The organism is Streptomyces sp. NPDC002926 (assembly GCF_053591755.1).
The window spans coordinates 1-53567 of record NZ_JBSFUK010000024.1; the positions used below are offsets into that span (position 1 = coordinate 1).

General features: G+C 67.9%; 60 protein-coding genes and 5 pseudogenes (1 of these 65 running past the window's edge). 21 read left to right on the forward strand and 44 right to left on the reverse strand.

Annotated features, from left to right (window positions below):
* The 3 genes and pseudogenes from ACWDZ6_RS26480 to ACWDZ6_RS26490 all read left to right on the forward strand — a co-directional run.
* A pseudogene (locus tag ACWDZ6_RS26480) lies at nt 1-345 on the forward strand (DEAD/DEAH box helicase); the annotation flags it as partial.
* Nucleotides 346-404: 59 nt separating this feature from the next.
* On the forward strand, nt 405-803 hold the full coding sequence (locus tag ACWDZ6_RS26485) for a CBS domain-containing protein (RefSeq protein WP_351451155.1): 399 nt from the start codon (nt 405-407) through the stop codon (nt 801-803).
* Between the two features lie 55 nt (nt 804-858).
* Nucleotides 859-1167, forward strand: coding sequence for an SCO5918 family protein (locus ACWDZ6_RS26490; protein WP_351451157.1), 309 nt, complete (start codon nt 859-861; stop codon nt 1165-1167).
* A gap of 96 nt (nt 1168-1263) precedes the next feature.
* Here ACWDZ6_RS26490 and ACWDZ6_RS26495 read toward each other — a convergent pair whose 3' ends face one another.
* A complete protein-coding gene (locus ACWDZ6_RS26495) occupies nt 1264-1812 on the reverse strand; it encodes a hypothetical protein (protein ID WP_389176770.1) in 549 nt (182 codons plus the stop codon).
* Nucleotides 1813-2021: 209 nt separating this feature from the next.
* Complete coding sequence (locus tag ACWDZ6_RS26500) at nt 2022-3500, reverse strand: glutamate-cysteine ligase family protein (protein ID WP_451504826.1); 1479 nt, start codon at nt 3498-3500, stop codon at nt 2022-2024.
* A 239-nt stretch (nt 3501-3739) separates the two neighbouring features.
* Here ACWDZ6_RS26500 and ACWDZ6_RS26505 point away from each other — a divergent pair, with 239 nt between their 5' ends.
* Nucleotides 3740-4576, forward strand: a complete 837-nt coding sequence (locus ACWDZ6_RS26505) for a hypothetical protein (protein WP_451504827.1) — start codon at nt 3740-3742, stop codon at nt 4574-4576.
* Nucleotides 4577-4710: 134 nt separating this feature from the next.
* Entirely contained in the window at nt 4711-5655 is a 945-nt protein-coding gene (locus ACWDZ6_RS26510; protein WP_451504828.1) for a DUF5996 family protein, read from the forward strand.
* A gap of 74 nt (nt 5656-5729) precedes the next feature.
* Here the strand turns inward: ACWDZ6_RS26510 and ACWDZ6_RS26515 are convergent, their stop codons facing one another.
* The 4 genes and pseudogenes from ACWDZ6_RS26515 to ACWDZ6_RS26530 all read right to left on the reverse strand — a co-directional run.
* Nucleotides 5730-7127 (reverse strand): DUF1996 domain-containing protein, encoded by a 1398-nt coding sequence (locus ACWDZ6_RS26515; protein WP_451504829.1) that lies wholly within the window; start codon nt 7125-7127, stop codon nt 5730-5732.
* Nucleotides 7128-7509: 382 nt separating this feature from the next.
* Nucleotides 7510-7713: pseudogene (locus ACWDZ6_RS26520) on the reverse strand (transcriptional regulator); the annotation flags it as partial.
* Between the two features lie 648 nt (nt 7714-8361).
* Nucleotides 8362-9285, reverse strand: coding sequence for a glutamate ABC transporter substrate-binding protein (locus ACWDZ6_RS26525; protein ID WP_366729959.1), 924 nt, complete (start codon nt 9283-9285; stop codon nt 8362-8364).
* A gap of 108 nt (nt 9286-9393) precedes the next feature.
* A pseudogene (locus ACWDZ6_RS26530) lies at nt 9394-9501 on the reverse strand (amino acid ABC transporter ATP-binding protein); the annotation flags it as partial.
* Nucleotides 9502-9895: 394 nt separating this feature from the next.
* Here ACWDZ6_RS26530 and ACWDZ6_RS26535 point away from each other — a divergent pair.
* A pseudogene (locus tag ACWDZ6_RS26535) lies at nt 9896-11118 on the forward strand (4-hydroxybenzoate 3-monooxygenase).
* 60 nt (nt 11119-11178) lie between these two features.
* Here ACWDZ6_RS26535 and ACWDZ6_RS26540 read toward each other — a convergent pair.
* A complete protein-coding gene (locus ACWDZ6_RS26540) occupies nt 11179-13023 on the reverse strand; it encodes a transketolase (protein ID WP_451504830.1) in 1845 nt (614 codons plus the stop codon).
* A gap of 357 nt (nt 13024-13380) precedes the next feature.
* On the opposite strand from ACWDZ6_RS26540, the gene ACWDZ6_RS26545 reads away from it, so the two are divergent.
* Entirely contained in the window at nt 13381-14193 is an 813-nt protein-coding gene (locus ACWDZ6_RS26545; protein ID WP_366729956.1) for a VOC family protein, read from the forward strand.
* Nucleotides 14194-14332: 139 nt separating this feature from the next.
* Here the strand turns inward: ACWDZ6_RS26545 and ACWDZ6_RS26550 are convergent, their stop codons facing one another.
* The 14 genes and pseudogenes from ACWDZ6_RS26550 to ACWDZ6_RS26615 all read right to left on the reverse strand — a co-directional run bounded on the left by ACWDZ6_RS26550 (nt 14333) and on the right by ACWDZ6_RS26615 (nt 21732).
* The gene (locus ACWDZ6_RS26550) at nt 14333-14707 is read right to left on the reverse strand and encodes a DUF2795 domain-containing protein (RefSeq protein WP_366729955.1); all 375 of its coding nucleotides are present in this window, start codon (nt 14705-14707) and stop codon (nt 14333-14335) included.
* Nucleotides 14708-14803: 96 nt separating this feature from the next.
* Entirely contained in the window at nt 14804-16039 is a 1236-nt protein-coding gene (locus ACWDZ6_RS26555) for an FUSC family protein (protein WP_451504831.1), read from the reverse strand.
* Nucleotides 16040-16094: 55 nt separating this feature from the next.
* On the reverse strand, nt 16095-16352 hold the full coding sequence (locus tag ACWDZ6_RS26560) for a DUF5133 domain-containing protein (RefSeq protein WP_451504832.1): 258 nt from the start codon (nt 16350-16352) through the stop codon (nt 16095-16097).
* Nucleotides 16353-16536: 184 nt separating this feature from the next.
* Nucleotides 16537-16706: pseudogene (locus ACWDZ6_RS26565) on the reverse strand (HAD family hydrolase); the annotation flags it as partial.
* A gap of 83 nt (nt 16707-16789) precedes the next feature.
* Complete coding sequence (locus tag ACWDZ6_RS26570) at nt 16790-17068, reverse strand: gas vesicle protein K (protein WP_366729952.1); 279 nt, start codon at nt 17066-17068, stop codon at nt 16790-16792.
* A complete protein-coding gene (locus ACWDZ6_RS26575) occupies nt 17065-17262 on the reverse strand; it encodes a gas vesicle protein (RefSeq protein ID WP_451504833.1) in 198 nt (65 codons plus the stop codon). Before ACWDZ6_RS26575 ends, ACWDZ6_RS26570 begins: the two co-directional genes overlap by 4 nt.
* Nucleotides 17259-18035, reverse strand: coding sequence for a GvpL/GvpF family gas vesicle protein (locus ACWDZ6_RS26580; RefSeq protein WP_451504834.1), 777 nt, complete (start codon nt 18033-18035; stop codon nt 17259-17261). The genes ACWDZ6_RS26575 and ACWDZ6_RS26580 overlap by 4 nt, the downstream gene beginning before the upstream one ends.
* Complete coding sequence (locus tag ACWDZ6_RS26585; RefSeq protein ID WP_366729949.1) at nt 18032-18370, reverse strand: gas vesicle protein; 339 nt, start codon at nt 18368-18370, stop codon at nt 18032-18034. The genes ACWDZ6_RS26580 and ACWDZ6_RS26585 overlap by 4 nt, the downstream gene beginning before the upstream one ends.
* Nucleotides 18367-19368, reverse strand: coding sequence for an SRPBCC family protein (locus tag ACWDZ6_RS26590; protein WP_451504835.1), 1002 nt, complete (start codon nt 19366-19368; stop codon nt 18367-18369). Before ACWDZ6_RS26590 ends, ACWDZ6_RS26585 begins: the two co-directional genes overlap by 4 nt.
* Nucleotides 19361-19933, reverse strand: coding sequence for a DNA primase (locus ACWDZ6_RS26595; RefSeq protein WP_451504836.1), 573 nt, complete (start codon nt 19931-19933; stop codon nt 19361-19363). Before ACWDZ6_RS26595 ends, ACWDZ6_RS26590 begins: the two co-directional genes overlap by 8 nt.
* Nucleotides 19930-20175: a gas vesicle protein GvpG gene (locus tag ACWDZ6_RS26600; RefSeq protein ID WP_366729946.1), complete on the reverse strand. Its 246-nt coding sequence runs from the start codon at nt 20173-20175 to the stop codon at nt 19930-19932. Before ACWDZ6_RS26600 ends, ACWDZ6_RS26595 begins: the two co-directional genes overlap by 4 nt.
* A 3-nt stretch (nt 20176-20178) precedes the next feature.
* Nucleotides 20179-20895, reverse strand: a complete 717-nt coding sequence (locus ACWDZ6_RS26605; protein ID WP_451504837.1) for a GvpL/GvpF family gas vesicle protein — start codon at nt 20893-20895, stop codon at nt 20179-20181.
* Nucleotides 20892-21314: a gas vesicle structural protein GvpA gene (locus tag ACWDZ6_RS26610; RefSeq protein WP_389176740.1), complete on the reverse strand. Its 423-nt coding sequence runs from the start codon at nt 21312-21314 to the stop codon at nt 20892-20894. The genes ACWDZ6_RS26605 and ACWDZ6_RS26610 overlap by 4 nt, the downstream gene beginning before the upstream one ends.
* 91 nt (nt 21315-21405) lie before the next feature.
* Entirely contained in the window at nt 21406-21732 is a 327-nt protein-coding gene (locus ACWDZ6_RS26615; protein ID WP_451504838.1) for a gas vesicle protein GvpO, read from the reverse strand.
* Nucleotides 21733-21910: 178 nt separating this feature from the next.
* On the opposite strand from ACWDZ6_RS26615, the gene ACWDZ6_RS26620 reads away from it, so the two are divergent.
* The 3 genes from ACWDZ6_RS26620 to ACWDZ6_RS26630 all read left to right on the forward strand — a co-directional run bounded on the left by ACWDZ6_RS26620 (nt 21911) and on the right by ACWDZ6_RS26630 (nt 24256).
* Nucleotides 21911-22090, forward strand: a complete 180-nt coding sequence (locus ACWDZ6_RS26620) for a hypothetical protein (RefSeq protein WP_451504839.1) — start codon at nt 21911-21913, stop codon at nt 22088-22090.
* A 51-nt stretch (nt 22091-22141) separates the two neighbouring features.
* Nucleotides 22142-23167 (forward strand): PHP domain-containing protein, encoded by a 1026-nt coding sequence (locus ACWDZ6_RS26625; RefSeq protein ID WP_451504840.1) that lies wholly within the window; start codon nt 22142-22144, stop codon nt 23165-23167.
* Nucleotides 23168-23443: 276 nt separating this feature from the next.
* Complete coding sequence (locus ACWDZ6_RS26630) at nt 23444-24256, forward strand: VOC family protein (RefSeq protein ID WP_451504841.1); 813 nt, start codon at nt 23444-23446, stop codon at nt 24254-24256.
* Nucleotides 24257-24326: 70 nt separating this feature from the next.
* Here ACWDZ6_RS26630 and ACWDZ6_RS26635 read toward each other — a convergent pair whose 3' ends face one another.
* The 18 genes from ACWDZ6_RS26635 to ACWDZ6_RS26720 form a co-directional block, all read right to left on the reverse strand.
* On the reverse strand, nt 24327-25748 hold the full coding sequence (locus tag ACWDZ6_RS26635; protein ID WP_451504842.1) for a cytochrome P450: 1422 nt from the start codon (nt 25746-25748) through the stop codon (nt 24327-24329).
* 3 nt (nt 25749-25751) lie between these two features.
* On the reverse strand, nt 25752-26864 hold the full coding sequence (locus ACWDZ6_RS26640; RefSeq protein WP_451504843.1) for a terpene synthase family protein: 1113 nt from the start codon (nt 26862-26864) through the stop codon (nt 25752-25754).
* Nucleotides 26861-27970 (reverse strand): polyprenyl synthetase family protein, encoded by a 1110-nt coding sequence (locus ACWDZ6_RS26645; RefSeq protein ID WP_451504844.1) that lies wholly within the window; start codon nt 27968-27970, stop codon nt 26861-26863. Before ACWDZ6_RS26645 ends, ACWDZ6_RS26640 begins: the two co-directional genes overlap by 4 nt.
* 205 nt (nt 27971-28175) lie before the next feature.
* Nucleotides 28176-30959 carry an ATP-binding protein gene (locus ACWDZ6_RS26650; RefSeq protein ID WP_451504845.1) on the reverse strand — a complete coding sequence of 928 codons (2784 nt, stop codon included), beginning with the start codon at nt 30957-30959 and terminating at the stop codon, nt 28176-28178.
* A gap of 207 nt (nt 30960-31166) precedes the next feature.
* Complete coding sequence (locus ACWDZ6_RS26655) at nt 31167-31433, reverse strand: DUF4235 domain-containing protein (protein ID WP_366729936.1); 267 nt, start codon at nt 31431-31433, stop codon at nt 31167-31169.
* On the reverse strand, nt 31433-31993 hold the full coding sequence (locus tag ACWDZ6_RS26660; RefSeq protein WP_451504846.1) for a DUF3618 domain-containing protein: 561 nt from the start codon (nt 31991-31993) through the stop codon (nt 31433-31435). The genes ACWDZ6_RS26655 and ACWDZ6_RS26660 overlap by 1 nt, the downstream gene beginning before the upstream one ends.
* Nucleotides 31990-32409, reverse strand: coding sequence for a phage holin family protein (locus tag ACWDZ6_RS26665; RefSeq protein WP_389176720.1), 420 nt, complete (start codon nt 32407-32409; stop codon nt 31990-31992). The genes ACWDZ6_RS26660 and ACWDZ6_RS26665 overlap by 4 nt, the downstream gene beginning before the upstream one ends.
* Before the next feature lie 180 nt (nt 32410-32589).
* Nucleotides 32590-33645: a YihY/virulence factor BrkB family protein gene (locus ACWDZ6_RS26670; RefSeq protein WP_451504882.1), complete on the reverse strand. Its 1056-nt coding sequence runs from the start codon at nt 33643-33645 to the stop codon at nt 32590-32592.
* Between the two features lie 197 nt (nt 33646-33842).
* Complete coding sequence (locus ACWDZ6_RS26675; protein WP_451504847.1) at nt 33843-34121, reverse strand: gas vesicle protein K; 279 nt, start codon at nt 34119-34121, stop codon at nt 33843-33845.
* Entirely contained in the window at nt 34118-34345 is a 228-nt protein-coding gene (locus tag ACWDZ6_RS26680) for a gas vesicle protein (protein WP_326654458.1), read from the reverse strand. Before ACWDZ6_RS26680 ends, ACWDZ6_RS26675 begins: the two co-directional genes overlap by 4 nt.
* A 3-nt stretch (nt 34346-34348) precedes the next feature.
* Nucleotides 34349-35152: a GvpL/GvpF family gas vesicle protein gene (locus ACWDZ6_RS26685; RefSeq protein WP_451504848.1), complete on the reverse strand. Its 804-nt coding sequence runs from the start codon at nt 35150-35152 to the stop codon at nt 34349-34351.
* On the reverse strand, nt 35149-35508 hold the full coding sequence (locus tag ACWDZ6_RS26690) for a gas vesicle protein (protein WP_326654456.1): 360 nt from the start codon (nt 35506-35508) through the stop codon (nt 35149-35151). Before ACWDZ6_RS26690 ends, ACWDZ6_RS26685 begins: the two co-directional genes overlap by 4 nt.
* A 9-nt stretch (nt 35509-35517) precedes the next feature.
* On the reverse strand, nt 35518-36501 hold the full coding sequence (locus ACWDZ6_RS26695; RefSeq protein WP_451504849.1) for an SRPBCC family protein: 984 nt from the start codon (nt 36499-36501) through the stop codon (nt 35518-35520).
* Between the two features lie 6 nt (nt 36502-36507).
* A complete protein-coding gene (locus ACWDZ6_RS26700) occupies nt 36508-37722 on the reverse strand; it encodes a histone protein (RefSeq protein ID WP_451504850.1) in 1215 nt (404 codons plus the stop codon).
* A gap of 7 nt (nt 37723-37729) precedes the next feature.
* Entirely contained in the window at nt 37730-37978 is a 249-nt protein-coding gene (locus ACWDZ6_RS26705; RefSeq protein WP_451504851.1) for a gas vesicle protein GvpG, read from the reverse strand.
* 1 nt (nt 37979) lies between these two features.
* Nucleotides 37980-38726, reverse strand: a complete 747-nt coding sequence (locus tag ACWDZ6_RS26710; protein ID WP_451504852.1) for a GvpL/GvpF family gas vesicle protein — start codon at nt 38724-38726, stop codon at nt 37980-37982.
* Between the two features lie 3 nt (nt 38727-38729).
* A complete protein-coding gene (locus tag ACWDZ6_RS26715) occupies nt 38730-39194 on the reverse strand; it encodes a gas vesicle structural protein GvpA (RefSeq protein WP_451504853.1) in 465 nt (154 codons plus the stop codon).
* Nucleotides 39195-39228: 34 nt separating this feature from the next.
* Entirely contained in the window at nt 39229-39549 is a 321-nt protein-coding gene (locus ACWDZ6_RS26720) for a gas vesicle protein GvpO (RefSeq protein WP_326654450.1), read from the reverse strand.
* A gap of 351 nt (nt 39550-39900) precedes the next feature.
* On the opposite strand from ACWDZ6_RS26720, the gene ACWDZ6_RS26725 reads away from it, so the two are divergent.
* The 5 genes from ACWDZ6_RS26725 to ACWDZ6_RS26745 all read left to right on the forward strand — a co-directional run bounded on the left by ACWDZ6_RS26725 (nt 39901) and on the right by ACWDZ6_RS26745 (nt 43302).
* The gene (locus ACWDZ6_RS26725; protein ID WP_366729927.1) at nt 39901-40056 is read left to right on the forward strand and encodes a DUF6131 family protein; all 156 of its coding nucleotides are present in this window, start codon (nt 39901-39903) and stop codon (nt 40054-40056) included.
* Nucleotides 40057-40368: 312 nt separating this feature from the next.
* On the forward strand, nt 40369-40614 hold the full coding sequence (locus ACWDZ6_RS26730) for a DUF6158 family protein (protein WP_351451236.1): 246 nt from the start codon (nt 40369-40371) through the stop codon (nt 40612-40614).
* 97 nt (nt 40615-40711) lie between these two features.
* On the forward strand, nt 40712-42262 hold the full coding sequence (locus tag ACWDZ6_RS26735) for an FAD-dependent oxidoreductase (protein WP_451504854.1): 1551 nt from the start codon (nt 40712-40714) through the stop codon (nt 42260-42262).
* A gap of 202 nt (nt 42263-42464) precedes the next feature.
* Nucleotides 42465-42998: a type 1 glutamine amidotransferase domain-containing protein gene (locus ACWDZ6_RS26740; RefSeq protein ID WP_451504883.1), complete on the forward strand. Its 534-nt coding sequence runs from the start codon at nt 42465-42467 to the stop codon at nt 42996-42998.
* A 130-nt stretch (nt 42999-43128) separates the two neighbouring features.
* Nucleotides 43129-43302, forward strand: coding sequence for a CsbD family protein (locus ACWDZ6_RS26745; protein ID WP_366729925.1), 174 nt, complete (start codon nt 43129-43131; stop codon nt 43300-43302).
* A 104-nt stretch (nt 43303-43406) separates the two neighbouring features.
* Here the strand turns inward: ACWDZ6_RS26745 and ACWDZ6_RS26750 are convergent, their stop codons facing one another.
* From ACWDZ6_RS26750 to ACWDZ6_RS26765, 4 genes are all read right to left on the reverse strand, one after another.
* The gene (locus ACWDZ6_RS26750; RefSeq protein ID WP_451504855.1) at nt 43407-43751 is read right to left on the reverse strand and encodes a DUF3140 domain-containing protein; all 345 of its coding nucleotides are present in this window, start codon (nt 43749-43751) and stop codon (nt 43407-43409) included.
* Between the two features lie 188 nt (nt 43752-43939).
* Entirely contained in the window at nt 43940-44449 is a 510-nt protein-coding gene (locus ACWDZ6_RS26755) for a mycothiol transferase (protein WP_451504856.1), read from the reverse strand.
* Nucleotides 44450-44732: 283 nt separating this feature from the next.
* Nucleotides 44733-45290, reverse strand: coding sequence for a hypothetical protein (locus tag ACWDZ6_RS26760; protein ID WP_451504857.1), 558 nt, complete (start codon nt 45288-45290; stop codon nt 44733-44735).
* Between the two features lie 112 nt (nt 45291-45402).
* Nucleotides 45403-45699: a DUF1876 domain-containing protein gene (locus tag ACWDZ6_RS26765; protein ID WP_389176697.1), complete on the reverse strand. Its 297-nt coding sequence runs from the start codon at nt 45697-45699 to the stop codon at nt 45403-45405.
* 366 nt (nt 45700-46065) lie between these two features.
* Here ACWDZ6_RS26765 and ACWDZ6_RS26770 point away from each other — a divergent pair, with 366 nt between their 5' ends.
* Genes ACWDZ6_RS26770 through ACWDZ6_RS26785 form a run of 4 tightly spaced genes read left to right on the forward strand, consistent with a single transcriptional unit; the run spans nt 46066 to nt 50289 of the window.
* Nucleotides 46066-47292 carry an ABC transporter substrate-binding protein gene (locus ACWDZ6_RS26770; protein WP_451504858.1) on the forward strand — a complete coding sequence of 409 codons (1227 nt, stop codon included), beginning with the start codon at nt 46066-46068 and terminating at the stop codon, nt 47290-47292.
* Nucleotides 47289-48227, forward strand: a complete 939-nt coding sequence (locus ACWDZ6_RS26775; protein WP_451504859.1) for a carbohydrate ABC transporter permease — start codon at nt 47289-47291, stop codon at nt 48225-48227. Before ACWDZ6_RS26770 ends, ACWDZ6_RS26775 begins: the two co-directional genes overlap by 4 nt.
* Nucleotides 48227-49060 (forward strand): carbohydrate ABC transporter permease, encoded by an 834-nt coding sequence (locus tag ACWDZ6_RS26780; RefSeq protein WP_451504860.1) that lies wholly within the window; start codon nt 48227-48229, stop codon nt 49058-49060. Before ACWDZ6_RS26775 ends, ACWDZ6_RS26780 begins: the two co-directional genes overlap by 1 nt.
* 38 nt (nt 49061-49098) lie before the next feature.
* The gene (locus ACWDZ6_RS26785) at nt 49099-50289 is read left to right on the forward strand and encodes an ABC transporter ATP-binding protein (protein WP_451504861.1); all 1191 of its coding nucleotides are present in this window, start codon (nt 49099-49101) and stop codon (nt 50287-50289) included.
* A 50-nt stretch (nt 50290-50339) separates the two neighbouring features.
* Here the strand turns inward: ACWDZ6_RS26785 and arsM are convergent, their stop codons facing one another.
* Nucleotides 50340-51227 (reverse strand): arsenite methyltransferase, encoded by an 888-nt coding sequence (gene arsM / locus ACWDZ6_RS26790; RefSeq protein ID WP_451504862.1) that lies wholly within the window; start codon nt 51225-51227, stop codon nt 50340-50342.
* A 106-nt stretch (nt 51228-51333) separates the two neighbouring features.
* Between arsM and ACWDZ6_RS26795 the strand changes: the two genes are divergently transcribed.
* Together ACWDZ6_RS26795 and ACWDZ6_RS26800 are read left to right on the forward strand one after the other, a co-directional pair.
* Nucleotides 51334-51738: an ArsR/SmtB family transcription factor gene (locus ACWDZ6_RS26795; RefSeq protein ID WP_451504863.1), complete on the forward strand. Its 405-nt coding sequence runs from the start codon at nt 51334-51336 to the stop codon at nt 51736-51738.
* Between the two features lie 198 nt (nt 51739-51936).
* Nucleotides 51937-53567 carry the 5' portion of a SpoIIE family protein phosphatase gene (locus ACWDZ6_RS26800; protein ID WP_451504884.1) on the forward strand. It continues 496 nt past the right edge of the window, so the window shows 1631 of its 2127 coding nt (coding positions 1-1631); the start codon lies at nt 51937-51939; its stop codon lies beyond the right edge, outside the window.

A 53567-nucleotide genomic window follows, 5' to 3' on the forward strand; every position in this document is an offset into this window, starting at 1 on the left:
CGCGGCGGCCGCACCGCCCGCGCGGGCGAGTCCGGCAGCGTCGTCACCCTGGTCCTGCCCAACCAACGCCGCGAGATGGCACGCCTCATGGCAGCCGCCGGCATCACCCCGCACACCGCCCAGGTCCGCTCCGGCGAAGCCGAACTCAGCCGCATCACCGGCGCCCAGCCCCCCTCCGGCATCCCCGTCACCATCACCGCGCCGGTGACGGAGCGCCCCAAGCGCAGCGCCTCGTCGTCCCGGGGCCGGCGCAGCCGCCCCGCCCAGGCGCGCCGCTCCCCCGCTGCGTCCCAGGGGCGGACGGGCACCTCGCAGCGCCAGTCCTCGTTCAGAAGCGCCGCGTGAAGTCGCAGCCCTGGCAGTCGCGCTCGGCCCGTTGATCCGACGAACACGAAAGGTGTCCCTTGACGCTGATTCTCACGCAGCCACGGCAGACGGCCCGCATCGGGCTGACTGCCGCCGACGCCATGACCAAACCCGGACCTCAGGTCGGCGATGACATGATCGTCGACGTCGCCCTGTCCGTCCTCATCGGCGCCGGCGTGGGGCACCTGATCGTCCGCGGTGAGGACGATCGCTGTGCCGGTCTGGTCTCCCGGGCCCAGCTCACCGCATACCGCAGTGGCTCCTGGTACGCCGAGGACACGCGGTTGCGTGACATCGTCCACGACCGGGGACCGTTCACCTTGTCCGAGATGTCGCTGCCCGAAGCGGAATACGCCATGCGGGCCCGCGAACTCGGTGCCTCACCTGTGGTCGACGAGGACGGGTACATCCTCGGTGTCCTCGCCCTCACCCACTGATCTCCCCTGGCCTGAATTCCGTCTCCGCCCATCCCTCCAACCCTGTTGAGGCACTATGCGCTGCGTCATCGCCCGCTTCCCCTTCGACCTGGTCAAGAATGATGTGCAGCAGTCGATGAAGGGCATCAAGCCCGAACCCGTCACGGGTGAGTCCGTGACCATCGGCCGCCGCATCTTCCCCGTCAAGCAGGTGGGCGAAGTGATCACCGGACAGGATCGCCGCGATTTCACCGCCGGCGAAGTGACCAGGGCCCTCACGCGCCTCGGGTTCACCTGTCACACCGCCCCCGCGATCGTCCCTCCCCCCGTTCTCACCCCGCTGGAAACGGCTTCGGCACAGCTCGGAGCAGCGGCGCAGATGTGACCGGGACCGGATAGCGCAGAGGGCTCCGACGGGCAACTGGTCGGAGCCCTCTGCTGTCCGGGGGGCCGGTGTTCCCGAGGATGGACAACGGCACGTTCAGTGACCGGCTAGGAACTTCACGCCCACGACACCCACGCCGATCGCGGTGTCCAATAGGCCTGACGTGAGCGCGCTCAGCGGCCCGTTGCCCATCCGCAGGCCGGTACGCCAGCCCCAGAAGAACAGGGTCGCCACCTCCACCCCGGCACCGGTCAGCAGCGCCGTGCCCAGACCCATCGCGCCCAGCGCCGACATGCCGATCAGCGCCAGTGGCCCCACGGCGCTCAGCAGCAGCGGACTGGAGACATACAACCCTGTCCGAATTTCTGCCCGGTTCGCGCTGCGCCGGGTCACAGCACGGTGCGCCTGCTCGTCGGCGACCAGCGTGGCCAGCCAGACCCCGAGCGCTGTCACGGCCACGGTGAGCGCCGCTTCCAGGTGGTCGGGCTCGCCCGCCTCGGCAAGAGTCACCACGACAGCGGTCAGGGTGATGGTCGCGTAGATCCGTTCCTTGAGCCGTGCGGCCGCGATGTCGCCGGCACGGGCGGCGGTGGCGTCTCTCCGCCGGCGGGCAGCCGGTGACGGTTGCGGATCCGGTGTCGTCATGCCGACCCGTATGCGGGCACGCCGACCGCAGCACCGGCCAGGATCGGGGTCATGCGTGCGCCTTTCCGCCGTGAAGCCACCGTGCCCGAAATGCAGGATTCAGTGACAAACCGTATCCGACCCGACACAGTCAGCGGTGTGTCCGCGACCGCGCAGGTGTCGGACGGGGGTACAACCGCGGTGCCGCCGGCCCGCGAGACCTCACCGGTTCACTCGACCGGCCAGGTATGGGCAGGTGCGTTGAGATGCATGTAGTCCATGTACTGCTGTGTCATACGCCGCAGCGCTTCATGGCGCCCCACATGGGTGGAGTCATGGATGTGATGGAACATCTCCTTCTGCCACACCGCGCCGTTGCGGCCGGTGACGCACCGCTGTTCGATGATCCCCAGCAGCGGTTCCCGCCACGCCGCGTCCATGCCCGACTGCTCCAGCCCCCGGTGCGCCAGCGGCAGAAGACGCCTCAGCACAAGTTCGGACGCCGGCACCTCGCCCATCCCGGGCCAGTACAGGCGCGCGTCGATCCCCTGCCGCGCCGCTGCGTGCAAGTTGTCCTCCGCTGCCGCGAACGACATCCGCGACCAGACCGGCCGTTCCTCATCGACCAGGGCGCGCGTCAGCCCGTAGTAGAAGGCTCCGTTCGCGAGGGCATCGGCAACCGTCGGACCGGCGGGGAGCACCCGGTTCTCCACCCGCAAATGCGGTTTGTCGTGGGCGACGGCGTAGACCGGGCGGTTCCAGCGGTAGATCGTGCCGTTGTGCAGAGTGAGCTCGGCCAGTTCGGGCGTGTCTCCGCCGTCCAGCGTCTCCATCGGATCCTGCTCGTCACACAGGGGCAGCAGCGCCGGGAAGTAGTGCACGTTCTCTTCGAAGAGATCGAAGACGCCGGTGATCCACCGCTCTCCGAACCACACCCGGGGTTTCACCCCCTGCACCTTGATCTCTTGCGGCCGGGTGTCGGTGGCCTGCTCGAAGAGGGGGATACGTGTCTCGTGCCAGAGCTCCTTGCCGAACAGGAACGGCGAGTTCGCGGCCAGCGCTACCTGCACCCCCGCGATCGCCTGCGCTGCGTTCCAGTAGTCCGCGAACTCGTCCGGCGAGACCTGCAGATGAAACTGGATACTCGTGCACGCCGCCTCGGGCGTGATGGTGTCCGCGTACGTCCGCAGCCGGTCCACCCCGTCCACATCGATCCGCAGATCCTCGCCCCGGGCCGCGAACACCTGCTCGTTCAACAGCCGGTACCGCGGATCCTCCGACAGCGCCGCCTCACTCACATCCACCTGCCGCAGCGTCGGCAGGACTCCCACCATGATCAGGTGCGCGCCGACCGCCGCGGCCCGCTCCTCCGCATGGTTGAGGGCATCCCGGATCTCCTTCTCCCACGCATCGGGACCACCGGCCGTCAGACGCCGCGGCGGGATGTTGATCTCGAGGTTGAACCGGCCCAGCTCCGTCGCCCAGGCGGGATCCGCGATCGCCTGGAGTACGTCGGTGTTGCGCATCGCCGGTTCGGCGCGCTCGTCCACCAGATTCAGCTCGATCTCCAGACCCACCTGCGGCCGCTCGAACTCGAATCGTGACTCGGCCAGCATCTGCGCGAACGCGTCGAGACACTCCTGCATCTTGATCCGGTACCGGCGGCGGTCCTCGCGGGTGAACACCAGCGCCGGGACATCTCGTCCCATCAGCCCTCCCGAGTCCCCTCGGCAGACACCCCGCTCCAAGGGTCTCACTCCCCCACCGCCCGGACCAGCCAAGACCGGGGGCGCACGCCGCACGTACGCCCCCTGACGCGCACCGGCGCGCACCTTGACCGCCCGTGAGCTGCGGACACCAGCAGTCTCCCGCTGCAGTTCTCACCTTCTCCGCAGGAGAGCGCAAGGCGGTCCACGTCCGGGCCCGTGCTCGCTCTTAGGCTCGGCACGTGGCCCACACTGAAGAGCGCGCCGAGGGCGCCGGACCGTTCACCACACGCCTCAGCTGGCGCCTCGCCGGAGGCGGCATCGCGGTATGGGAGTCGCGCGCGGCACGCAAACGCGGCGTGCTCAGGGTCGGGCCCGAGGGCGCCGAGCCCACCGCTCAGTACGCGGACGAAGAGACCCTGCACCGGCTTCGGACCCTCAACGCCGTGGCCGCGACGGCGTTCACGGCCGGTGGGGCACTGTTCGTCCTCGGCGCCGCACTCGCCCAGTTCGGATCCGGCAATCCGACCCAGAGCGCGACCGTCTACTTCGTGGGGGGCCTGTTCTTCAACACCGGCGCCTACGCCTCCCTCCTGCAGACGATCAACGCCCCTCGGCGGGCCGGCGGCGCCGGCGCCCTGGCCACCCGCCGCTGGCGGTGGTGGAGCTACGAGCCGATGCGGATCGACTGGCTGAGCACCTTTGTGCTGTTCGCCGGGACGGTGGTGTTCGGCATCAATCTGCTGGACTCGTTTCTCCAAGGGCTGTCGGCCCAGCAGGTGAACCGGCTGATCTGGGCGCCCGACGTCGTCGGATGCCTGCTCTTCCTCGTTTCCGGGCATCTGGCGCTCCTCGAGGTCAGCCACGGCCGTCCCGGCCTGCGCCTGCGGAGCCTCGGCTGGTGGATCGTCGCCGTCAACCAGCTCGGCTCGGCGCTGTTCCTGGTTTCGGCACTGGCCGACTTCACGGAGCCGCGTACCGGAAACCTGGTCAACGTCGCCGTCGCCAACTGGGGAACCATGACGGGGGCCGCGTGCTTCTCGATCGGCGGCGTACTGCAGCTCTTCGAACGTCCCTAGCTCCCTGCGGCGGCCGCAGGGCACCGCGACAGCCGAGCCGCCGGGTCGGGTCCGGGCGAAGTGCCGTACGCGTCGGGCGTGGTCATCATGGAACTGCCCGGCCGACAGGAGCGCGGGGCAGGAAGGGGAACGCGATGGAGCTGTTCCCGCAGATGCCGCTCGCGGAGTGGCAGGACACCAAGGAAACGCTGCACAGGTTCGCACAGGTCGTCGGCAAGATCCGTCTCGCCGCGAGTGCCCGGCGCAACCACTGGTGGAACGTTCCCTTCCATCTGACCGGACGCGGCATCACCACACGTCCGATGCGAGAGGCCGACGGTCATTCGGTCTTCACGATCGACTTCGACTTCGTCGGCCATCAGCTGGTCGTGGCGACCTTGGACGGCAGAGCGATGTCCGTACCGCTCGTGGGCCAGTCCGTGGCGTCTTTCCACAGCGGCATCGTTGAGGCTCTGGCCGCGCTGGGCGTCCGGGTGAGCATCAATATTCCCCGGCCGTTCGACCTGCCCGATGCCGATCGGCCGTTCGCCGAGGACACAGAGCATGCGGCCTACGATCCCGAACTCGCCAACCGCTACTGGCAGGTGCTGAGCCAAGTGGCGTTGGTGCTGGAGGAGTTCGCAGCCGGCTTTTCGGGAAAGGCCAGCCCGGTACACCACTTCTGGCACACCTTCGACATCGCCCACAGCCGGTTCTCCGGGCGCCATATCGACCAGCCGCCGAAGATCGATCCCGTAACACGGGAGGCGTACTCCCGAGAGCTGATCAGCTTCGGGTTCTGGTTCGGTGACGATACCTTCGCCGAGCCCGCCTTCTACTCCTACACCTTCCCCGAGCCCGCGGAACTGACCGGGGAGCCGCTCACGCCCGCTGCGGCACACTGGGTTGCACGCAATAACAACCACCTGGCCGTGCTCCCCTACGACTCCGCCCTCGCCGAGAGCGATCCTCGTTCCGCCGTGCTCGCCTTCTACGAGAGCGCGTACCAGGCCGGAGCCCGACGTGCCGGCTGGGACACCGCCCGGTTCGCCTCACCCGGCGGAATCACGGACCCTCAACTGCCGGTCCCCCGTGTGTGAACGCCAGGGCGCCGTGCAGGACACCCGCACCATGGTGGCCCCGGCACGGCATCCGCCGTGCCGGGGTCCGGGCGTCAGCCGCACCTACGGCCGCTGTTGATGCAGCCCACTGCCTTCCTCATCAGCGACGAGGACATCACGTTGATGAAGTCACCGTGGTCCGTCACCGGCTTGTGCAACTGCTCGGGGAAGCTGTCGACGGCGAACACCGAGCCGGGCGCGATCTTGTACGTGATCCGCTGGACCAGCTGGGGGATGGCCCGGAATCCCTTGGGGCAGGCGCCGTTGGGGCCCGCGAAGGCCACATGCGTGCGGTGGTTCGCACTGTCGGTGTTACTGCCGTCCCAGCAGCTCTGGAAGTTGAACGTACGCACCACATTGCTGCCCCGCGGGCACAGCGGGTACTTGTCCTTCAGCTGCCGGTTCTCGAAGCCGGTGCAGCTCCAGGAGGCGTTGGCGTTGGCTGTCCCGTTGGTGAACGCCTTGGCATCACCGGTGATGATGCGCAGGAACGTGGGCATCGCGGTGACTTTGCTGACGGGGCTGCCGCGGAAGGTCAGTTGCGCCGAAGCGGGCTGGAGAATGCGTCCGACATTGCCGTCCTTTCCTCCACCGGGGAGGTCCGCGTCGCCCTCGATCTTCCCGTTGCGCAGTCGCAGGACCGGCCAGTAGTGGGTGGAGCGGTCACCGTTGGTGCACGTCGTGCCCGCGGCGGCGAGGTCGTCATTGGTGGCGAAGGCGTCGGTCTCAAGGTTCCCGACATAGTCGTGCATGTGGTGGGCACCGTTGCTCACACCGGGAGCGACGATGACGTTGTCGGGGTTGAAGTGCTTGTTCTCGTTGCGCCCGCAGCGCGACTGGAACGTACCGCGGGAGGCGTTGCGCTGCAGGCGGGGAGTGGCGACATTGGGGCGCACCTTGCGGATGTCCACGAAGTCCGACCTTTGGGGACCGGTCTGCGCCGGACTGCCGCCGGCCGGAGCGGAGGCGCCCGGGGCGGGAGGGTTCACAGCCGCGGCGTCGGGGGCGGCCGCGGATGCCGAAGCCGAGGCGGGGGCCACAGCATCCTGCTTGACCGTGCAGGATGCCAGCGACTCCAGCTGCTCCGGACGGTTCGACACCCGGTCGATCTCGGCGGCGATGCGGTCCAGTGTGAGGCGGCGCTGGGACGACAACGGGTCCAGCACTCGCGTGCGCACCCACTTCTGGTCAGCCTTCCCACCGGCTGATGCGAGCTGCCCATAGGCATCCGCGACCTGGGTGTCCAGCTGCGCCAGCTCGTTGTCCACCGTAGGCCGCGCCTGCTGCGGCACTTGCGACAGACGGACTGCGACGTCCGGACAATTGATGGTCATCGGAGCCGCCGCGGCCCACTGCCGGCGCGCGGGTTCCCGGGCGGCCGAGGCGTTGTTGTCCGTCATCAGGAGAGCTCCGCCTCCCACAGCCATTGCTGCCACCGCGGCGACTGTCATGCCGATCCATCTGGACCGCTTGTGTCTCTGCCCGTACCTCACAGGCTCGCCCCTCTTTGGTTTCGTCACACCGGGGACTTCATGCCCCTCGGCCGGGTCAGCCGTGCCTGCGCCCTCTCGGGCGCGAAACACAGCACAACGCAGTGAGATACGGAAACCAGGGCTGTTCTACTCAGCAGAGAATCAGCAGAAAATTTTGACGCGGCTACCCGGCGGCACCTTCACGGACCTCGCTCGGGTCCCGTGCGAAGCAAAGCCCTGGTCGACCGCCCAAAAGTACCTGGTCAGTGGCGGGCGGAAGTGCGGTTCCCCGACGCCTCAACCCAGCGGGACGGCACTGTCAGGCAGCGAACCCGATGTTGGTGACGTACTCGTACTGGCCTCACTGGGATCCGAGGTCGACGATCTGGTCGATCCAGGCGTCGTCCAAGGCTTGGTCGTCGTTCGCTGCCCAGGCCTCGACGATGCGGTCCCAGCACCGGACGTCGAAAGTGCGGTACTCCACCACTCGCTGGTGCGGGCGGGCAACTTGGGACTGGTTGAGCGGGTGCAGCTCGACCCGGGTACCACCGCGGGCGTTCAAGCGGCCTTCACCGCCGGGATCGCGGCCCGCCTCCCAGCCGCCGACCGTCGACGGGCATACGCCCAGCACACGGGCCACCTGAGTACGTGACAGCCTCAGCCCCTCCCGCCGGGCGCGCCGCTCCTCGACGGGGGGGCAGCTCCACCTCCTGCCGGGCCGAGGCCGGCAGGGCGTCGATGGACTCGAATCGGTCATCGTCCGGCCTCGTCGTGCGAGAACGCCGGCCGCCCCAGCCGCACTCCCTCGACCTGTCGCACCGCGGAAGCCTCCGCACCGCGCCCCGCGCGTGCGGCGCGGCGCCGGTCGGCCGGCACCAGTTCGCAGGCCCGGGTCGGACCGGCCAGCAAGTCCAGTACGGGAAGCCCGAAGTGAGCGGCGAGCCTGTCGCAGTCGTCCAGCGTCCAGGCAGTACGGCCCGCCTGACGACGCGATACCCGGTCTGCGTCAGACCGAGAGAGCCGGCCAACTCACTCTGCGAGTCCCCCGTGGCTTGCATCAACGCCGCCACCGTCAGTTGCAGCGCCTCTGTCAACGACAGCGGCATACGCAAACACCAGCAATCTCAAGCGCAGAAGGTCTTGGTGATGCAGTAATCGCATGCACACGTACGTCGCGCCATCGCCAGGAACGATCCAAGCCCGCAGTGTGAGCTCAGTAGCGCTCGACCGTCGACGCCCCTCCATACTTGGAACCGGACAGACCAAGCGTCGCGTCGTATGCCTTCTCGTGATCGCCGTTGCTGTCGTGCGCCTCGATGGCGTCCGAGACCGCTTCACGCAGCGCCTTGTCATCCTTGTTCATGCCGACGCCGTAGGGCTCCTCCGTGAACGGACTGCCGACGACCCTCAGCTTGTCCGGGCGCTGGGCGGCGTAGCCCATGAGGATGGCGTCGTCCGTGGTGACGGCATCGACCTCTTCGTCGAGCAGTTTCACAACGCACTCGTTGTACTTGGACGTCTCGACGGTCGTGGTGTTGTATTCGGGCTTCTTGATCTCCCGGAGCGCGGTCGAGCCCTTGACCGAGCAGACCGTCTTGCCCTGCAGAGAGAACGGCCCACTGATCGTTCTGTCGTTCTTGCGGACCAGGAGGTCGGCGCCCGCCGTGTAGTACGGGCCGGCGAATCCCACTCGCTTCTTGCGTTCGTCGTTGATCGTGTACGTGCCGATGTACAGGTCGACGGCGCCACTGGAGATGGCGGCCTCGCGATTCTTGGTGTCGACCGTTTTGAACTCGATCATCTCGGGCGAGAACCCCAGGTCGGCGGCGACCATCTTGGCGATCTCGATATCGAAGCCGGACCGCTTGCCGTCCGCGTCCTGGAAGCCGAGGTAAGGCTGATCATTCTTGGCACCGATGACGAGCTTGCCGGCCGCCCGGGCCTTCCGCAGGGTCGGGGAGTCGATCTTGACGTCCTTGGCAACCGTGTACGTGGGCAGCTTCGGCTGGTCCCAGCCGCCGGAGCTGGCGGCGGCCGTGTCAGCGGAACTGCCGGAGTCCCCGGAACAGGCGGTTGCGCCGAGGGCGACCGCAAGCACAGCGATCGCCGCGGCTGCGGCGGACGTGCAGGGCTTCATGGTGGAACATCCTTATATCAACGAATTGAGCAGATTGGGCGGTTGGGGACGTTGGGGGCGTCGCCGCAGGGAGTCGCGCGTCAGGAGTGCAGGATCTTCACAGGAGGTCCTTGCCCAGTCGCCGCGCGGGTTGTTGCGGAACTCATCCGGCGCGGCCGCTTCGACAATCCTGCCGTCGGCCGCGAACACGATCCGGTTCGCGGCAGGCTGTACGAACGCATCGAAACGAGAGCCATGCCGGCATCGACGCGACGCCGAGCCGACTCCTCGCTCTCCTGACTGGCGGTTTCCCGCCGATCGAAGCCAGGTCGGCCCGCAGCAAGGACGGCGCCCCCGGCCACCGAAGTGCCCGTCATCGGCTCTTTACTCCGTCCTTTTCGTTGGGGAGGACAATAGGGACACGACCATCTCGCCGTCACTACATCTGAGCGGAATTTGAGCATCACGGTCCGGCCACGTGTCCATCTCGGTCCGGTTGTGGCCGGCTACCCCACCACTCCGGTGTCAGCGACACCGCCCAGGAGCGCTGGTTCGCGCCCCGTCGGCACCGGTGTCGGTCCGCCCGCGATGAGCGCACATGTGCTTGACGGAACACCGCCATAATGCTCGGATGACTGCCGTCTCCTCCCCCTCCTCTTCTGCTCCGGTAGAACGCGCCCGCGTCGTCATCGTGGGCGCGGGACCCGCCGGTCTCACAGTCGCCAACATCCTGCGAGCCGCCTCCGTCGACTGCGTACTGCTGGAAACCGAGAGCAGAGAGTTCATCGAGCAGCGGCCCCGCGCGGGCTTCATCGAGGAGTGGGCGGTGCGGGCCCTCGAACGGCGCGGGCTGGCCAACCGTTCGCTGGTACATGCACAGGCGCACAGCGAGTGCGAGTTCCGGTTCGCGGGAGAGCGTCACAGGTTTCGGTACGGCGAGCTGTCGGGACACCGCCACTTCGTCTATCCACAGCCGCTGTTGGTGACAGATCTGGTGCGCAAGTACGCGGACGACGCGGACGGCGACGCCCGCTTCGGCGTACGCGATGTGGAACTGCACGCCATCGACACGGATCGGCCATCGGTCTCCTATACGGACCCGGAGACGGGCGAGCGCCGGAGCATCGACTGCGATGTCGTCGCGGGCTGCGACGGTGCACGCGGCGTGAGCCGCGCCTGCATGCCGCCGGAACACACCACCGTCGCCCGGAATGACTACGGTGTCGGCTGGCTGGCTCTCCTCGCAGAGGCGCCGCCGTCCTGTGACTCCGTCGTCTTCGGCGTCCATCCGCGCGGCTTCGCCGCCCACATGGCCCGAAGCCCCCGGGTAACCCGCTACTACCTCGAGTGCCCGCCCGGCGACGACCCGGAGAACTGGCCGCACGAGCGGGTGTGGTCCGAGCTCCGCGACCGGCTGTCGGCGGACGGGGCCCGGCCGCTGGCCGAGGGACGGCTGATCGAGAAGCGGGTGCTGGACATGCACAACTACGTCGTGGAGCCGATGGCATACGGACGGCTGTATCTGGCGGGCGACGCGGCCCACCTCGCGGCGCCGATCGCCGCGAAAGGCATGAACCTCGCGCTGCACGATGCGCTGCTGCTCGGTGACGCGCTCGTCGCGTACTTCGGCAAGGGCGACGACAGCGGGTGAGCGGCTACTCGGAAGCCTGCCTGCGTCGTGTGTGGCAGTACCAGGAGTTCTCGCAGTGGCTGTCCGAGGTGCTGCACGGAGCATCGTCGGGCGACCCCTTCCGTGCGGGCTCCGCCGCTGCCCGGCTGCGGCGGATCTTCGGCTCGCCGGCCGCCGCAGCCACTTTCGCCGAGTTGTACATCGGCAAGGACACCGACTACTGACCTGCACCGGCCGGGCGGGTGGCCTCCCGTGCTCGAAGTCGTCCTCCGGGCACGGCCGACTCAGCGCACCACCGCCTCTTCCACCAGCAGCCTTACGGCGGCCGCGATCGACTCCGCGTCTATTCCGGACGTGTGCAGTTGCTCCTCGGGCGTGGCCGAGGCGGGCATGTTCTGGACAGCGAGCCGTACCAGTCGCGGTGCGGGTCGGCCGTCCGAGAAGACTGCCGCCACCGCGTCGCCGAGGCCGCCCTCGGGGCGGTGGTCCTCCACTGTCAGCAGAAAGCCGGTCTCGTCGGCCGCGTTCCACAGGGTCTCCGTGTCGACGGGCTTGACGGAGTAGAGATCGATGACGCGCACACCGATGTTCTCCCTCTCCAGCAGCTCGGCCGCCGCGAGCGCCTCATGGACCGTCACGCCGGCCGCGACGACGGTGAGCCGGTCCCGCTCCCCCGTGCGCAGCACCTTGGAGCCGCCCACCGGAAACTCCTCGTCCGGACCGTAGACGACCGGCATCTCGCCCCTGCTGGTACGCAGATAGCTCACATTCGGCAGATCGGCCATGCCCTCGACGAGCCGGGCCGTCTGATTGCCGTCGCACGGGTACAGCACCGTGCTGCCGTGCACGGCACGGAACATCGCCAGGTCCTCGAGACCCATCTGGGACGGCCCGTCCTGGCCGATCGCGACCCCCGCGTGCGAGCCGACGAGATTGATCGAGGCGCGGCTGACGGCTGCCATCCGTATGAAGTCATGGGCGCGGGTCAGGAACGCCGCGAAGGTGGAGGCGTACGGGACGTATCCCCGTGCCTGCATCCCCACGGCCGTCGCGACGAGCTGCTGCTCGGCGATGTAGCACTCGAAGTAGCGGCTCGGGTGCGCCTTCCCGAAATATTCGGTGCGCGTCGAGTCGCCGACCTCCCCGTCGAGCGCGACGATGTCGCCGCGCGCCGAGCCGAGTGCGGCGAGCGCCTGTCCGTACGCGGTGCGGGTGGCGACCGAGTCGCCGATGTCGAAGCGCGGCGGCGGAAGAAGCACGCCGCGGGCTCCGGCGAGCACCCGTGCCGCGGGAGGGGACTGGACCTCCACCCGGATGAAGCGCGGCCCGCCCAGTTCCTCGATGGCCTCCTCCGCGTCGGGCAGCGGTTTGCCGTGCATGCCCTCCCGGTCCTCGACGGCGGAGACACCTCGCCCCTTGTGGGTGCGGGCGATGATCGCGGTGGGCCGCCGGAAGGTGGAGCGGGCCTCCGCCAGCGCCGCGTCGACGGCCGCGACATCGTGGCCGTCGATCTCGATGGTGTGCCAGCCGAAGGCCTCGAGCCGCCGCGCGTACGCGTCGAGGTCCCACTCGTGGCGCGTGGGCCCGCGCTGGCCCAGGCGATTCACATCGATGAGCAGCGTCAGATTGTCGAGACCCTCGTACGCCGCGTGCTCGACGGCCTCCCACACGGACCCCTCGGCCATCTCGCTGTCGCCCGACAGCACCCACACCCGGTAGGGGATCTGGTCGAGTTTCTTGCCGGCCAGGGCCATGCCGACGCCGACCGGCAGCCCCTGCCCGAGAGAGCCGGTGGCTACGTCCACCCAGGGCAGCCGGGGCGTCGGATGGCCTTCGAGGCGGCTGTCGAGACGCCGGAAGGTGAGCAGCTCTTCGTCGTCGACGACGCCCGCCGCCCGGTAGAGGGCGTACAGGAGCGGCGACGCGTGCCCCTTGGAGAAGATCAGCCGGTCGTTGCCGGGGTGCTCCGGGCGGTCGAAGTCGTAGTGCAGATGGTTGGCCAGCAGGACACCGGCCAGGTCCGCGGCGGACATGGAGGACGTCGGATGCCCGGAACCTGCCGCGTCGGCGGCGCGGACGGCGTCCACGCGCAACTGCTGGCCCAGTTCCGTCAGTAGTTCGGTACGCATGTCACTCCTCCTTGACGGTGGGACCCGGGACCCGGGCGAATCCGCACCGGGACCTGCCGTGCCCGGGCCCCTCAGGCGTGGGGACGGGGAACAGCGGACTGCGGGCGGGGACCGCCGTCCGCGCCCGGAGCCGCTTTTTTCCATTCGTCCCATGGCCGCTCGGCCGATTCGTCGAGTCCCCTGCCCGGACACCGCCAAACCTGCCCGTCGCGTTTCGAGGTACTCCGGCGCGCAGCGTGAGGAGGGGTTCGTCGCGGCTCGCGAGTCCCCCGCCGCCGGGGCAGGATGAGGTACGCAACCGATTCCCTTTACTCCGCGTGACGCGCCGAGAACCATTCGACCGGGACACCGAGTGTGATGGACAAGGAAACGAAAGCGGCCAAGTCCGCAGCTGCAACCTCGAGCGCCGCCGTGTTCGGCGCGCCCTGCTGGGTCAGTCTCATGGCCCGCGACCTGAAGGCTGCCCAGGATTTCTACGGCGCGGTCCTGGGGTGGCGCTTCCGCAAGGGCAAACTGGGTGACCAGTTCAGCGTCGCCTTCCATGAGGGCGCACTGGTCGCAGGCATCGGAGCCCTGGCACCTCAGCTGCAGGTCCCCGTCGCGTGGACCCCGTACTTCGCCGTCACGGATACGGATGAGGCGGCGGCACGTATCCGGGAGCGCAGCGGCACCGTCGCGGTCGGTCCGCTCACCTTCTCGCTGGGGCGCGGAGCCCTGGCCTCCGACCGGGACGGCGCCGTTTTCGGCATCTGGGAAGGCGAACTCATCCCCGACTGGCACAGCTGGCGCAGGACCACACCCACCTGGCTGAGGCTGCGGACCCGGAACGCATTCGAGGCCGCCATCTTCTACGGCGAGGTCCTCGAGTGGGCGTGCGGGCGCCCTGGCTGCTGCGAGGTCAGCTACGAGGAGGAAGAGGTCGTCCTGCACTGCGACGGACACGTTCTCGCGCGCCTCAGCTCCGGTGCGGCCGAAGCCGTGCCGGATCCCATGATCCAGCCCCGCTGGCACATCCACTTCCCCGTCAAGGACGTGGACGCCACCACCGAGGCGGCCGTCAAGAACGGCGGCTTCGTGGTGGTCCGGCAATCCACACCCCATGGACCTGAGACGACGCTCTGCGACGCCGACGGCGCGCTGTTCACGGTCACCAGCCGTTTCCTCGACTGACGTTCCCCGCATGGCCGCCCCACGGCGCGCCTGGTCACCGCAGCAGAAGGCGCCGGCAGCGGATGTGCCCCCTGCCCGGCGCCTCCGTTCCCCGCTACGCAGGGAATATGCTGACGGGCCCTGTGCCCTGACAGCAGCCTTACGGCCGCGACACGGCGCTCACGACTTCCCGCGCGGTGGCGTACGCCCCCTGCGCCGGCAGTCCGTTCACCAGATCGATCAGTCGGTCCGGGGCGTGCCGCTCACTCAGGATGTGCACCAGGTCCCGGCGCGTCGCCGGGAAAGCGGCGCGGCCGAGGTAACGGGCCAGCTCAACCCTCAACTGGTCATCGGCGCCCACAGACCCCACCGCGGGCACCGGGCCGGACGCGATCTCCGGGTCGTCATCGGCACCCGGCTCCGGGTCGTGCCATTCCTCTACCCGGGTGGGGTGTCCTGAACGGAGCAGTCCCTGCAATTCGTGCTTCATCTCGTCGTCCTTGCGGACGCTGAGGCGGTCGCTGCCTCGCTGCATTTCTCCTCCTCGCTCGTGGGGACTGGGCACGTACCCGATCCGTACTCCCTGACACAGGCAGGGAGAACCGGAAATGCACGAAGTGCTGGACCCCGGTCAACGAGACGTGCTGCGCCGCGACCGCTTGTCATGCGCCCAGCGGCGTATGGCGAAGAGCTGCGGGTGTCGTTCGTGCTGCTCGCGTGAGGCACGGTCCAGCTCCTCCATCAGGCGCCGGGAACGATGGGCGATGTCCAGTTCTGCCAGGATCCGGTCGATCTCCGTGAGCAGCGCGCCGTAGAGCTGCCAGTCGCGCGGTTGCCGTTTGACGCCCTCGAGCAGCAGCTCCGCCGCCCTCTCGCGGGCCGCGGCTGCCGCGGCGAGCTCACCGGCCAGCCGGGACTCCGCCGCGTCAGCGCTCTCGCTCACCTGCGTGGTCACCAGGACGGCGAAACTGACGATGGCGTCGGCGACGTGGGACAGCAGCTCCTCGAGGGCGAGCCCCTCCTCCGGAGGGAACAGGTCTTCCTCGCTGCGCTCCTTGGCGAGGTCGGTCATCGTGCGGGCAAGTACCCGCAGAACCACCGCACAGATCTCCAGGGTATCGAGCCCGGTACGCAGCACCACTCGACGCAGCAGTCCTTCCTTGACCCGCGGATTGAGCCGGAGGCTGTCCTCCGCCTGGCGCAGCGCCGCGTCGACCTCCGCGATGTCGTGGTCGAGGCGTCGTGCCTCATGGAGGCGGGCGGCGGCGCGCTCCACAGGAGTGGGGCTGGTCAGCTCCTCCCCAATGCGCAGAAGCAGCCGGCGCATCCGCCGGGCCAGGTCCTGGATGGACTCACCGGCCGGCCCCACCCAGACGGGAGGCACGAGCAGAACGTTGAAGAGGAGGCCAACCCCCGCACCGATCAGTGTCTCCAGCACACGGTCCCATGCGGTGTACGCGACCCGGCTCACACCGAGCACGAGCATCGCGCTGATCGCGACCTCCGGGACGAACTCACCGACGCGCACCACACGGCCCAGCACCAGGGAAGCCAGGATGATCAGGCCCAGGCTCCACCACGTCAGGCCGACGAGAGCGCTGAAGCCGCTGGCGATCAGAACGCCGACGATCACGGAGTTCACTCGCCGGATGCCGGTGGTGAGAGTGGAGTAGAGGGTGACCTGGACAACGAGGAGCGCGGTAAGGGGAGCGGTGAGGGGAGCGGGTTCGCTGGTCAGCCACAGGGCTGCGACGTAGGCGAGAGTCGCGGCCGCCGTCGAACGCAACGTCTGGACGACGGCGACTTCCCTGCGCTTGCTGACGAGCTCGGCAATCGGCGCTCTTACTGAACTAAGAAGATCAGGCACCCCTTGGTTCTTCCCGCGCTCGAGCAGGCCAGACGAAATCCAGCTGTATGGCCCGCTAGCGCGGTGCGCGCCTCCGCGGCGCTGCCCCTTCCTCCGCGGGCCCGTGCTTCCGCCGGCCTCGCGCGACATAGCGTTCCGCGGCGACGACGGCTTCTCTGGCCGTGCGCTCACCCATCAGCACACACAGGGTGTAGGCGGTGTCCTCGAAGCGCATGCGCGCTTCACCGTCGTGGGGGGCGGCCAGGAAACGGTGCTCATGTGCCCGGTAGCGGGCCATCAGTCCGGCGATGACAGCGAGGTCAGGCAACAACATCAGTGCCCTCCTTGAGTGAAAGCACCAGCGGGTGCGCACCCAGCGGTCCGGGCCAGTGTTACCCGCAGCGGCGACCACCGCCATTCGTGTGACTACTCTCGGCGATCGCCCCAGGTCAGAACTCAGTCCGGTCTCGTTCGGCCCGGCCCGGCGGTGCGAGCCCGCACTGTCGAAGGTGGGCGGAAGCGCTGGTCGCGGCCTCCATGTCCCACCGTGAGTCGCCGACGAACACCCGCGCGCTCGGCAGGCACCCCAGCCAGTTCCAGGGCGTGCTCCACCGGATCGGGAGCGGGCTTGCCCCTCCACGACGTCGTCGGCGACGGCCGTCGCGCTGATGGTGTCGTCGGCGTCGAGCCACCCGGTGCCCGGCCTGCCGGAAGGGCATTGGCAACTGTCGCCGTCCGGAAGGCACGGCACTGCACCGGCCTCTGCTCTCGTCACCTGGGGAGCAGCGGCCCCAGCGGCCCCAGGTCGATGTTGAGATCTCCGGGCTCGAGTCCGAACTTCTCCCTCAGCAGGTCCATCCGGTCCTCGAGCAGCATCAGGGTGAGCCCGATGCGCTCCTCCTGGTCCTCCGTCAGATCCCCCACATCCACGCGACGCAATGCCTGCCGCTCCATGAGCTGGCGCAAGAGCTCCACCACTGTCAGAACCAGTTTCGCCAGATCGCGTTCGACGGTGTCGGGATCCAGCTCGACCCTGCGCTTGCCGCTCATACGGGCTCCTCCCAGGGGGATGGGACCTGGGCGTTCACCGAGCTGACCAGCGCCCTGAGGTCGATGCGTACGAGATCGACGTCGGCGATCCGCAGGGTGACGTCGCCGGCGATCACGACACCGCCCCCGAGCAGTCTGTCGAGCAGGTCGACCAGCGCGATCTCGCGATGGGCCGTCGGCGCCGGCGCGGTCATCGGTCCCCCTCCTCGCCCGTGAAGGAATACGGGGCCCACGGGCCGGTCAACTCCACACGTATGCCCGGCTCTTGCGGTCGCAGCTCGTCCAACCCCTCGACGAATGCGGCGCTCTCCTCCCGCGGAACGAGATAGGCGGCGTTGAGGACATTGTGTCCGGCGGCCCCGGAGAGCTGTGCCTGCTGCGGGCGGTGCAGCCTGTCCGCCTCCGCATGACGGGACAGTTCCTCGTGCAGTCGCCGCGACACCGCGTCGGCACGCTCCCAGATTCCTTCGTCGGCGCGGCGCTCCTGAAGGCGCCTGCGGAGGTAGTCGCGGCCGGTCGATCCGGCGGCAGGTGCGGAAGCAGGTGCGGAGGCCTCTCGTGAGGGTTCCGGCGCTTCCGCGTACACCTTGACACCCCATTCGACGCGTCCGTCGAGCCTGTCCAGGGTGCGTACGAACCGGTCGTGGTCCGCATCGAGCAGTCGTCGCACACCGCCGTCGTCCCGGCAGACGGTGGCGAGCCGTAGCGGCAGCGGACAGCTCAGCGAGGTGAGCGCGGCGACCACGGCCTGGTGGGCGTGGGCGGTCTCGGTCAGCCAGTCGAGCTCTTCGAGATGGGCGCGGAGCGGAATCTCGTCGAAGTCGTCGGCGGGCACCGCGGATACGACAGCGACCAGGTCGTCGTGGTGCAGTACATACGGTCGCGTGGCCGCCACCCCGCGGAGCTCTTCGGCCAGCGGCCCGTCGAAGGGACGGGTCACGGCGTACACATAGCGCAACTCGTTCATGCCGACTCCTTGCGGTCCTCACCTGTTCGATCGGACGATTCGAGTTCCGCGATACGGCGCTGCAATCGCTCGTTCTCCTCCGCCAGTTCGCGGCGGCGGGCACCGGACGAGAGCCCGGGGTCGTCCTCCCACCAGTCGATTCCCATTTCCTTGGCCTTGTCGACGGAGGCGACGATCAGGCGGAGTTTGATCGTCAGAAGCTCGATGTCCAGGAGGTTGATGCGGATGTCGCCCGCGATCACGATTCCCTTGTCGAGCACGCGCTCAAGGATGTCGGCGAGATTCGCGCCGCCGGAACCGCCATAGGGATCGGGGAGCCTGCTTGCCGTGGTCATCGGCGGCCGCCGTTGCCGGTCCGGGCGGACACGGCCTCGTCTTCTTCCTCGGCCACGCCCTGGTCCTCGTCCTCGGCCTCAGCCTCGTATTCGTACTCCTCTTCCGGTTCCTCCTCCGCTGCGTCCTCCGCTTCGTCCTCGTACAGCTCCGGCTCGTCCTGCTCGTCCTGCTCATCGGGTACGGCCTCGTCGTCGGGGCGCACCACCTCGCCGTCCCGGATCTCGCCCCGCCATCCGTCTTCCGCCTCACCGCGCAGCGAAATATGGCGGGCGAAGTTCTTCAGATCGAGCCGGGCGCGCCGGCCCTGCGCACGCCAGATGTTGCCCGTCTTCTCGAACAGCCCCTTGGGGTAGTACTCCAGGACAAGCAGCACCCGGGTCAGGTTCTCGCCCAATGGATGGAAGGTGACGACACCGTTCGCGCTTCCCTTGGCGCCCTGTGACGTCCACTGGATGCGGGTGTCCGGTATCTGCTCGGTGATGTGGGCCTGCCAGCTACGGCTCGACCAGAAGACCTTCAACTGCCAGTCCGATGTGACGTCGTCGGCGATGCTCACGCTCTTGACGCCCTTGGCGAACGTGGAGAAGTCCTGGAAAAGTGACCACTGGTCGTAGGCCTCGCGTACCGGGACTCCGACATCGACGGTCTCCATGATGACGACCGGCTTGCTCCCTCCCCTGGCCTTCTTGCGCTTTCCGCCGAAGCCCTTGAGGGTCTGGGTGAGATTCTCCTTGATCCGCGAGGCCCCCAGTTCGACTGCGCTGCGGAGCGGACCCTTGCCCTGGGCGGCCTTGCGGCCGCCTTCCAGGGCCAGCTTGGCGAGGCCGGGGCTGTGGCCCTCCGCGATGTCATTGAGCTTGACCGTCGTACGGCCGAGGGTGCGGCCGACCGCAGTCAGCTTCCGCTGGGCCTGCACGGCCAGATAACCCTGCAGCTCCTCTTTCAGTCTCTGAGCAGCGGGGTTGTCTGCGCTCAGCAGGCTCTGTTTCTCAGCCACTGCTACGGCCTCCCCTCGAGGTTGCCTTCTTGGCAGCCGCCTGCTTTGTGGTGCGCCGGCCGGTCCCGGCCGCCTTCTTGGCCGCGCTCCTGCGTGCGGGCGCTGTCTTCTTCGCCGTCTTCTTCGCCGTCTTCTTCGTCTGCTCTTGCGCCTTGGCCCGTCCCTGAGGCTCCCGCTCCTCCTCGTCCTCCTCCAGGTCCTGATCGGCCTCGGCCTCACCATGCACATCGGAGTCGGCGCCGTCGATTCGGTCCTGAACGCTCAACGTCCGCTCGTGCAGCCGGTCGGCCATTCCTTCGAGCTGCCGGTTGACCAGCGCTCCGGTGGCCGCCTTGCCCACCCCGCGCAGGTCCTCCCGCAACTGGTCGCCGATCGCCTTGAACTGCGGGTTGTTCTGCAGCTGTTGGGAAAAGAGGTCGCCGAGCGCTCTCGGGCTCAATTGCAGCCGCTTGCCGGCCACCATCGTGCCGATGGCGAACGCCAGCTTCGCCTTTTTGGTGCGCCCGAGCACATACCCGGCGCCCACGGCGAGGCCCATCACCAGCCGGTTGTTCAAGCTGTTCATTGTTTCTGCTCTCTGTTCTGCATGATCTGCAGCCGCTCGAGGAGTTCGTCCTCACGGCGGTCGAATTCGGCCTCGTCGATATCGCCCGCATCAAGCTGCTCTGCGAGACGGGCGAGTTCACCCTGTATGGCCGACGGGTCGTAGTACTGCCGTTCCGCCTCGTCCACGACCTGCTGCAGCACCCAGGCGGCGCCACGCAGGGGTGCGGCAGGCAGCAGCAACAGTTCTCCGAGCAGCCCCATCGCTCACTCCACGAAGCTGTACGGAGGAAGGGGCCCGGTCACGGTCAGTGCCAGGTGTGGCTGTTGCAGACGCAGCTCGTCGACGGCGTTCAGGAATTCGGCACCGCGTTCGCGAATCACGAGGAAGGAGAGGTTCGTCAGCCATCCGGTGCTCTGCGGTCCGGCGCTCACTTCCTCGGTCGGTCCTTCGAGCGTCGCCCGCACCAGATCGGCGTCCAGGGCCTCGCGCAGCTGCACGGCGGCCGCGATGCGCTCGCCGAGCTGTACCTTCTGCTCCTGCGAACCGCCCTCGGCGATTCGGCCGGCCTCAGCCATGGCCCGCAGTCCGGGGTCGTCGGCGAGTACCCGGTGCAGGACAGCGTCTTCGTCGTGTGTGGCCTTGACGTTGTACTCGGCCTTGCCGTCCAGTGCCTGAAGCCGGTCGAGGTAGTGGTCCTCACGTTCGGCGAGCACGGCTGTCAGTGTCTCGTCGTCCGGCGAGATGCCCCCGAAGCGCAGGGGCAGTACGGTGCCTTCCTCGCCCGCCTCGCGCAGCACGTTCTGATGCGCCAGCAGATCGCGCCGCTTGGGCTTCAGGTCTTCGGGCGCATCGCTGACCAGAGCCAGCAGCTTGCCCTGCCTCAGGGCGCGTACGGGCCTCGGCGGGTTGCCCACCCCGGTCGCCGTCTCCGGGAGGCTCGGGTGCGAACTCCGTGCGATGCCATAGACGTACGTACTCACTCCGACTCCTCCTTCTTTGCGCGGGACGTCGTGCGCCTCGTGCGCGGCCTGGATTCGGTCTTCTCCTCATCACGGCCCTGCCGGAACGAGTCCGAGATCTTCTCCGCGGCGCCTTCCAGCACGCCCTTGGACTTGCCCCGCGCTCCGGACTCCGTGATCTCTCCGACCAAGTCGGGCAGACCCGGGTCCTTGCGCGGCCCGGCCTCGAGGTCGAGCCGGTTGCACGCCTCCGCGAAGCGCAGATACGTGTCGACGCTGGCGACCACGATCCGGATATCGATCTTCAGGATCTCGATTCCTACGAGGGAGACCCGTATGAAGGCGTCAATGACGAGCCCACGGTCGAGTACGAGTTCCAGGACGTCGTAGAGGCCACTGCTGCCTCCACCCCTGCTTTGCTGTGCCGGCACAACGGTCATCGGTGCCAGCCTCCTTTCTCGGTTGTCGGTTCTCGGCTGTCGGTTCTCGGTTGTCGGTTCTCGGCTGTCGGTCGGGTGCGCGGCGTACCCGCTATCTGGGGTCGGCCCTGCCGCGCTCGTAGCGGCGAACGCGTCGGTAGCCGGTCAGCTCGCCCTGGGCGTCGAGGGTCACCTCGTACGTCGCCAGGAGGCTTGTCGTCGCGGGGACGCGGGCCAGTTCGAGCACCTCGACCTCCAACGACCAGCCGTCCTCGGCCTGGATGAACGACGAGACCGATTCGACCTCCATGCCGGTGAGTTCCGTCAGCTGGGCACGCGCCTGGCGCAGCAGCTCCATCGGGCCCGGCCTGTCCGCCGCATTCCCGTTCCTCTTCGGTGAGTTCTCTGATTTCGGGGTGTTCTCTGATGTATTCGCCATGGCTCCTCCCTGCTGCGGGTTGCACGTCTGAGCCACTTCAAACATCAACTCGCGAGGAAGGGTGCCGAGTTGTGCGATGCCTGATATGTCAGGAGGTTGGCCGGGATGGGAGGGGGAACCCGGAGCACAGTTCCCAGGAAAGGACGGGCCATCGTGCTCGTCGCCCTGCTCGTTTCCGATGGCGATGCCGGGCATCGTCCTGGCACTCTTCCGCCTTGAAGAACTGCTGCTGCCACCGCAGGAGGCGGCGAGCGCCGAGTACGCCACCGGCCGCCGTGTGCGGCCGCCCGGCGTGCTCGCGCTTGCGGAAAGGGCGACAGTGGAAGGAGCGGCCGGCCACCGCCAGGGACGCGGGTAGTGCCCCGCGCTCCCGGCTCCGAGGTCGCCGTCACGGTACGAAGGAGCCGAGATGAACCCCGTGGAGGCGCTGGAACGGATCGCGTTCCTGCTGGAGCGCTCCCTCGCCGAGACCTACCGGGTCCGCGCCTTTCGCACCGCAGCCGCCGTCCTGGCTCAGATGCCCGATGCCGAAATCCGCCGACGCGCGGAGGCGGGGTCACTTGAAGCCGTCAAGGGCATCGGCCCGAAGACGGCGGGTGTCGTACGGGAGGCGCTGGCCCAAGAGGTACCGCGCTACCTTCAGCGGCTGGAGGACGAGGCGTCCAAGCCGCTTGCCGAGGGCGGGACACAGCTGCGTTCCCTGCTGCGGGGCGACTGCCATCTGCATTCGGACTGGTCGGACGGTGGCAGCCCCATCGAGGCGATGGGGCGGGCGGCGATCACCCTGGGCCATGAGTGGGCCGCTCTCACCGACCACTCTCCGCGGCTGACCGTCGCGAGTGGGTTGTCCGCCGAGCGGCTGCGCGAGCAGTTGGAGATCGTGGCGGAACTCAACAGGCAGTGGTTCCCCTTCCGGCTGCTGACCGGCATCGAGTGCGACATCCTGTCGGACGGCTCCCTCGACCAGGAGCCGGAGCTGCTGGATCAGCTGGATCTCGTGGTCGTCTCGGTCCACTCGGAGCTGCGCATGGAGTCGGCGGCAATGACACGGCGGCTGGTCAAGGCGGTTCAGAACCCCTTGGCCGATGTGTTGGGCCACTGCACGGGCCGACTCGTCTCGGGCAAGAAGCGGCCCGAGTCACAGTTCGACGCGGAGGAGGTCTTCGCGGCCTGCGCCGCCCACGGCACAGCCGTGGAGATCAACAGCCGGCCCGAGCGACGGGATCCCCCCAAACGCCTGCTGCGCCGAGCGGTGGCCGCCGGAACCTTGTTCGCCGTCGACACGGACGCGCACGCCCCGGGACAGCTCGACTGGCAGATCATCGGCTGCGCCCGGGCCGAGGAGTGCGAGGTGCCCGCGGACCGAGTGATCAATACCTGGAGCGCGGCGGACCTGCTCGACTGGACCGGATCTCGCGTGCGCCCGGCCCCCTGACCGGAAGCCGTCGAGCACGTCGAGCACGAAGCCGGCCCGACCCCGCAGCCGCGCGGCTCGGCAGTCTCTGTTCCAGGCCGAGGCCGAGGGCCCGCGGCCGGTGTCGACATCCCGGCGATCCGCCGACCCGGCAGCCGAGCGCGACCCTCCTTACCCCCCAGGTGACGTGTCAGCGGCGCCGGTCCCAACGAGTGACCGTCCCGACGCCGTGCGTGAGCGAAGCGAGACAGGGATATTCTGCCGGTATGCCCCTATTGGACCGGGACGCTGAGTGTGATGGACAAGGAAACGACACCGGCGGCGTCTGACACGACGTCGAGCCACGATGTGTACGGCGCGCCCTGCTGGATCACCCTGCTGGCGCGCGACCTGTCACAAGCGCAGGCCTTCTACGGCGCGGTACTCGGATGGCGATTCCGGCGGGCCAAACTCGGGGACCAGTTCAGTACCGCCATGCTCGATGACATGCCGGTTGCCGGCCTCGGCTCACCCGAGCCCGCTCTGCGGGCGCCGTCCGGCTGGACGCCGTATTTCGCGGTCGCCGACGCGGATGAGACCGCGGCTCGGATACTGGAACGCTGCGCCACGGTCGCGGTGGGCCCGCTGACCTTTCCCGTCGGCCGTGGTGCGCTGGCCGCGGACCGGGACGGCGCCGTCTTCGGGATCTGGGAAGGACAGCTCGTCTCCGACTGGCTGAGCTGGCGCAAGAACGCGCCGGCCTGGCTGCGTCTGCGGACACGGGACGCGTTCGATGCCGCGATCTTCTACGGGCAGGTCTTCGACTGGGCATGCGAACGCCCTGGCTGCTGCGAGGTCGAGTACGAGAAGGAGGAAGTCGTACTGCGCCAGGAGGGGCACATCGTGGCCCGCCTCAGCTCCGGCGCGGTCGAAACCGCACCGGACCCCATGATCCGGCCGCGCTGGCACGTCCACTTCCCCGTCGCTGATGTGGCCGCCACCAGCGAGGCGGTACGCCGCAACGGAGGAATGGTTCTCGGGCAGCGCGACACTCCCGAGGGCCGGGCAGCGACCGTGTGCGACCCCGACGGCGCCCTGTTCACGATCACCAGCCGCACGTTCCCCGACTGAGCCACCGCCGGGCGAGCTCTGCAGGACGCCTTCGCTTCTCCGCAGTTGGTGGCGCTCCCGCGGTCCGGCGTCATGGATTCGTGCGCCCCGGACCTCTCCCGAAGCGTCGCGGTTGGGGCAGCATGCAGAGTCGACCGGTGCCCAGAGCCGCTTCCGGCCTCGGGCGGATCGTCGTCCCGGGCACGGGCCGGAGCTGCCAGCGCGTACTGATGGCGGCCAGCGCCAGGGTCGCCTCTGCCAGGCCGAATGCCTCACCGATGCATTTGCGGCTGCCGGCGCCGAAAGGCACCATCGCGCCTCGCGGCACTGATGCCGCTCGCTCGGGTAGCCAGCGATCGGGGTCGAAGCGATCGGGATCGGGGAAGAGATCAGGATTGCGACCGAGGACGTAGGGGCTGTACAGGACGGTCTCGCCCGGTTTCAGCCTTTCCCCGGCGAGTTCCGTCTCGACGGTGACCATCCGGCTGAGCAGCCAGGCGGGCGGGTAGAGGCGAAGGGTTTCGGTGATGAGGCGTCGGGTGTAGTCCAGGGCGGGCAGGTCGGCGAACACGGGCAGTCGGCCATCGAGGGTGCGGTCGGCTTCGTCGTGCAACTGCCGTTCGACCTCGGGGTGGTGACTCAGCAGGTGGAAGGCCCATGCGACGACGCTCGCGGTGGTCTCGGTACCTGCGATCAGCAGGGTCATGACCTGGTCACGGAGGTCGTCATCGGTGAAGCATTCACCGCTCTCCTCGTCCCGGGCACCGACCAGGGTCGACAGCAGGTCCCCGTTGTCAGCCCCCGAGCGCCGGCAGCCCTGCACCGTCTCGTCGATGACGGCGCGCAGCCTCCTGCGTGCCTGCTCGAATCGCCTGTTCTCCGGGGTGGGCAGTCTCTCCAGGAGACCCACCGGCGCGGTCATCCGCCGGTAGATGCCTCGGAGGATGATCGGCAGGCAGTGCTGTACGTCGGCAACGGCCCGACCACCGACCGTGGTGGAGAACAAGGTTCGCGTGGTGACCCGGACCGTCAGCGCATGCAGCGTGGCGCCGAGGTCGATGGCACGGCCTTCCTGCCACGAACCGAGCACGGCGTCTATCTCTTCGCACATCACGGCGACGTACGACGCCGTCCGACCGGGGTGAAAGGCAGGCTGCACCAGTCGGCGCTGTAATCGGTGTTCCGCCCAGGCCGAGCTGAACAAGCCGTTGCCCACGAGCGGTCGGACCTTGTCGAACAGCGGGCCGCCCTTGTCGTAGGTGCGCGGGTCCAGCAGGACCCGCCGTACGAGTTCGGGGTGGCAGGCCAGGTGGGCGCGCTTGGGGCCGAGACGGATCTCGACAAGATCGCCGTACGCGGGCAGGTCGACCAGGAATTCCAGCGGACGCCGCCGCAGGGGGATCGCATGGCCGAGAACGGGGAGCCGGCCGGGGGCGCTGCCTTTTCTGAACGGCGCGGCCACGCCGGTCATCGAGTTGCCGGCGCACAGCCGTATGCGTGCGGTCTCTGTCACTCTTCAGCTCCTCGTCAGGGATGGTGTCGCCGCCTGCGGCCTGCTGCTCTCCACATCCGTACGGGTACCGGTGCTGGGGTTGGACTGTGCGTTGGTGTTGGGCTGAGCCCGGAATCGGGTGACGGGAGCGGTGAGGCTGATCCACCCCGAGGTGGAACCGTCCCAGACGAAGCCGTCGCCGAAGTAGCGAGGCGTGAGGTACTCGAATTCCGCGCTGCCACCGATGAGGTGGTCCAGGCCCTTCAGATAGGCACGGATGTCCGCGCGCATTCCGTGTGGCCCGTTCAGCACCTGGTCCCGAGCCACGATGTAGGCCCTCTCATGGTGATCGACCAGCTCACGAAGCCGGTCGACACACTGCTGCAGGCCTAGTCCCTCGCGCTCGATCAGGACGCGAACCACCGTCATCTTGTCCCCCTGGGCGTGTTCCTTGCGCCACGAGAGCAGGTCGTTGACGATGATCATCTGCCGCATGCAGTGCGTGTGCACGTCCGTGAGCAGCCGGTCGAGTCCGCTCATGTCGACGGCCGCCGCGTATTCGGTCATCAGCCGTATGAAGTCGCAGCCGAAACTGTCCAGCCGCACGGTCAGGCAGGTCTCGTAGTCCGGCACCTTCTCCGTCAGCTTGAAATGGATCTCGGTGACGCACGCACGCAGAAACGCTTCGAGAGCACCGGCGAACCGTCGTACCTGACCCGGAGAGAGCCCAGGGCTGATACGACGCCACAGCTCCTTGCCCGCCACACCGTAGGGAAAATCCTCCCTCCCGCCGCCGTCACCGTGGAATTCGTCCATGATGTCGGCGAACACATCGCGAGCACTCGCCTCATCGGCTCCCAGCGCCGAACGGTCCGAGACGAAGCTGTCGATGACGGTGACGTACTGGTACCAGTCGGCGACGTCGAGCGCCCGCTGCTCATCGGCGTACGGCACGGTGAGTGGCCCGTACAGTCCGTTCCGCTGGCGCAGGTAGCGCAGCAGGTCCTCCTCACTCGCGAAGCAGGCGCCGAGGCGGCTGCGCACCCAGCCGTTCGACCGGAACTCGATCTGCGCTGCCTTGGGGTGGTAGGCAACCGGAAGCAGCCGAGGCAGCTCGGGCAGGAAAAATTCGGTCATGACGTCCTCACGGAGGCGGCGTGGGCGAGTTGGCGCAGGGTCTCGATGGCCGCCTCCGGGAAAGGGGCGCGATCCAGAGCTTTCATGGCTCGCCGATGGCGACGGGCGATCATCCGCTCCACCGCGAGACGGGCGCCGGTGGCTTCCAGAACGGCCCGTACCGCATCGGCTTGCTCCTCGGTCAGGTCGGGACGGCCCACCAGAGCATGCAGAAGGCGGCGTTGCGCAGGAGTGGCCCGTACGACGGCGAGGGCCATCAGAACGGTGCACTTGCCGTGGCGGAAGTCGTCGGTGCTGGGTTTGCCGGTCGCCGCGGGATCGCCGAATCCCCCCAGCAGGTCGTCCCGGAGCTGGAATGCCTCTCCGATGGGAAGGGCGTAGGCGGTGCAGGCATCCCGCACGGCGGCGCTGCAGCCGGCCAGGGCGCCACCGAGATGCAGCGGTCGCTCGACGGTGTATTTCGCCGTCTTGAAGCGGCTCACGGTCAGGGCGCGGGCAATACTGTCGTGCGCCCTGCCGGTCCCGAGCAGATCGAGATACTGGCCGAACATGATCTCGCTACGCATGGCGTCCACCACGGCAAGGGCCGCGCACAGTTGGGCAGTCGTGAGACCGGCTGTGTGGAGCAACTCGTCGGACCAGGTGAGTGCGAGGTCACCGAGCAGGATGGCTGCGTTTGTGCCGAACCGGTCCGCGTCCCCGGGGCCATTGCGGCTCCGGTGGCGGTCGGCCAGGGACGCGTGGACGCTTCGATGCCCTCTGCGGGTGTCACTGTCGTCCATGACGTCGTCGTGAATGAGGGCGCAGGTGTGGAACAGCTCCAGAGACGCCGCCGCCCGCAGCACTGGCTCCGGGTCTCCGTGACCATCCGCGGCATACCATCCGCACACACACATCAGCGGACGTATTCGCTTCCCGCCTGCGAAGAGGAATCGGCGTAACGTCTCGAGGAGTTCCGGGAGTTGAGGAGGAGCCGAACGGCTCTTCGCCGCCAGAAACTCCACAAGCACGGAGTCGACCGCGCGCCGGACCTCCACCAGGTCCGGCGCGGCATCGGTGAGGGCCATCATGGTGTGGCCCTTCGCACCTGCCACAGCAGCGCGCATGGCCCCCCTCCGAGGGAGCGAGACGAGGAAGCAAGAGCGAGCAAGCCAGGGCGGGGACCAGGCGCTCCCCGTTCTCTCGCCCTTGATGCTTCACCTGTCGGCGCCGGGAGAAACCGACGATGCCGCCCCGGGCGCACCATGCCTCACCACATGGGGCACGGCACAGCACGGGCGGGCTACAGTGCGCCGTTGACTACCCGGATGGTTATCTGCTAGGCGGAACCTGCCGCGCCACCTCCAAGCGGCGCGGCCTCAGTCCCGCCGCGACCAGTTCGTCACGGGCCCGTGCCGCAACACCCCCGGCCCCGCACTGACCGGCCAGATCCACACCACGGTGCAGGGGCTCGGCCGCTTGTGAGAGAAGTCCGGCGCGGCGCAGAGCGGTGCCGAGTTCGACCAGAGCACCCGCGAGTTCGTACGACGACGGCGACGACTCCAGCGTAGTGACGGCACGCTGCAGCAGAGCGATTCCCCCGGGCCCCTCCGTCACCCGGGCAAGCACACACAGCGCCTTCCCCACTGCCGTTGCCGTACCGAAGCGCTCGGCGCGGCGCAGTGCCTCCCGTGCCAGGTCCAGCGCCCGCTCAGCATCCGTCGTGCAGGTGGCCAGCGCCAGCTGGGGCAGCCACGGGCACCAGGCCGGATTGCGCATCCCGCGCAGGTCGAGGCGGTGGCCCACTGCGGCCAGCTCTTCAGCGGCCTCCTTGTCCATGCCCCGGCCCAACAGCAGTTCGCCGTGGACGGTTTCGGCGTCGGGAAGCGTCACAGCCGACGGGAACGGCTTGCCGAACCGGCGGCGCACCGCCAGCTCCTGGGCAGCCGCGGCCTCTCCGCGGGCCATCAGGATTTCGATCAGGCTGGCCATCGCGTACCACTGCGCATGAATGCCCGCGGGCCCCAGGCGGTCGGCGAGCTGCAGCCCGGCACGTACGAAGTCTTCCGCGTCGGTGAGCTGGCCCTTCCACAGCCGGATGTAACCGAGCAGGCTGTAGCCGAGCGAGAGATGCACCCCGCGCCAGCCCTGCTGCTCGTACTCCGCGATGGCTCCCGCGTACAGCTCCTCGGCCCGGTCGGGGCGGTCGCAGTACAGGAAGGTGAGGGCCACCAGCGACGGGACTTCGAAGCCCCACTGCTCGTCCGTCCAGCTCATCCCGGCGGATCCCAGCGCCCGCTCCGCGAACTCCAACGCGGTCGCCGCCGGTTCGCCGCGCACCATCGCATCCCATGCGCGCAGCCCGTAGAGGTAGCGCTCGGTCTGGCTCTGGCCGGACAGCCGCTGTGTGAGGTGGCTGAGCCGGCGCGACAGGACCGGGGCTTCCCGGTCGTCGGAGGTGAACGCCGACATCATGAAGTGCTCCATGAGCATGCGGAGGCGCACTCGCGAGTCCGCGGCGCTACGGAATTCCGCCATCGCCACATCGGCCGCCTCGGTGAGCCGGTCGCAGTGCGACAGCGCCCGCCCGAGACGGATCACGATGCTCTGCCGCAGCTCCGGCGGCAGGTGCGGTTCCTCCAGGGCAGCCCGCAAATGATTTACCGTCACCGCCGGATCGTGCAGCAGCGCCGGGGAACCGAGTTCATGCAGCACCACGGCCCGCAGTCCCGTGGGCGGAGGCTCCCGCAGAGCACGGCTCAGACAGCGCCGGGCAGCGTCGGGAGCGCCGCGGCGCACGTACTCCCGGGCCGCGTCGCGCAGTTGCTCCGCCACCCAGACGTCACCCTCCGGCTGCGTCTCCAACAGATGCCGAGCCGCCACGGCCGGACCCTTGCCCGCCTCGACGAGCTCCCAGGCGGTCTTCCCATGCAATGCCACCCGCATCGCGGAAGGAATGGCCCGGTAGACCGCCGTCGCGATCAACGGATGGACGAATTCCGGCTTCATGCCGTACGTCAGAATGCGCTCGGTCCGCAGCATATCCGTCGCGTCGGCGGCCTCGGCCGGTCCCAGCGCAGCCAGGGACGCGGCCATGCCGAAGGTCGCCTCCGAGCCGAGGACGGCCACAGCCCAGGCCAGTCGCACCGCGGCCGAGCCCAGCTGCTCGAGCCGGTCCACCAGGCCGCCGCCCTTGGTCTCGGCCGCGAGGTCCCGCAGAGCGCAGGCGTTCTCCATCCCGGGGGCCAGCTGACGGTCGCGTACCTTCGCCGCCAGCTCGACCGTCTCGAAGGGATTGCCGCCGGTGACCAGCCAGGCCTCACGGCAGAAGTCGTCGTCGACCTGCATGCCCAGCGCGTCGCGCATCAGACGCGCTACCGCGGCCGGCGTCAACGGCGCCAGGTCCAGCGGGCTCACCCGGTTCCGCTCGACCATGTCGCCGAACGCCGTGACCTCGTCGGGCATTTCCTCGGGGCGGTACGCGATGACCAGGAGCACGGGCAGTTCCTCGACCCGTGCGGCAAAGGAGGTCAGCCAGGCCAGGGACTCCGCGTCCGCCCAGTGCGCGTCGTCGACGACCAGGACCAACGGGCCGCGCCGTACCGACACATGAGTGACCACCCAGTCCAGACCGTCCCGCACACCTTGCGGATCCGGCACCACTCCCTCCGCGGCGGGACTTAGGCCGACACAAGGGCCAACGATGCCGTACCAGTCGCCCAGCATCTCCCGGCGCTCGCTCTCGGAGTACGAGGCAAGCAGCGGCTGGAGCAATTGCCGCACCACATGGAAGGCCAGACTCCGTTCCTGCTCGCCGCCCTTGGCGAAGAGACCTGTGCACTCCCGCTCGGGCGCAAGACGGCGCACCTCCTCCAAGAGGGTCGTCTTGCCCGCTCCGGCCGGTCCTGTGAAGGCCAGTAATCCACCGCGGCGCGCCGAGGGGATCACCGCACCCGTCGCCGACCGGCCGCTCACCGCGTCCAACGCCGCGTTGACAATGACCAGCTCGGCATCTCGCTCAAGGGTTCTCGGCACGATCCGTATGTCCCGCTCGCGCTGCTCCTCGTCCGGCGCTGGTCCTACGGCTCGCTGCGCGTCCGACCAATCCGTGACCACCCGTTCCCCTCCTGGCACGGCAGGCATGCACGTCTTCCATCCCGCTCTTGACGTAGCGTATCCCCCCGATAACCGTCAGCGAGAGGGTGGCGGCACAGATACATCCCCACGGTGGACAGTCGACTACACTGCCCCGCCCCTGCGGACTGCGGCGCGTTGGACACCCTGTGGACGCGGCGGCCTTCAGAGGATCCGGTGCGGTCGCAGTCAGCCGGGCCAGGTTCCGGTCAGACGGTGCACCGCGCTCGCGCCGCCGCGGTCGACCGCCGCCTTGACCGCGGCGAAGATCGCACCTTGCAGGATGGCGGCGATCAGGACTTCCCGCCAGCCGCGATCTTGGTCGGTGGCATGAGGAGCGTCCTGGTCGTGGCCGGTGGCCTTCCACACCTGCTTGAAGGCCACCCCGGCGAGAGCACCGCTCACGACGCCCAGCGCCAGGCCGACCGGTTTGTAGGCAACCTTGGACGCTTTCATCAGCTCTTCCTCCTACGGCGGGCGAGGATGATGACGGCCAGGGCGGCCGCACCGGCAATGAGCAGTGTGCGGTTCCCGCGCGCGAGCTGCGCCGTCCGCCCCACCTTGTCGCGCACCGGCTCCGGGGTGTTGTCCTGGATCTTCTCGCCGACGATGTGGGCAGTCTCGGTCAGCTGCTGCTTGGCGTGCGCGGCCTTTTCACGTACCGGCTCCGGAGTCTTGTCCTGCGCGACGTGGAGGGCGTGGGCACTCTTGTCCTGTGCGAAATGGAGGGCATGGGCGCTCTTGTCCTGCGCCACGTGGAGAGCGTGCGTGCCCTTGTCCTGCGCAGCGTGGAGGGCATGGGTGCTCTTGTCCTGCGCCGCGTGGAGAGCGTGCGCGCCCTTGTCCTGCACCTGGCTCTTGACCTTCGCCGCCTTCTGCTGCGCCTGGGCCTTGATGTCGGCCTTGGCGGCCAGCGCCTCGACGGTCTGACCGAGTTCCTCTCGGGTGCCCTGGGCCTGCTCCCGCAGTTCTTCAGGGGTGGGTGTGGCGTCCTTCTTCCGGGACTTGTCCGTCATCGGTGTGCCCTCTCCTTGATCTCTGCGACGTCTTCCTTGACGTCCTCGATGGCTTGCTCGGGGGTGGGCGGGGTGGCCTGCCTGATCTGCTTCTTGCCCACGGCAGCGAGCACGCCGGCCACGACAAGGAGGACGGCGGCCACGGTCAGCGCCGAAACCCACAGGGGCCAGATCAGGTCCAGAGCCACGATCGCGGTGGCCGCGAGGGCCTGCAGGGCGATGAAACCGATCACGCCGGCTCCGCCGAACAGGCCGCCACCGTTCCGGAACCGTTTGCCCTTTTGCTGCATCTCCGCCTGCGCAAGTCGCAGCTCCTGCCGCATCAGCCGGGAGACCTGCTCCGATGCCTGCTTGACCAGTTCGCTCACCGATTCCTCGGAGGCCTGGCGCGGCGGTTGGTCCACTGACCTGTTCATGGTGACCTTCCGTTCGGTTCGTGCACGGCTTGATCTCCTCGCGAGTACCCGAGCCCGGCCCGCCCATTCGGCTGTCCGCCGCCCCGGCCGAGGCAGCCATGGAGGCATGATCACCCCTTTCGCGTCGCCGGACGCAACGCCCCGCTTGAGACCGTTCGCGATTTTCCGGACGTGGGCGGGTCAGCGGTCGCCCATCTCCTTGTGTTCCTCCTCGGTCCACGTGCGGGTGTCACGCGGCTCCACGTAGGGCTCTTCCTTCTCGGGGTGGCCGCCGATGATCGCGCGTTCGCGGACCATTTCCGCGTCGAATTCCAGGCCCAGCAGGATCGCCAGATTTGTGATCCACAGCCAGACCAGGAAGATGATCACGCCGGCCAGGGTGCCGTACGTCTTGTTGTAGGAGGCAAAGTTCCCGACGTAGAACGCAAAGCCCGCAGAGGCGATCATCCAGATCACCAGGGCCAGAAAACTCCCCGGGCTGATCCACTTGAATCCGCGTCCTTTCGCGTTCGGCGCCGCCCAGTACAGGATCGCGATCATGATGGTGACCAGCACCACCAGGACCGGCCACTTGGCGATCGACCACACCGTCAGCGCCGTGTCCCCGATCCCCAGCGCGGTACCGGCCTGCCGGGCCAGACCACCGGTGAACACCACGATGAACGCGCTGACGCAGGCAAGGATCATCAGTACCAGCGTGAGGCCCAGCCGCACCGGCAGCACCTTCCAGACCGGGCGGCCCTCGGGCACGTCGTAGACGGCATTCGACGTGCGGATGAACGCCGCCACGTACCCCGACGCAGACCACAGGGCAACCAGCAGACCGACAATCGCCAGCAACGATCCGGTGCCACTGCTGCCCTGGAGCTGCTCGATTGCGTTCGAGATGATTTCGCGCGCCGAGCCGGGAGTCAGCCGCTTGATGTTGTCCAGGACCCTTTCGGTCACCGACTCACTCGCGATGCCGAGCAGCGAGACCAGGACCAGCAGTGCGGGGAAGAGTGCCAGCACGCCGTAATAGGTCAGTGCCGCTGCACGGTCGGCGAGCTCGTCATCCTTGAACTCCGCCACCGTCCGTTTCAGCACCGCCCTCCACGACTTCTTCTCCATCGCTGTCGGCGCGTCCGGAGCGTCCCGCTCCACCTGCGGAGCCGGCCCGATCCGGCCGCCGTCCGGCCCCGAATCCGTCCCACGGCCTGCCTGACGGTGCCCGCCGTCCCGCTTGCGCTGCCACATCGGTGCCATACCGTGCGGGTAACCACAAAACGACGTCCTGAACCCGGTGCCGGGCACCAACCCGGCGCCTGGTCGGAAGGTGACCGGGCATGGCGCCCAGCCGACACCGCGCCGTACTGGGGCAGGCGCACGGTGTCACCATCTCGAAGCCTTCGAGAACGGACCCGAGCACTGCCACCTGCGGCTCGGTTCCGGATTCAGCTGCGCGGAAGCAGGGTTCCGAGTGGTCCGAGGTCGAGGTTGAGGTCCTCCTGCCGCAGCCCGTGCTGGTCACAGAGTTCGGTCATGCGTTGCTCGAGCAGCATGAGTGTCGTACCGATCTCCTCGACCTGCCCATCAGTGAGGTCGCCCAGTCCAACCCGCCGGATTGCCTGACGCTCCATCAGCTGCCTGAGGAGCTCCACCACAGTCAGAACAAGCGTGACCAGGTCGCGCCCCATCTGGTCCCGGTCCACATCGAGCCGGCTGGTCGTCATAGAGGGCCTCCGTCCGCCCAGGGTGCGGGAACTCGCTCATTGACGGACGAAAGCAGAGCGTGCAGGGACAGCCGCACCAGTGGAACCTCGGCGATCGCGATGACCAAGTCACCGCTGATGACGACGCCAGTGCCCAGAACGCGGTCCAGGAGATCGACGAGCGGGACTCCAATGGGGCCCGACAAGGGCCCCGGAGCATCCCAGGGCACCACCTCGTGCGTCATCGCTTACACCTCCCCGACGAAGGAGTACGGCACCCAGGGCCCTGAAACCTCGATCTCTGCTCCGGTCCGCTGCCGCAACGTCTCTGCAAGCCGGCGGAGCTCATGAACGCGTTGCTCAGCCACCAGATACGTGGCGTTGAGAATCTGAATCCGCCGATTGCCCGCCGGCTCCTGGCCATGTGTCCGCAGCCTGCGGAACGCGGTTGCCAGGGACTGGAGTTCGCAATCCACTTCGTCCGCGATGCGCAACGTCTCTTGCTGATGGCGTTCACGCCGTTGCTGAATACCTCGTTTGCGATCCAGATAGGCAAGTCCGGCACCCGCGGCCGGAGAGGCGGACACAGCGGGCGGGGTGGTGTGGCGGGCGGTGTCCGGCGGGGCGCTGGGGGCGTACACCTTCACTCCCCATTCGGCGTGATTCTCGATGCGCTTCAGAACAGCGTGGAAACGGTCGGCCTCACTCTGCAGCTTCTTCCGTGCGCTCTCATCGCTGAGGTACAGAGTCGCCAGCGGAAGGGGAATCGTGGGGCCACCTGCGGCAACGACCGAAACCACTTCGTGGTGAGCGCGTGCACAGCGCTCGAGTGCATCGCGGTCCGAGAGGCGTTCCTGCCAGGCCTCGTCGATGAAGTCGGCAGCGGGCACGTGCTGGACGACTGCGGTGAGCGTCCCGAACGGCAGGTGTCGCACGGGCGCATCGTCCGTCAGGCCGGGCAGCCCTGTCACCGTGGCCGCCTCCAGGGTCCGGCAGACAGCGAAGACGTAGGTCGCGACGGCATCGGCGGAGTCGGGGTCCTGCTCCTTCATGTGCCTCGTTTCTCCTTGGTCCGTTGCAGGGACGAAGTGTCGTCCACCTTCGATTCGAGCGCCTCCAGGCGCTCACGCAGCCGGTGATTCTCGTCCTGCAAGGCACTGCGGGACGCTCGGGAACTCAGTGCCGGGTCGGTCTCCCACCAGTCGATGCCGGCCTTCTTCGCGGTGTCCACAGATGCCACGAAAAGACGGAGCCGGATGGTCAGGAGCTCGATGTCGAGAAGGTCGATCTTGATGTCGCCGGCGATAACGATCCCCTTGTCGAGGACGCGTTCAAGAATGTCGGCGAGGTTGGAATTCTGGGGCCCGGGAACGGGGTGGGAGCCTTGTCTGAAGTCGACGTCGGTCACGTGGGCGCCTCAGTCCTCTCTCTCCTCATCAGCGGGTTCCTCTTCGTCCTCCCACTCACCGTCCTCGTCCTCCTCTTCCTCCTCGCCCTCCTCCTCGTCCTCCTCTTCGCCCTCTCCGTCACCGTCCTCGTAGTCGTCCTCCGTGTCCTCGGCCTCGTCATCAGCTGCTTCTTCCTCCTCCATGGCCTCTTCATGGGACACGACGACCTCGGCGTCACGGATTTCGCCGCGCCAGCCTTCGGGCTCCTCATCGGTGAGGGTGACGTACCGCTGGAAATGTTTGAAGTCCAGTCGCATTCGGCGACCCTGCGCGCGCCACAGGTTGCCGGTCTTCTCAAAGAACCCGGACGGGTAGTACTCCACGACCAGGACGATGCGGGTCAGAGTCGGCGCCAGCTCATGGAAACTGACGGCACCGCGAGTGGTGCCCTTGGGTCCCTCGGAGGTCCATACGATGCGGTCGTCGGGAATCTGCTCCTGCACGGTCGCTTTGAAGCTCCGCGAGGAAGGCCCGACCTTGACCTTCCAGTCACTGGTCATCTCGTCGCTCATCGAGACGTCCCGGACCCCCTTGGTGAAACTGCTGAACTGGTCGTACTGCGTCCAGTAGTCGTAGGCCGTACGCAAGGGCACTCCCACATCGAGGACTTCGATGATGTTCATGGACTTGCCGCCGCTGCCCTTGCCCTTCTTCTTGCCTCCACCCAGGGCGTCTTTGGCTTTGTCCACGACGTTGTCCTTGACGCTCTTTGCCTTCTGGGTGAAAAAGGCCTTCAGCGGCGACTCTCCCTGCATGATGGAGCCGAGCGCAGGCAGGAGGGACCCGCCGTTCTCGGCGACATCGGTAAGCCGGTCCGTGACGCCAGTGAGCTTTTCACCTGCCTTCTCGGCGAGTCGTCCCACCTGCGTGTTGAGGAAGTTCGACATCTCCTCGCGGAGACGGTCGACACCTGATTCTTCTGCCTCGGGCTCGTTCCTTTGCGTCCTGGCCATGGCTGGCTACCTCCGGCGATCGGCGCGGTTGGTTGTCTTCTTGGCGCCGCGCTGGGATGACGTCGTCTTCTTCGCCGCGCTCTTCTTGGCCGGGGCGGACTTCTTCGCCGCGCTCTTCTTGGCCGGGGCGGTCTTCTTCGCCGCGCTCTTCTTGGCTGCGGTCTTCTTCGCCGCGGTCTTCTTGGCCGGGGCCGTCTTCTTCGCCGCGGCTTTCTTCGCCGGGGCCCTCTTCCTCGCCGCGGCTTTCTTCGCCGGGGCCCTCTTCCTCGCCGCGGCTTTCTTCGCCGGGGCCGTCTTCTTCGCCGGGGCCGTCTTCTTCGCCGGGGCGGTCTTCTTCGCCGCGGTTTTCTTGGCCGGGGCCGTCTTCTTCGCCGCGCTCTTCTTGGCGGGCGTAGCCTTCTTGGCCGGGGCGGTCTTCTTTGCTGCGGCTTTCTTGGCGGGCGTAGCCTTCTTGGCCGGGGCCGTCTTCTTCGCCGCGGCTTTCTTCGCCGGGGCCCTCTTCCTGGCTGCGGCCCTCGTGGAACGCCCTCGGGGCCTCTGCGCACTGCGGCGCCGTCGCGGACTTACCTCCTCCGGCTCCTCCTCTTCCTGTTCTTCCTCTTCCGGTTCCTCTTCCTCTTCCGGTTCCTCTTCCTCTTCCTCTTCCGGTTCTCCCTCTTCCTCGTACTCCTCCTCCGGCTCTTCCTCCTCCTCTTCCTCCTCCTCCGGCTCTTCCTCTTCCTCGTACTCCTCCTCCGGCTCTTCCTCCTCTTCCTCCTCTTCTTCCTCCTCTTCCGGTTCTCCCTCTTCCTCGTACTCCTCCTCCGGCTCCTCCTCTTCCTCCTCCGGCTCCTCCTCTTCCTCTTCCGGCTCTTCCTCCTCCTCGTACTCCTCCTCCGGCTCCTCCTCGTACTCTTCCTCTTCCTCTCTCTCACTGAGGCGCGCTGTACGGTCACTGATGGCGTCAGCCAGCGAGCTCATTCCTCGGTTCGCTGTAGCTGTCACCGCCTTGCGGCCGGCGTCGAGGACTTCCCCCTTCAATTGCTCCTGCAGCTCGGCGAATTGTGGGATCTCACCCAGCCTGCGCATCCCTTCAGCGGCGAGCTGACGCGGTTCGAGCCCGAATCGCCTGCCAGCGACATACGTTGCCACGGTGAGGGCCAGTCGGCCTTTCTTGGTGCGGCCCAGCACGTAGCCGCCCACGATTGACACGGCGAGGGCCAACTTGGTTTGCTCGTCCATGGGTTAGTCACCTTCGTTCATTCCGCGCACAGGTCGCTTCATGGAGTCGGTCGAGCAGCCGCTCCTCTTCCCGCTCGAACTCCTCTTGACTGATGTTTCCGTCTTCGAGCTCCTGATTCAGCGCGACCAGTTGGGCGCGCAGTACGGCGGGGTCATGCAACTGGCGGTCGGCAGCTTCATCGACTTTCTCCGCTACCCAGATCACTCCGCGGACCGGTGCGAGAGGGAATGTGAGCAGTCCCGTGAGGAGTCCCATGTCATGCTCCAGTCGGCGTGGGAGTGCCCTCTGCGCCGACGAAGCTGTAGCACGGCAGGGGCCCCGCAATGCGAAGCTCGACGCGTTCACGGTGGGCATCGGCAAACCGCTGCGCCGTCGTTCGGAAGACGTCGCTGTCGCTCCGGTTGACGAGGAAGGACACGTTGAGAGCGCACCCCTGAACTTCCGGTCCCGCTGCCACCGCGCGGGCCACGGGCGTGAGCTCGCGCACCGCCCGCTGACCGGCTTCGGCCGCCCTGTGGGACAGCGCCCCGGCCACGGCTTCACCCAGCCGGAGAGTGGCGTCGTAGCTGGGATGGCGACGTACATCCTCGCGGAGTCGCCGGATGTTCTTGTCCTCGGCGACGAGGGCGGCCAAGCCGTTCTGGGCCGGAAGGGCCTTGATGTTCATCTCGACCCCGCCGTCCAGGTGCTCCAACGCCGCGATGTGGCGCGTCTCGGCGGCCGCCAGTTGCTTGCGCACGGCCTCCTCGTCCGGTGCAACCATTCCGAAGCGCATCGGCAGCACCGGTCCGCCGTCAGCCAGGTGCATCAGAAGGTCCTGGTGTGCGAGAAGATCCCGACGCCGTGCACGCAACTGCGGGGGCGCATCGCTGACGACGGCGGTGACAGGCCCCTGCCGGACCACCCTCAGGGAAGCAGGCGGGCTGCCCACCCCGGCAGCGTCAGCCGGCAACGGCCTTCCGGTCCGGATGATCGCGTAGACGTACACACCGTTGTTCGTCACCGGTCATGCCTCCACGCGTCGGCGTCGGCGGGCCCCGCTGCCGGCAGACGAGCGCCGACGCGGACGCTCCTGCTGCTCCTCTTCGGACTCTTCGGACTCGTCGGACTCGTCGTCATCGCGGCCTCCGACCGCCTTCCGCACGGTGTCACCCACGGTTTCCGCGGCCTTCCTCACCTTGCGCTTGCCGACAGACTTGGCCGCACCGCCGCCGATCAGCTCCGGGACGGTGGTGCTGCCCGAGTCGCGCTCCAGGTCCAGTCGGTTGCACGCTTCGGCGAACCGCAGATAGGTGTCGACGCTGGCGACCACGATGCGGGCGTCTATCTTGAGGATCTCGATGCCCACCAGTGAGACCCGGATGAACACGTCGATGACCATGCCCCGGTCGAGGATGAGTTCCAGCACGTCGTACAACGTGCCGGCGCGCGGCGGGCAGGCAACCTCGTCGGAGTAGACGGTCGTGGGCATAGGGTCGTCCTCTCAGCTGGTCGGGCAGCGCAGATCACTCGTCGGCGGAGCCCCTTCGATAGCGGCGGACCCTGCGGTACTCCAAGAGCTCACCGCTCTGATCGAGTTGCACCTCGTACGAGGCGAGCAAGCTCGTTGTGTCCGGAATGCGAGCCACCTCAAGAACGTCCACGACGACGCACCATCCGTCTTCAGTACGCCGTACTGCCGACGCACCCTCTACCGAATGGCTGATCAGCCGCTCCAGCTGCTGGCAGGCATCGCGGGCAGCCTGCTCCGGCCCCCGGGGGGAAGAGGTTCGCCGGCCCGACGTCTTCACCGAGGACCGATCCCGCGTGCGCCGCTCTTCTGCCATAAGTACAAGTCTCATCGCCAACAGGCACGGCGCATCTTGTAATGAGCCGTCGGCGTGGTAGCTGCACCCTCGTCTCCCCGAAAGCGGTGTCCGCTCCGGCCGCCCGGCCGACCGGCAGCTCAGCACCAGGGTGCGCCCCGCGGCGCCGAACAGTTCGCGCAGTGTCGGCACGGCACGTCGAGTGCCTCGCACGCCTGCCTCTACCGCGGGCCGAACGGTCAACCGCGGCCATGGTCACCGACAACGAGCCCCGGCGGCGCCCGGGCACAGTGTGGACCCGAGAGCGGTTGCCGCCTGATCAGCCGAAGAGCAAAGTGGTAAAGGCATCTATTTGCGGCATCGGAGGACACCGTGATCGCTCTGGGCGTCATTCTGCTTGTCATCGGATTCGTGGCCGGTATCAGCATCCTCTGGACCATCGGGATCATCCTGATCGTGATCGGGGCAATTTTGTGGATCTTGGGGTCCGTCGGGCACGCGGTCGGCGGACGGCGGCACTACTGGTAGAGGAGCGCGCTACGGGGGCGCTCGCGTAGTTTCATGCACATACATCTGACGGAGATACGGCCCCGGTACGGCTGTCCGCCACCCGACTACCGAGGGAACAGCCGGACATGGCGGCGCGACATGACGACGGCAGACCTGGCCCTCTCGCGGGCGGCTCGGTGCGCCGGCCCGCGCCGGCACCCTGAACGCGTGACCGCGGCCACTGCGGCCCCCGGTCCCGCACGCTCCCGGCAACGGTGCCTCCGATCCGGCGTGTCGGTGCTTCCCCGACGGGTAACCGGTACCCGAGGGGAGCGGACGGAAGGAAGATCGATGACCGACGCTGGAGGCAGGCGCAGGGGTGTGGGCCCGGCAGATCTCGACGACCAGCAGCTGCTGCGGGAGCTCGAGACCATTCACCGCACGCGGCACGACACACTGCTGCACGGCTCACAGAACGCACTGGTGGCGCACAGCATCCGCATGACGGAACTGGAAGCCGAGTATCTGAAGCGCCATTCCGACCGCCCCGCGGCGAGCGGCAGGACACGGGAAGGCGCCCGAGCGAGGACCGAGTGACCAGTGCGAGACGTCGCACCCTCGGCGCCTTGCGCCGAGGGAAGCCCGTCCACGCGCGCCGCCGTCAGCCGTAAGGCAGAGCGGGAAGGCGGGAATCATGGCTTCGGAACGCCCGACAATTGACGAGTCGTACTGGATGGCCACCACTCCCGAGACCGGATACCCACCCGTCGGCAAGGACCTGACCGCGGACGTCGCCGTGATCGGTGGTGGCATCGCAGGCCTGTGCACCGCATGGGAACTGCTGAGTGCCGGCCTGGACGTCGTCGTCCTGGAGGCTGACCGGATCGCCGCCGGAGTGACCGGATACACGACAGCCAAGCTGACGTCCCTGCACGGTCTGGGATACGCGCGGCTCGAGGCGAAGCACGGCGCCGACAACGCCGGGCTGTACGCGCTCTCGCAGCAGGACGCGGTCGACCGGACCGCCGCTCTCTGCGCCCAGCTGGACATCGACGCCGACCTGGAGCGCGCCCCCGCCTACACGTACGCGGAGGATCCGCAGCGCGCGGACGAGATCAGGGACGAGGCGGAGGCGGCCCGAAGGGCAGGACTCGACGCTTCCTTCGTGACCGAGACAGAACTCCCCTTCCCGGTGTCCGGCGCGGTGCGCGTCGAGGGCCAGCTCCAATTCCATCCGCGGAAGTTCCTGCTCGCCCTGGCCGAGAAGTTCGTCGCCGCGGGCGGTCGCGTTCACGAACGCAGCCGTGTCATCACGCTCCACGACGGCAGCCGCTGCCGACTGTCGACGGAGAGCGGAGTCGCGGTTGAGGCGCGGGATGCCGTCATCGCGACGCACTACCCGGTATTCGACCGCACCCTCCTCTTCACCCGGCTCAAGCCCCGGCGGGAACTGGTGATCGCCGCGCCGGTGCCGGCCGCTCTCGCGCCCACGGGCATGTACATGAGTCCCGAGGACAGGGTGCGTTCGGTGCGCAGTGCTCCCCTCGACGAAGGACGCCGACTGCTCATCGTCACCGGTGAATCGTTCGAGCCGGGGGCCGGAGGCGTACGGGAACGGTTCGAGCGTCTCGACTCCTGGGCGCGCGAGCGGCTGCCCGGCTTCGCCGAGGCCGACAGCGCCTACCGCTGGTCGGCGCAGGACAACGACTCGAGCGACCACCTGCCGTACGTCGGACATGCCCACCCGGGCACCCAACACCTCTATGTGGCCACAGGCTTCGGCGGCTGGGGCATGAGCAACGGGGTGATGGCAGGCCGGCTGCTCGCGGCTCATGTGGCAGGCGGCGGCCGGCCTGCCTGGACCGACCTCTACGACCCGCGGAGGCTGCCCGGAGTGAGCGAGACGGCGGAGCTGGCGAAGCTCCAGACCGCAGTCGCCCGGCACTTCGTCGGAGACCGCTTGCACACCCACCACGTCGACTCGGTGAACGACATCCCGCCCGGCAGCGGAGCGGTCGTACGGCTGGAGGGAAGGCGCTGCGCCGTGTACCGCGACGAGTCCGGGAACGCCCGCGTTCTCTCCGCGCGCTGCAGCCACCTCGGCTGTCTGGTGCAGTTCAACGATGCCGAGCGGGTCTGGGAGTGCCCCTGCCACGGCTCCCGCTTCGCGACGGACGGCTCTGTCCTGCACGGACCCGCCACCAAGGGACTGGAATCCCGCGAGGTACCCGGAACCGGGGGATGAAGGCCGCGCGGGCGCGGACACGCGCATGCCGGTCTGCTCCCGGACTCCCAGCGGCTCGCCGACAGGATCGCGCAAGGCAGCCCAGCTTCTGCCATTCGGTCCGAGAACTTCCGAAAAATTCGGATATCACGCCGCAATGTGGGCAGTCGCGGTGGAGATGGACGGTACATATCGCCGCGCAAGATGAAAGGCCGTGAGTCCCGTGCGAGTGGCGTTTGTGATGGCTCCCGGGGGTGTGGAACAAGTCGAACTGACCGCCCCCTGGGAAGCTGTTGTCGAAGCGGGTGGCAAACCGGAACTGATCTCGACGAAATCCGGACGCGTGCAGGCTTTCCATCACCTCGACAAGGCCGACACCTTCCCCGTCGACCGTACGGTCACCGAGAGCAACGCCGAGGATTACGTGGGGCTGGTACTTCCCGGAGGCCTCGCCAATCCGGACGCACTGCGCATGGATAAATCGGCGGTCGCATTCGTCAGACAGTTCTTCGACATCGCCAGGCCGGTGGCGGCGATCTGCCACGCCCCCTGGACGCTGGTGGAGGCCGACGTAGTACGCGGGAGGACGCTGACCTCCTGGCCCAGTCTGCAGACCGACATCCGCAACGCGGGCGGCACATGGGTGGACGAGCAGGTCGAGGTCTGCCGTGCCGCCCCCGCCACCCTGATCACGAGCCGGAAGCCCGCAGATCTGAAGGCTTTCTGTTCGGCGTTCATCCCGGAGTTCGGCTACTGAACTGCGTACTCAGGGGGAGAGACCGATGGACAGCCACCCTCAGTGATAACCCATAGCCACCCAAATGCGCACTCTGGGTGATAAGTGCAGGATGGGTAATCAGCCCACCCCACGCGAAAGGGCAACGATCATGAGTAAGGCAAAAGCAAAGGCGAAGCAGGCCAAGGGAAAGATGAAGGAAACGGTCGGCAAGGCCACCGACGACCTGGATATGCAGGCGGAAGGCCGCGGCGAGCAGATCGCCGGCAAGGCCCAGGAAGCCGCGGAAAAGGCGGCCGATCGAGTGAAGAAGTCCGGACGGTAAGCCGGGATTACTCAAGGGCTGGACCTGTGGCGCCCCCGCCTCAGGTCCAGCCCTCTGGCGCAGACCGGCTTCTCCGCCCGCAACCGTTCGGGCCGGACCCAGCTTTACCTTCGGCTTCCCGGTTTGAGGGGATCGTGCCCGAGGGTCATGAGGCTGTGACGCCACTCAATGTCCCCGGCGCCATCTACCCGCTCCTGCCGCGTTTCGACCGCTTCCACGACCTGGTGCATGAGCTGTACGTCATCGTCGGTGAGATCGACACGCCGCTTCAGCAGAATCGACAGCACATGCCGGCCCGCCTCGGTGTCGACGCCCGCCGGCAATGTTTCCGTACTCTCGGCCGCCTCGCGGGTCTCGAGCCATGCGCCAAGTTCCTGGGACGTCATGTTCACCAACTGATGAAACTCGTCCCAGAGCGCCTCGTTCTCGACTGCGTCCATCTCACCCATGCTCGGCTCCGTCCATCGTGCCGTCTCTCCTGCGGGCAGCCGCGCCGGCGATCGCACGCAGCCTGTTTCTCAGCCCTGCCGATGGCCCTCGGGTGACCGATCGGCCAGGACTCCAAACATGTCGAGCCCGAGACGACCGTACGACCGTGGCAGGAGTCCCCGCTGGATTGGTCGGGGCCGGGAGCACGTCAACGGCGTTCCAGGGAGCCCCGGATGAATGCCGCCTGGCCGACGTGCTGCAGGTCGTCGGCGAGGACGCTGATCAGACGGACGCCCAGGGTGACCGGCGGGGACCAGGTCTCGTCCACGACGCTGTCGAGCGCTGCGTCGTCGAGCCCGCTGACGAATCGCATGGTCTGCTCGTGGACTGCGTCGTAGTAGCCGAGCAGCAGCTCGGCGGACTGGACCCGCACCGCGGCGACCTGCTTGCTGGTGTGGCCGAACCCGGTCGCCCCCCTCGCAATGGGCAGCTCGAAGCGGTCCGCCCAGCCCTGGGAGAACCACACCTGCTCCCCTGCGGCCGCATCAGCCACGTGATCGTCCTGGATACGCGTCAAATGCCACACGAGCCAGGCGATCGAATTCGCTCCAGGGTCCAGCCGGGCGTTGAGGCTGTCCGGTGAAAGCCCATCCACCGCCGCGTGTACCGCCTCACGTACCCGCTCGAACGCGTCCGCCAGCAATTCTGAGCTGTTCATGCACTGATCCTCGGTCCTGGGCTGTTCCGGCACGTGGTTGTGTCTCCGGAACCACAGTGGTCATGTCTCCTGAACCACCATGACCCCTTTCCCGCCCCGGTCCATGCGTTCGACACGAGGTAGCGGGACAGGCACAGGGGCGTAACGTCTCAGAATCCCGACCACCTGGGTGCTGTTGGCCGAGTTGAAACCGGGCGCATCCAGGCAGCGGCCGGACCTCTGGTTGACGAGCGCGCCGGCCGAGGCCTTGGCGGACGGAGGAGCCGAGACGCGGGCTGCGCGATTACAGCGCGGTGACCGGCGCGTCCGGCGGCAGCCGGAAATGTGTGCGGGCGGCCGACTCCAGCGTGCTCGTACGGTCCCAGTCCTCGCGCCGCACCAACGCCGCGCCCCCTTCCGAGAACGAACGGCCAATCCACTCGTCATAGCCCGCACCGTCGGGCGGACTGTCCTGGCGGCGTACGTGGTAGCCGCCCTTGCCGTCCTTGGACAGTTCCATCAGCAATGGCCCTCGGACGGCTGTTCCCTCGACAAGGGTCCTGCCCCGCGCCGCCAGTTCGAAGCACTGCGTGACCAGACCCACCTTCAGGAACCCGCCATCGGCCTCGCGAATCTCGACGACCTTCTCCGCACAGAACCACCGGGCCGTGGAGGCGAACGAGGAGTCGGCGAGCATGCCGCCCTCCTTCTCCAGTCCGGCGACCACTGCGTCATGCGCGACCGGCTGGAGTGTCTTCCTCAGCGTGGGATCGACATCCGGCGCGGGCGCCGTACAGCCCGCGGCCACCAGCGCCAGGACTCCATACGTACCCGCACACCACCGCACCCGAGCCCTGCTCATTCGCTCCCCCGCCCGTCCACACCGCCAGGCGTGAACTCTACGCGGGAGCCTGATTGTTCAGGTCCTGATCTCCACCGCCTCGTACTCGTGCGCCCCGGCCGCAACGGCGCTGCTAGGCGATGTCCGACCAGCCGTACGGCGGTGGGATGGGTCCGCTCCCCGCTCCGGCGCCCACGGCCTCCAGGTCATGGTCGGCCACCCTCATCAGCTGCGCGGCGATGTCCCTCATGGCGCGGCTCGCGGCCAGTTCGTCGCCGATCGCGGGGACGTCCACGTCCTGGGGATTGCAGTGGGCTGTCCCATGGCCGGTGAGCGTCGCGGTGCCGGTGTCCAGCACCGCCTCGGCCTTCGTCGTGCCGTCCTCCTCGGTCAGGCGGACGCGGACCTGCCACTCCAGTGTCCGAGTCATCGCACACCTCCTCACCCGCCGCCACGGCGCGCCGCCGCAGCACGGTCCTGCCTTCAGGATCCCTCCAGCAGGGCCCGGGCGCGCGTCATCCACAAACAGATTGACACGGGGCAAGGGGCTGGCCATCCGGGGGATCTCCTGACTCCGGCACGACGCGTTGCGCCGGTAGCCGCGGAGGAGCCATTACGTTCCGGGGACGGAGGCGCTGCGCGGGATGACCAGGCACCTCGTGCTGCCAGGTCCGGGAGGTGAACGGTGGGGCACACGAACGGTCGGGCCCCGACACGGGCGCGCGGCGGCGCATCGCCGCGACTCGCGGGTCGTGACGCCGGACGTGGCGCCGCACGGCGCCTGCGGTGCCTCACCGTGATTCCCCTGCTGGCCGGACTGCTCACCTCCTGCGACTCGGAGCAATCCGGCCCGGTCAGCCTGAACTGGTACAACTTCCCGGACGACTCGGGTGCCCTGGCCGACGCGGCGAGCAACTGCACCCGCGCCTCGGGCGGGCGCTACCGCATCGTGTACAACAAGCTCCCGCGCGGCGCGGACGGCCAGCGTCAGCAGCTCGTCCGCCGACTCGCCGCACACGACGACACCCTGGACATCCTGGGCCTCGATGTCACCTGGGCCCCGGAGTTCGCCGAGGCCAACTGGATCCTGCCGTGGACGGGCGGCAATCGCCGCAGTGCCACCGCGGGCACCCTCGAAGTACCGCTGCAGACGGCGACGTGGAAGGGCAGGCTGTACGCCGTCCCGTACAACACCAACACCCAGTTGCTGTGGTACCGAAGCGACCTCGTGCCCAAACCGCCCAAGACCTGGACCGAGATGCTCGGTATGGCGCGCGGCCTCGCCAAGGAGGGCAAGCCTCACTACGTCGAGATTCAGGGCGCCCAGTACGAAGGGCTGACGGTCTGGTTCAACACGCTCGTGGAGAGCGCGGGAGGCTCCATCCTCAACGCCACAGCCACAGCACCCTCGCTCGGCCCGCCCGCGGTCCAAGCGGCCACGATCATGCACAACCTGGCCACCTCACCCGCCGCGGACCCCTCGCTGTCCAACCAGATGGAGGATCAGAACCGGCTGGCCATGGAGTCGGGGAACGCCGCCTTCGAGCTGAACTACCCGTTCGTCTATCCGTCGATGAAGTCGAACAAGCCCGCTCTGTTCAAGAGTTTCCGTTGGGCGCCGTACCCCGGCGTGGACCCCGGCCGGCCATCGAAACCCACCATCGGCGGTATCGACCTCGCCATCGGTGCCTACTCTCGCCACCCTGACCTCGCGTTCGAGGCCGCGCTGTGCTTGCGCAATCGTCAGAACCAGATGGCGGCGGCGCTCAAGGGCGGTCTGCCGCCCACCCTGCGCGCGCTCTACTTCGACAAGACACTCTTCAAGAGCTACCCGTTCGCTGCCGAAGTGCTCTCGGCACTGGAGAACGCCAGCGTCCGCCCCCAGACCCCCGCCTACCAGAACGTGTCCATCGCGATCTCGCACACGCTCTCCCCGCCCTCGGCGATCAATCCGTTGAGCGACGTCGAACACATCGGCAGCCAGATCGAGGACGCCCTCCAGTCCAAGGGGCTGATCCCGTGAACACCGCAACTCCCGCCACGTCGACGGCCCCGGCCCCGGGCGGGGCCGAGGCGTTGTCCGAGGGCGCGCGGCAGGAGCGACGGCTGGGATGGCTGTTGTGCGCACCCGCGGTGGTCGTCATGCTCGCCGTCACCGCCTACCCCATCGGCTACGCGATCTACCTGTCGCTGCAACGCTACGACCTGCGCTTCCCGGATCAAGCGCGCTTCGTGGGCCTGAGCAACTACGCGGCCGTGCTCTCCTCCGAGTTCTGGTGGGAGGCGTTCTGGGTCACCTTGTTCATCACCGTCATCTCCGTAGCCGTGGAACTCGTCCTCGGCTTCGCGCTGGCCCTGGTCATGCATCGCGCCATCTTCGGCCGGGGAACCGTACGTACCGCGATCCTGATCCCCTACGGCATCGTCACCGTGGTCGCCGCTTATTCCTGGCAGTACGCCTGGACCCCGGACACGGGCTACCTCGCCGCACTGCTGCCGTCCGGTGATGCGCCACTGACCGAGCAGTGGCCGGCCATCGGGCTGATCATCCTCGCCGAGGTATGGAAGACCACCCCCTTCATGGCGCTTCTGCTGCTGGCCGGACTCGCCCTGGTGCCCGAGGAGACGCTGCGCGCCGCCATGGTCGACGGTGCGTCCGCCTGGCAGCGCTTCATTCTCGTCACGGTGCCGCTGATGAAGCCGGCCATCCTGGTGGCCCTGCTGTTCCGCACCCTGGACGCCTTCCGGGTCTTCGACAACATCTATGTGCTGACCTCGGGTGCTCATGGCACCGGCTCGGTGTCGATCCTCGGCTACGACAACCTGTTCACCGCGCTCAACCTCGGCATCGGATCGGCGATCTCCGTGCTCATCTTCCTGTGCGTCGGCCTGATCGCCTTCGCCTTCATCAAACTCTTCGGGGCTGCCGCTCCCGGCTCACAGGAAGCGGGACGCTGATGGCCGGCGCGGGCAGGAGGCATGTCACCGGCTGGGCCATCGCCAACACCGTGGTGATCGCCTATGCCCTGTTCCCGGTCTGGTGGATCGCGGCCCTGTCGTTCAAGGACCCCAGCACCCTCACCGATGGCAGCTTCGTCCCTCAGCAGTGGACCCTGGAGAACTACAGCGGCATCTTCCAGACCTCGGAGTTCACCCGGGCCCTGATCAACTCGATCGGTATCGCCCTGATCGCCACAGTGATCGCCGTTGTGCTGGGCACCATGGCCGCCTACGCCGTAGCGAGGCTCCGCTTCCCCGGCAAGAGGCTGCTGATCGGCATGTCCCTGCTGATCGCGATGTTCCCGCCGATCTCCCTGGTGTCCCCGCTCTTCAACATCGAGCGCATCCTGGGGATCTTCGACACCTGGCCGGGGCTGATCATCCCGTACATGACCTTCTCCCTGCCGCTCGCGATCTACACCCTCTCGGCGTTCTTCCGGGAGATCCCGTGGGATCTGGAGAAGGCGGCCAAGGTCGACGGGGCCACGCCCGCCCAGGCCTTCCGGCTGGTGATCGCTCCGCTGGCCGCGCCGGGCGTGTTCACCACCGCCATCCTCGTCTTCATCTTCTGCTGGAACGACTTCCTGTTCGCCATCTCCCTGACCTCGACAACCAGGGCCCGCACAGTGCCGGCGGCGATCGCCTTCTTCACCGGGAGCAGCCAGTTCCAGCAACCCACCGGTTCGATCGCCGCCGCCGCGGTAGTGATCACCATTCCGATCATCGCCTTCGTGCTGCTGTTCCAGCGGCGCATCGTCGCCGGACTGACGTCCGGGGCCGTCAAGGGCTGACCGGCAGCAGCCGGCCGTCAGGACAAGGAGCACCGACTGTGGCCGAGATCGTTCTCGAGGGCATCACCAAGAGGTATCCCGACGGCGCCCTGGCCGTCCGGGACGTCAACCTCACAGTGGGCGACGGGGAATTCGTCATCCTGGTCGGGCCCTCCGGCTGCGGCAAGTCCACCACGCTCAACATGATCGCCGGACTTGAGGACATCACCGACGGCACCCTCCGCATCGACAACCAGGTCGTCAACGACAAGGCGCCCAAGGACCGCGACATCGCCATGGTCTTCCAGAGTTACGCCCTCTATCCGCACATGACCGTGCGGGAGAACATGGGCTTCGCCCTGCGTCTGGCCAAGGTCGACAAGGCCACCATCAGGAACAAGGTGGAGGAGGCCGCCCGCATCCTCGACCTGACGGATCATCTGGACCGCAAGCCCGCGAACCTCTCGGGCGGCCAACGTCAGCGCGTCGCCATGGGCCGTGCCATTGTCCGCAACCCCAAGGCGTTCTTGATGGACGAGCCGCTGTCCAACCTGGACGCCAAGCTCCGGGTACAGATGCGCACCCAGATCTCGCGCCTTCAGCAACGTCTGGGCACCACCACCGTCTACGTCACCCATGACCAGACCGAGGCGATGACGCTCGGGGACCGCGTGGTCGTCATGCGCGGCGGCGTCGTTCAACAGGTCGGCACCCCCCAGCATCTCTACGACGAGCCACGCAACCTGTTCGTCGCGGGTTTCATCGGCTCACCCGCCATGAATTTCCTCCACGCCACCCTCGAGGAGAACGTGCTGCGCACCATCGTCGGCGACCTCCCGCTGTCCGACGAGGTACGCCGGAGTCTGGAGCGCCAGAACGCGCCCCGGGACCTCATCGTGGGTCTGCGGCCCGAAGCCTTCGAGGATGCCGCCATGGTCGATCCGGGCCGGTCGGGGACGACCTTCACCACCACCGTGGATGTGGTGGAGTCCCTGGGCTCGGATGTCTACGCCTACTTCACCGAGGAGGACTGGCAGCCGACCACCACCTCGGAACTGGAGGAGCTGGCCGCCGATTCCGGCATCAGTGAGACGGGAGCCAGCGGCCACCAGGTGGTCGTCCGGCTCAGTACGGGGACACAGGTCCGCGAGGGGAGCCAGGCCGAGCTGTGGGTGGACACCTCGAGGATGCATGTCTTCGACCCACGCGCCGGTCTGAACCTCACACACCGGGAGAACAACGGCGGCTGAGCGGACCTGGCCGGCCCGTCGCCGTCGCCGTCGTGTCAGGTCAGTTCAGGTCAATTGCAGGCGCAGCCCGATGCGGCCTTGGCATCGGCGACGGTGGTGGTCGGGTCGGTGGCCTGTTCGCCCGTCGTGCAACAGGCGGTGACGCCGCAGCAGCCGTCCCGGTCCCCATCGGTGTCGGTGTCGGTGTCGGTGGCCGGCTTTGTGGCGCGGACGATGGCGGAGTGCATGCCGTCGGCGACGGCGTGGGTGGGAGTGATCTCGATGTCGATGAACCCGGCCGCCTTCAGACCCTGCCGGTATTCGGTGAAGGAGAGGGCGCCGGCGATGCAGCCGACGTAGTCGCCTCGCTCGGCCCGCTGGGCGGGGGTGAGGGTGTCGTCGGCGACGACGTCGGAGACCCCGATCCGGCCGCCGGGAACCAGCACGCGGTGGGTCTCGGCGAATACCGCCTGCTTGTCGGTGGACAGGTTGATGACGCAGTTGGAGATGACGACGTCGATCGTGTTCGCCGGGAGGGGGATGGCCTCGATGGTGCCCTTCAGGAATTCGACGTTGGTGGTGCCGGCCTTCTTCCCGTTCGCCAGAGCAAGGGCCAGCATTTCCTCGGTCATGTCCAGGCCGTAGGCCTTGCCGGTGGGGCCGACCCGACGGGCGGAGAGGAGGACGTCGATGCCACCGCCCGAGCCGAGATCGAGCACGCGGTCGCCTGCGTTCAGGTCGGCGACGGCGATCGGGTTCCCACAACCCAGGGAGGCGGCGACGGCCTCGGCCGGGAGGGCGTCGCGCTCGTCGGCGGCATAGAGAGTGGAGCCGAAGTTCTCGTCGACCTCGACGGCCTGGGGGCCGCAACAGGCGCTTCCGCCCTCGGCAACCTGGACGGCTGCGGCCGCATAGCGCCGGCGGACGGTCTCGTGCAGATCGGTGGACAGCTCGCTCATGACCTTCACTCCTCGATGGCAGGGGCCGGGGCAGCCCCAGGACGGCTATATCGATGTTCTTCAATGCAAGGTTGCACCTTGAATAGAGAGATGTCAACATAAAAGTATGTCGAAACAAGAGCTTGTGACGCTTGGCCAGGACGGCATCGGCGGATGCTGCCCCACCCTGCTGACCGCTCCCCTGGACGAGAACCGGGCCGTCGAGCTGGCCAAGGTCTTCAAGGCCCTGGGCGACCCGGTGCGACTCAGGTTGCTGTCGATGATCGCCTCGCGCGACGGCGGCGAGATCTGTGTCTGCGACCTGACCCCGGCGTTCGATCTGTCGCAGCCGACGATCTCCCACCACCTCAAGCTGCTGCGTCAGGCCGGGCTGATCGACTGCGAACGACGCGGGACGTGGGTGTACTACTGGCTGCTGCCCGAGATGACCGACAAGCTCGCCGGCACCCTCACCCGTCCCGGATCTCAGCCCCACCAGTCCCTCGACGGCGCGACCGGGTCGGCCCGGTAACCGGCAACCGCCTCCGGGAGCGCCGCATCACGGCTCCGTTCGCCCACGCCGCGCCTCGGGGTGATTTGATGGAAACTGCACCTGGAGTCGCTGCAACCGGAGACGCCGCACCGGTGATGCGTCGGCAGCACCCGGCCCTTGGACGGCCCGGGAGTTACCGGCAGGCATAGTGCCCCACCCCGGGGTTAGGTCGTTGTGTTGGACACACACGAGTCGACGAGTGATCTGCCGGACCAGCCCCTGTCGGCGGTCGGGTACGCGGGTGTGCTCCGCGACCTCCTTCCGATCGCGCTGTGGCGGGCCGATGCGGACGGGCGCCTGGTGGAGTGGTCGCTCGCCGCCCAGGACCTGCTCGGCTACCCGCCGGAGGAGGTGCTCGGCCGGCACGGGGTCCCGATACTGGTTCCCGAGCCCGACTGGGAGCTGGCCGATCACCTGATCCGGAAAGTCCGGGCGGGTGAGGCTGTGGTCGGGTCCCTCCCCGTGCGGCACCGCGACGGGCATCTCGTGCCGATGGAGATGTGGATCTGCCCGGCCGCAGACCCCCAGGGAGGGACGGGCATCCTCGCCATCGCCGTGGAGACCTCAGCGGTCCTGCGCATGCGGGATTCACTCGCGGCACTGGAAGGCCTGTTCACCCAGTCCCCCATCGGCCTGGCCATGCTCGGCCCCGATCTGCGCTTCCTGCGGGTCAATGACGCGCTGGCACGGATGCAGGGCGTCTCCGCGGCCGACCACATCGGCAAGCGCCCGGCCGAGGTCGTGCCGGGCGTCAACGCCGCGGAGCTGGAGAGGGCGATGCGGAAGGCTCTTGACGGCGGCAAGGCGGTGGTCGACGTACGCCGCACCGGTCGCACGCCGGCCGATCCCGACCACGACCGCACCTGGTCCTGCTCCTATGCTCCGCTGCTCGACAGCGTCGGCCGGAGGCTGGGCCTGATCGCCTCGCTGATCGACATCACCGCCGGGCAGCAGGCGCAGATCGAGGCGGGGCAGGCGCGGCATCGCCTGGCGCTGCTGGCCGAGGCCGGCACCCGGATCGGGACCACCTTGGACCTGCGGCAGACCGCCGAGGAAGTGGTGCAGGTACTGGTGCCGCAGCTGGCCGACTCGGCCGACGTACAACTGCTGGAAGAGGTACTCGACCCCGATGAGGCCGCCGCATCCACCCACGGCGTGGTGCGTCGTCTGGCGGTCTCCTTCCCCGATCCGTCCGCCCCCACCGCGAAACTGGCGGTAGGCGCGACCTTCCAGGTCCCGCTCGGCTCGGTGTACGAGCGGGTCATCGCCGACGGGCGCCCCATGAACCTCTACAAGACCGATGTCCCGGCGCTGATCACCGATCCGCGCGCCGAGCAACTGCGTACCTACCTGAGCACCCTGGGCGCCGCGCGACTGGTCCCGCTCGTCGCCCGTGGCAAGGTGCTCGGCGCCGTGGTGGTGACGCGTGCCCGAAGCCGCGAGCGATTCGATGAGCAGGACTGCGTGCTCATCGACGAGCTGGTCGCCCGGGCGGCGCTGAACATCGACAACGCGCGCATGTACACCAGCCAGCGGAAGGCGGCGCTCACGCTGCAACGCAGCCTGACGAACAACGCGCTGCCGGACGTGACCGGCCTGGAACTCACCGGACGCTACCTGCCCGCCAGCGACCACGCGGTCGGCGGCGACTGGTTCGACGCCATCACCCTGCCCGACGGCCGGACCGGGCTGGTCATCGGGGACGTCATGGGGCACGGAATCCATGCGGCTGCCGTCATGGGACAGCTGCGCACAGCGGTGCGAACGCTGGCACGGCACGGCATCCCCCCGGCTGAGATGCTCCGTTC

What these genes read in the sequence shown, in the direction of transcription:
- ACWDZ6_RS26490 (WP_351451157.1), top strand. Translation starts at nt 859, where the DNA reads ATGCGCTGCGTCATCGCCCGCTTCCCCTTCGACCTGGTCAAGAATGAT.
- ACWDZ6_RS26495 (WP_389176770.1), bottom strand. Translation starts at nt 1,812, where the DNA reads ATGACGACACCGGATCCGCAACCGTCACCGGCTGCCCGCCGGCGGAGA.
- ACWDZ6_RS26500 (WP_451504826.1), bottom strand. Translation starts at nt 3,500, where the DNA reads ATGGGACGAGATGTCCCGGCGCTGGTGTTCACCCGCGAGGACCGCCGC.
- ACWDZ6_RS26510 (WP_451504828.1), top strand. Translation starts at nt 4,711, where the DNA reads ATGGAGCTGTTCCCGCAGATGCCGCTCGCGGAGTGGCAGGACACCAAG.
- ACWDZ6_RS26515 (WP_451504829.1), bottom strand. Translation starts at nt 7,127, where the DNA reads ATGACAGTCGCCGCGGTGGCAGCAATGGCTGTGGGAGGCGGAGCTCTC.
- ACWDZ6_RS26525 (WP_366729959.1), bottom strand. Translation starts at nt 9,285, where the DNA reads ATGAAGCCCTGCACGTCCGCCGCAGCCGCGGCGATCGCTGTGCTTGCG.
- ACWDZ6_RS26540 (WP_451504830.1), bottom strand. Translation starts at nt 13,023, where the DNA reads ATGCGTACCGAACTACTGACGGAACTGGGCCAGCAGTTGCGCGTGGAC.
- ACWDZ6_RS26545 (WP_366729956.1), top strand. Translation starts at nt 13,381, where the DNA reads ATGGACAAGGAAACGAAAGCGGCCAAGTCCGCAGCTGCAACCTCGAGC.
- ACWDZ6_RS26550 (WP_366729955.1), bottom strand. Translation starts at nt 14,707, where the DNA reads ATGCAGCGAGGCAGCGACCGCCTCAGCGTCCGCAAGGACGACGAGATG.
- ACWDZ6_RS26560 (WP_451504832.1), bottom strand. Translation starts at nt 16,352, where the DNA reads ATGTTGTTGCCTGACCTCGCTGTCATCGCCGGACTGATGGCCCGCTAC.
- ACWDZ6_RS26570 (WP_366729952.1), bottom strand. Translation starts at nt 17,068, where the DNA reads ATGAGCGGCAAGCGCAGGGTCGAGCTGGATCCCGACACCGTCGAACGC.
- ACWDZ6_RS26575 (WP_451504833.1), bottom strand. Translation starts at nt 17,262, where the DNA reads ATGACCGCGCCGGCGCCGACGGCCCATCGCGAGATCGCGCTGGTCGAC.
- ACWDZ6_RS26580 (WP_451504834.1), bottom strand. Translation starts at nt 18,035, where the DNA reads ATGAACGAGTTGCGCTATGTGTACGCCGTGACCCGTCCCTTCGACGGG.
- ACWDZ6_RS26585 (WP_366729949.1), bottom strand. Translation starts at nt 18,370, where the DNA reads ATGACCACGGCAAGCAGGCTCCCCGATCCCTATGGCGGTTCCGGCGGC.
- ACWDZ6_RS26595 (WP_451504836.1), bottom strand. Translation starts at nt 19,933, where the DNA reads ATGAACAGCTTGAACAACCGGCTGGTGATGGGCCTCGCCGTGGGCGCC.
- ACWDZ6_RS26600 (WP_366729946.1), bottom strand. Translation starts at nt 20,175, where the DNA reads ATGGGGCTGCTCGGAGAACTGTTGCTGCTGCCTGCCGCACCCCTGCGT.
- ACWDZ6_RS26610 (WP_389176740.1), bottom strand. Translation starts at nt 21,314, where the DNA reads ATGACCGTTGTGCCGGCACAGCAAAGCAGGGGTGGAGGCAGCAGTGGC.
- ACWDZ6_RS26615 (WP_451504838.1), bottom strand. Translation starts at nt 21,732, where the DNA reads ATGGCGAATACATCAGAGAACACCCCGAAATCAGAGAACTCACCGAAG.
- ACWDZ6_RS26620 (WP_451504839.1), top strand. Translation starts at nt 21,911, where the DNA reads ATGGCGATGCCGGGCATCGTCCTGGCACTCTTCCGCCTTGAAGAACTG.
- ACWDZ6_RS26625 (WP_451504840.1), top strand. Translation starts at nt 22,142, where the DNA reads ATGAACCCCGTGGAGGCGCTGGAACGGATCGCGTTCCTGCTGGAGCGC.
- ACWDZ6_RS26630 (WP_451504841.1), top strand. Translation starts at nt 23,444, where the DNA reads ATGGACAAGGAAACGACACCGGCGGCGTCTGACACGACGTCGAGCCAC.
- ACWDZ6_RS26640 (WP_451504843.1), bottom strand. Translation starts at nt 26,864, where the DNA reads ATGACCGAATTTTTCCTGCCCGAGCTGCCTCGGCTGCTTCCGGTTGCC.
- ACWDZ6_RS26645 (WP_451504844.1), bottom strand. Translation starts at nt 27,970, where the DNA reads ATGCGCGCTGCTGTGGCAGGTGCGAAGGGCCACACCATGATGGCCCTC.
- ACWDZ6_RS26655 (WP_366729936.1), bottom strand. Translation starts at nt 31,433, where the DNA reads ATGAAAGCGTCCAAGGTTGCCTACAAACCGGTCGGCCTGGCGCTGGGC.
- ACWDZ6_RS26660 (WP_451504846.1), bottom strand. Translation starts at nt 31,993, where the DNA reads ATGACGGACAAGTCCCGGAAGAAGGACGCCACACCCACCCCTGAAGAA.
- ACWDZ6_RS26665 (WP_389176720.1), bottom strand. Translation starts at nt 32,409, where the DNA reads ATGAACAGGTCAGTGGACCAACCGCCGCGCCAGGCCTCCGAGGAATCG.
- ACWDZ6_RS26670 (WP_451504882.1), bottom strand. Translation starts at nt 33,645, where the DNA reads ATGTGGCAGCGCAAGCGGGACGGCGGGCACCGTCAGGCAGGCCGTGGG.
- ACWDZ6_RS26675 (WP_451504847.1), bottom strand. Translation starts at nt 34,121, where the DNA reads ATGACGACCAGCCGGCTCGATGTGGACCGGGACCAGATGGGGCGCGAC.
- ACWDZ6_RS26680 (WP_326654458.1), bottom strand. Translation starts at nt 34,345, where the DNA reads ATGACGCACGAGGTGGTGCCCTGGGATGCTCCGGGGCCCTTGTCGGGC.
- ACWDZ6_RS26685 (WP_451504848.1), bottom strand. Translation starts at nt 35,152, where the DNA reads ATGAAGGAGCAGGACCCCGACTCCGCCGATGCCGTCGCGACCTACGTC.
- ACWDZ6_RS26695 (WP_451504849.1), bottom strand. Translation starts at nt 36,501, where the DNA reads ATGGCCAGGACGCAAAGGAACGAGCCCGAGGCAGAAGAATCAGGTGTC.
- ACWDZ6_RS26700 (WP_451504850.1), bottom strand. Translation starts at nt 37,722, where the DNA reads ATGGACGAGCAAACCAAGTTGGCCCTCGCCGTGTCAATCGTGGGCGGC.
- ACWDZ6_RS26705 (WP_451504851.1), bottom strand. Translation starts at nt 37,978, where the DNA reads ATGGGACTCCTCACGGGACTGCTCACATTCCCTCTCGCACCGGTCCGC.
- ACWDZ6_RS26715 (WP_451504853.1), bottom strand. Translation starts at nt 39,194, where the DNA reads ATGCCCACGACCGTCTACTCCGACGAGGTTGCCTGCCCGCCGCGCGCC.
- ACWDZ6_RS26720 (WP_326654450.1), bottom strand. Translation starts at nt 39,549, where the DNA reads ATGGCAGAAGAGCGGCGCACGCGGGATCGGTCCTCGGTGAAGACGTCG.
- ACWDZ6_RS26730 (WP_351451236.1), top strand. Translation starts at nt 40,369, where the DNA reads ATGACCGACGCTGGAGGCAGGCGCAGGGGTGTGGGCCCGGCAGATCTC.
- ACWDZ6_RS26735 (WP_451504854.1), top strand. Translation starts at nt 40,712, where the DNA reads ATGGCTTCGGAACGCCCGACAATTGACGAGTCGTACTGGATGGCCACC.
- ACWDZ6_RS26745 (WP_366729925.1), top strand. Translation starts at nt 43,129, where the DNA reads ATGAGTAAGGCAAAAGCAAAGGCGAAGCAGGCCAAGGGAAAGATGAAG.
- ACWDZ6_RS26750 (WP_451504855.1), bottom strand. Translation starts at nt 43,751, where the DNA reads ATGGGTGAGATGGACGCAGTCGAGAACGAGGCGCTCTGGGACGAGTTT.
- ACWDZ6_RS26755 (WP_451504856.1), bottom strand. Translation starts at nt 44,449, where the DNA reads ATGAACAGCTCAGAATTGCTGGCGGACGCGTTCGAGCGGGTACGTGAG.
- ACWDZ6_RS26760 (WP_451504857.1), bottom strand. Translation starts at nt 45,290, where the DNA reads ATGAGCAGGGCTCGGGTGCGGTGGTGTGCGGGTACGTATGGAGTCCTG.
- ACWDZ6_RS26765 (WP_389176697.1), bottom strand. Translation starts at nt 45,699, where the DNA reads ATGACTCGGACACTGGAGTGGCAGGTCCGCGTCCGCCTGACCGAGGAG.
- ACWDZ6_RS26780 (WP_451504860.1), top strand. Translation starts at nt 48,227, where the DNA reads ATGGCCGGCGCGGGCAGGAGGCATGTCACCGGCTGGGCCATCGCCAAC.
- arsM (WP_451504862.1), bottom strand. Translation starts at nt 51,227, where the DNA reads ATGAGCGAGCTGTCCACCGATCTGCACGAGACCGTCCGCCGGCGCTAT.
- ACWDZ6_RS26795 (WP_451504863.1), top strand. Translation starts at nt 51,334, where the DNA reads ATGTCGAAACAAGAGCTTGTGACGCTTGGCCAGGACGGCATCGGCGGA.